Source organism: Kribbella sp. NPDC051936 (genome assembly GCF_040680955.1).
Classification (GTDB): domain Bacteria; phylum Actinomycetota; class Actinomycetes; order Propionibacteriales; family Kribbellaceae; genus Kribbella.
Genome location: NZ_JBFAXS010000008.1, coordinates 56,228 through 110,579 on the forward strand (window position 1 = coordinate 56,228; position 54,352 = coordinate 110,579).

General features: G+C 69.2%; 59 protein-coding genes (1 of these 59 only partly in view). 23 read left to right on the forward strand and 36 right to left on the reverse strand.

The annotated features are described in order from the left end of the window. The first annotated feature begins 22 nt into the window (after window positions 1–22). On the forward strand, window positions 23–1,537 hold the full coding sequence (locus AB0L64_RS27700; protein WP_363714646.1) for an amidohydrolase family protein: 1,515 nt from the start codon (window positions 23–25) through the stop codon (window positions 1,535–1,537). Window positions 1,538–1,614: 77 nt separating this feature from the next. On the opposite strand, the gene AB0L64_RS27705 is transcribed toward AB0L64_RS27700, so the two are convergent. Continuing rightward, a complete protein-coding gene (locus tag AB0L64_RS27705; protein WP_363714648.1) occupies window positions 1,615–4,290 on the reverse strand; it encodes a hypothetical protein in 2,676 nt (891 codons plus the stop codon). A gap of 297 nt (window positions 4,291–4,587) precedes the next feature. Between AB0L64_RS27705 and AB0L64_RS27710 the strand changes: the two genes are divergently transcribed. From AB0L64_RS27710 to AB0L64_RS27725, 4 genes are all read left to right on the forward strand, one after another. Next, window positions 4,588–5,316 carry an amino acid ABC transporter ATP-binding protein gene (locus AB0L64_RS27710; RefSeq protein WP_363715528.1) on the forward strand — a complete coding sequence of 243 codons (729 nt, stop codon included), beginning with the start codon at window positions 4,588–4,590 and terminating at the stop codon, window positions 5,314–5,316. 58 nt (window positions 5,317–5,374) lie between these two features. Further along, window positions 5,375–6,301 (forward strand): glutamate ABC transporter substrate-binding protein, encoded by a 927-nt coding sequence (locus AB0L64_RS27715; protein ID WP_363714650.1) that lies wholly within the window; start codon window positions 5,375–5,377, stop codon window positions 6,299–6,301. Window positions 6,302–6,376: 75 nt separating this feature from the next. Next, a complete protein-coding gene (locus AB0L64_RS27720; protein ID WP_355483657.1) occupies window positions 6,377–7,024 on the forward strand; it encodes an amino acid ABC transporter permease in 648 nt (215 codons plus the stop codon). Beyond that, the gene (locus AB0L64_RS27725) at window positions 7,024–7,905 is read left to right on the forward strand and encodes an amino acid ABC transporter permease (protein WP_363714652.1); all 882 of its coding nucleotides are present in this window, start codon (window positions 7,024–7,026) and stop codon (window positions 7,903–7,905) included. Before AB0L64_RS27720 ends, AB0L64_RS27725 begins: the two co-directional genes overlap by 1 nt. A 33-nt stretch (window positions 7,906–7,938) precedes the next feature. On the opposite strand, the gene AB0L64_RS27730 is transcribed toward AB0L64_RS27725, so the two are convergent. Next, window positions 7,939–8,592, reverse strand: coding sequence for a TetR/AcrR family transcriptional regulator C-terminal domain-containing protein (locus AB0L64_RS27730; RefSeq protein WP_363714654.1), 654 nt, complete (start codon window positions 8,590–8,592; stop codon window positions 7,939–7,941). A gap of 91 nt (window positions 8,593–8,683) precedes the next feature. Here AB0L64_RS27730 and AB0L64_RS27735 point away from each other — a divergent pair, with 91 nt between their 5' ends. Continuing rightward, window positions 8,684–10,168, forward strand: coding sequence for an FAD-dependent monooxygenase (locus tag AB0L64_RS27735; protein WP_363714656.1), 1,485 nt, complete (start codon window positions 8,684–8,686; stop codon window positions 10,166–10,168). On the opposite strand, the gene AB0L64_RS27740 is transcribed toward AB0L64_RS27735, so the two are convergent. Beyond that, window positions 10,152–11,402, reverse strand: a complete 1,251-nt coding sequence (locus AB0L64_RS27740) for an aminotransferase class III-fold pyridoxal phosphate-dependent enzyme (protein WP_363714658.1) — start codon at window positions 11,400–11,402, stop codon at window positions 10,152–10,154. The two genes, AB0L64_RS27735 and AB0L64_RS27740, sit on opposite strands and share 17 nt — an antisense overlap. 104 nt (window positions 11,403–11,506) lie before the next feature. Here AB0L64_RS27740 and AB0L64_RS27745 point away from each other — a divergent pair, with 104 nt between their 5' ends. Together AB0L64_RS27745 and AB0L64_RS27750 are read left to right on the forward strand one after the other, a co-directional pair. Further along, a complete protein-coding gene (locus tag AB0L64_RS27745; RefSeq protein ID WP_363714660.1) occupies window positions 11,507–12,601 on the forward strand; it encodes an LOG family protein in 1,095 nt (364 codons plus the stop codon). An 11-nt stretch (window positions 12,602–12,612) separates the two neighbouring features. Beyond that, the gene (locus AB0L64_RS27750) at window positions 12,613–13,314 is read left to right on the forward strand and encodes an alpha/beta hydrolase (protein WP_363714662.1); all 702 of its coding nucleotides are present in this window, start codon (window positions 12,613–12,615) and stop codon (window positions 13,312–13,314) included. Between the two features lie 65 nt (window positions 13,315–13,379). Here AB0L64_RS27750 and pdxY read toward each other — a convergent pair whose 3' ends face one another. Beyond that, on the reverse strand, window positions 13,380–14,231 hold the full coding sequence (gene pdxY / locus AB0L64_RS27755) for a pyridoxal kinase PdxY (RefSeq protein ID WP_359930871.1): 852 nt from the start codon (window positions 14,229–14,231) through the stop codon (window positions 13,380–13,382). A 77-nt stretch (window positions 14,232–14,308) separates the two neighbouring features. On the opposite strand from pdxY, the gene AB0L64_RS27760 reads away from it, so the two are divergent. Beyond that, window positions 14,309–15,004 (forward strand): alpha/beta fold hydrolase, encoded by a 696-nt coding sequence (locus AB0L64_RS27760; RefSeq protein WP_363714664.1) that lies wholly within the window; start codon window positions 14,309–14,311, stop codon window positions 15,002–15,004. Here the strand turns inward: AB0L64_RS27760 and AB0L64_RS27765 are convergent. From AB0L64_RS27765 to AB0L64_RS27785, 5 genes are all read right to left on the reverse strand, one after another. Next, window positions 14,988–15,500, reverse strand: coding sequence for a DivIVA domain-containing protein (locus AB0L64_RS27765; protein WP_363714666.1), 513 nt, complete (start codon window positions 15,498–15,500; stop codon window positions 14,988–14,990). The genes AB0L64_RS27760 and AB0L64_RS27765 overlap by 17 nt on opposite strands. Further along, complete coding sequence (rlmN, locus tag AB0L64_RS27770; protein ID WP_355483639.1) at window positions 15,500–16,618, reverse strand: 23S rRNA (adenine(2503)-C(2))-methyltransferase RlmN; 1,119 nt, start codon at window positions 16,616–16,618, stop codon at window positions 15,500–15,502. Before rlmN ends, AB0L64_RS27765 begins: the two co-directional genes overlap by 1 nt. A 41-nt stretch (window positions 16,619–16,659) precedes the next feature. Further along, window positions 16,660–16,965 (reverse strand): SelT/SelW/SelH family protein, encoded by a 306-nt coding sequence (locus AB0L64_RS27775; RefSeq protein ID WP_363714668.1) that lies wholly within the window; start codon window positions 16,963–16,965, stop codon window positions 16,660–16,662. An 83-nt stretch (window positions 16,966–17,048) separates the two neighbouring features. Then, window positions 17,049–17,729 carry a C39 family peptidase gene (locus tag AB0L64_RS27780; protein ID WP_355699290.1) on the reverse strand — a complete coding sequence of 227 codons (681 nt, stop codon included), beginning with the start codon at window positions 17,727–17,729 and terminating at the stop codon, window positions 17,049–17,051. Between the two features lie 95 nt (window positions 17,730–17,824). Then, window positions 17,825–18,703, reverse strand: coding sequence for an LLM class flavin-dependent oxidoreductase (locus AB0L64_RS27785; protein WP_363714671.1), 879 nt, complete (start codon window positions 18,701–18,703; stop codon window positions 17,825–17,827). 61 nt (window positions 18,704–18,764) lie between these two features. On the opposite strand from AB0L64_RS27785, the gene AB0L64_RS27790 reads away from it, so the two are divergent. Together AB0L64_RS27790 and AB0L64_RS27795 are read left to right on the forward strand one after the other, a co-directional pair. Continuing rightward, on the forward strand, window positions 18,765–19,166 hold the full coding sequence (locus AB0L64_RS27790; RefSeq protein WP_363714673.1) for a MarR family winged helix-turn-helix transcriptional regulator: 402 nt from the start codon (window positions 18,765–18,767) through the stop codon (window positions 19,164–19,166). A gap of 28 nt (window positions 19,167–19,194) precedes the next feature. Then, a complete protein-coding gene (locus AB0L64_RS27795; protein WP_363714675.1) occupies window positions 19,195–20,154 on the forward strand; it encodes an LLM class flavin-dependent oxidoreductase in 960 nt (319 codons plus the stop codon). On the opposite strand, the gene AB0L64_RS27800 is transcribed toward AB0L64_RS27795, so the two are convergent. From AB0L64_RS27800 to rpsB, 6 genes are all read right to left on the reverse strand, one after another. Next, the gene (locus AB0L64_RS27800; RefSeq protein WP_363714677.1) at window positions 20,144–20,734 is read right to left on the reverse strand and encodes a GNAT family protein; all 591 of its coding nucleotides are present in this window, start codon (window positions 20,732–20,734) and stop codon (window positions 20,144–20,146) included. The genes AB0L64_RS27795 and AB0L64_RS27800 overlap by 11 nt on opposite strands. Beyond that, a complete protein-coding gene (locus AB0L64_RS27805; RefSeq protein WP_359930845.1) occupies window positions 20,731–21,579 on the reverse strand; it encodes a phosphatidate cytidylyltransferase in 849 nt (282 codons plus the stop codon). The genes AB0L64_RS27800 and AB0L64_RS27805 overlap by 4 nt, the downstream gene beginning before the upstream one ends. After that, window positions 21,579–22,133 carry a ribosome recycling factor gene (gene frr / locus AB0L64_RS27810; RefSeq protein WP_363715530.1) on the reverse strand — a complete coding sequence of 185 codons (555 nt, stop codon included), beginning with the start codon at window positions 22,131–22,133 and terminating at the stop codon, window positions 21,579–21,581. Before frr ends, AB0L64_RS27805 begins: the two co-directional genes overlap by 1 nt. A gap of 94 nt (window positions 22,134–22,227) precedes the next feature. Then, complete coding sequence (gene pyrH / locus AB0L64_RS27815) at window positions 22,228–22,989, reverse strand: UMP kinase (protein ID WP_355699286.1); 762 nt, start codon at window positions 22,987–22,989, stop codon at window positions 22,228–22,230. 49 nt (window positions 22,990–23,038) lie between these two features. Continuing rightward, window positions 23,039–23,857 carry a translation elongation factor Ts gene (gene tsf / locus AB0L64_RS27820; protein WP_359930842.1) on the reverse strand — a complete coding sequence of 273 codons (819 nt, stop codon included), beginning with the start codon at window positions 23,855–23,857 and terminating at the stop codon, window positions 23,039–23,041. Window positions 23,858–23,977: 120 nt separating this feature from the next. After that, window positions 23,978–24,940 carry a 30S ribosomal protein S2 gene (gene rpsB, locus AB0L64_RS27825; protein ID WP_363714681.1) on the reverse strand — a complete coding sequence of 321 codons (963 nt, stop codon included), beginning with the start codon at window positions 24,938–24,940 and terminating at the stop codon, window positions 23,978–23,980. A gap of 285 nt (window positions 24,941–25,225) precedes the next feature. On the opposite strand from rpsB, the gene AB0L64_RS27830 reads away from it, so the two are divergent. Next, entirely contained in the window at window positions 25,226–25,819 is a 594-nt protein-coding gene (locus tag AB0L64_RS27830) for a M23 family metallopeptidase (protein WP_363714683.1), read from the forward strand. A gap of 3 nt (window positions 25,820–25,822) precedes the next feature. On the opposite strand, the gene AB0L64_RS27835 is transcribed toward AB0L64_RS27830, so the two are convergent. The 3 genes from AB0L64_RS27835 to AB0L64_RS27845 form a co-directional block, all read right to left on the reverse strand. Next, window positions 25,823–26,221, reverse strand: coding sequence for a VOC family protein (locus tag AB0L64_RS27835; RefSeq protein ID WP_359930833.1), 399 nt, complete (start codon window positions 26,219–26,221; stop codon window positions 25,823–25,825). A gap of 51 nt (window positions 26,222–26,272) precedes the next feature. Beyond that, window positions 26,273–26,752 (reverse strand): Rrf2 family transcriptional regulator, encoded by a 480-nt coding sequence (locus AB0L64_RS27840; RefSeq protein WP_355483615.1) that lies wholly within the window; start codon window positions 26,750–26,752, stop codon window positions 26,273–26,275. 84 nt (window positions 26,753–26,836) lie between these two features. Beyond that, a complete protein-coding gene (locus tag AB0L64_RS27845; RefSeq protein WP_363714685.1) occupies window positions 26,837–27,778 on the reverse strand; it encodes a tyrosine recombinase XerC in 942 nt (313 codons plus the stop codon). 136 nt (window positions 27,779–27,914) lie between these two features. On the opposite strand from AB0L64_RS27845, the gene AB0L64_RS27850 reads away from it, so the two are divergent. Next, a complete protein-coding gene (locus tag AB0L64_RS27850) occupies window positions 27,915–29,543 on the forward strand; it encodes an amino acid permease (RefSeq protein ID WP_363714687.1) in 1,629 nt (542 codons plus the stop codon). 664 nt (window positions 29,544–30,207) lie between these two features. Here the strand turns inward: AB0L64_RS27850 and AB0L64_RS27855 are convergent. Beyond that, window positions 30,208–30,594: a hypothetical protein gene (locus tag AB0L64_RS27855; protein ID WP_363714689.1), complete on the reverse strand. Its 387-nt coding sequence runs from the start codon at window positions 30,592–30,594 to the stop codon at window positions 30,208–30,210. Between the two features lie 215 nt (window positions 30,595–30,809). On the opposite strand from AB0L64_RS27855, the gene AB0L64_RS27860 reads away from it, so the two are divergent. From AB0L64_RS27860 to AB0L64_RS27870, 3 genes are all read left to right on the forward strand, one after another. Beyond that, window positions 30,810–31,667, forward strand: coding sequence for an alcohol dehydrogenase catalytic domain-containing protein (locus tag AB0L64_RS27860; RefSeq protein WP_363714691.1), 858 nt, complete (start codon window positions 30,810–30,812; stop codon window positions 31,665–31,667). A 165-nt stretch (window positions 31,668–31,832) separates the two neighbouring features. Then, a complete protein-coding gene (locus AB0L64_RS27865; protein ID WP_355699274.1) occupies window positions 31,833–32,165 on the forward strand; it encodes a metalloregulator ArsR/SmtB family transcription factor in 333 nt (110 codons plus the stop codon). Between the two features lie 2 nt (window positions 32,166–32,167). Next, the gene (locus tag AB0L64_RS27870) at window positions 32,168–32,992 is read left to right on the forward strand and encodes an SRPBCC family protein (RefSeq protein WP_363714693.1); all 825 of its coding nucleotides are present in this window, start codon (window positions 32,168–32,170) and stop codon (window positions 32,990–32,992) included. An 81-nt stretch (window positions 32,993–33,073) separates the two neighbouring features. On the opposite strand, the gene dprA is transcribed toward AB0L64_RS27870, so the two are convergent. The 14 genes from dprA to AB0L64_RS27940 all read right to left on the reverse strand — a co-directional run bounded on the left by dprA (window position 33,074) and on the right by AB0L64_RS27940 (window position 44,362). Beyond that, window positions 33,074–34,177: a DNA-processing protein DprA gene (gene dprA / locus AB0L64_RS27875; RefSeq protein WP_363714695.1), complete on the reverse strand. Its 1,104-nt coding sequence runs from the start codon at window positions 34,175–34,177 to the stop codon at window positions 33,074–33,076. A 179-nt stretch (window positions 34,178–34,356) separates the two neighbouring features. Continuing rightward, the gene (locus AB0L64_RS27880) at window positions 34,357–35,934 is read right to left on the reverse strand and encodes a YifB family Mg chelatase-like AAA ATPase (RefSeq protein WP_359930805.1); all 1,578 of its coding nucleotides are present in this window, start codon (window positions 35,932–35,934) and stop codon (window positions 34,357–34,359) included. After that, window positions 35,934–36,290: a YraN family protein gene (locus AB0L64_RS27885; protein ID WP_363714697.1), complete on the reverse strand. Its 357-nt coding sequence runs from the start codon at window positions 36,288–36,290 to the stop codon at window positions 35,934–35,936. Before AB0L64_RS27885 ends, AB0L64_RS27880 begins: the two co-directional genes overlap by 1 nt. An 85-nt stretch (window positions 36,291–36,375) precedes the next feature. Further along, window positions 36,376–36,699 (reverse strand): DUF2469 domain-containing protein, encoded by a 324-nt coding sequence (locus AB0L64_RS27890; RefSeq protein WP_012922325.1) that lies wholly within the window; start codon window positions 36,697–36,699, stop codon window positions 36,376–36,378. Continuing rightward, complete coding sequence (locus AB0L64_RS27895; protein WP_359930797.1) at window positions 36,696–37,394, reverse strand: ribonuclease HII; 699 nt, start codon at window positions 37,392–37,394, stop codon at window positions 36,696–36,698. Before AB0L64_RS27895 ends, AB0L64_RS27890 begins: the two co-directional genes overlap by 4 nt. A 51-nt stretch (window positions 37,395–37,445) precedes the next feature. Further along, complete coding sequence (lepB, locus tag AB0L64_RS27900) at window positions 37,446–38,210, reverse strand: signal peptidase I (protein WP_355699268.1); 765 nt, start codon at window positions 38,208–38,210, stop codon at window positions 37,446–37,448. Then, entirely contained in the window at window positions 38,207–38,836 is a 630-nt protein-coding gene (gene lepB / locus AB0L64_RS27905) for a signal peptidase I (protein WP_363714700.1), read from the reverse strand. Before lepB (AB0L64_RS27905) ends, lepB (AB0L64_RS27900) begins: the two co-directional genes overlap by 4 nt. A gap of 145 nt (window positions 38,837–38,981) precedes the next feature. Next, the gene (rplS, locus tag AB0L64_RS27910; protein ID WP_360170428.1) at window positions 38,982–39,341 is read right to left on the reverse strand and encodes a 50S ribosomal protein L19; all 360 of its coding nucleotides are present in this window, start codon (window positions 39,339–39,341) and stop codon (window positions 38,982–38,984) included. A gap of 193 nt (window positions 39,342–39,534) precedes the next feature. Beyond that, complete coding sequence (gene trmD, locus AB0L64_RS27915; RefSeq protein WP_363714702.1) at window positions 39,535–40,731, reverse strand: tRNA (guanosine(37)-N1)-methyltransferase TrmD; 1,197 nt, start codon at window positions 40,729–40,731, stop codon at window positions 39,535–39,537. 1 nt (window position 40,732) lies between these two features. Continuing rightward, on the reverse strand, window positions 40,733–41,278 hold the full coding sequence (gene rimM / locus AB0L64_RS27920) for a ribosome maturation factor RimM (RefSeq protein WP_363714704.1): 546 nt from the start codon (window positions 41,276–41,278) through the stop codon (window positions 40,733–40,735). A 74-nt stretch (window positions 41,279–41,352) separates the two neighbouring features. Next, window positions 41,353–41,604, reverse strand: a complete 252-nt coding sequence (locus AB0L64_RS27925; protein WP_131292053.1) for an RNA-binding protein — start codon at window positions 41,602–41,604, stop codon at window positions 41,353–41,355. A gap of 5 nt (window positions 41,605–41,609) precedes the next feature. After that, complete coding sequence (gene rpsP, locus AB0L64_RS27930) at window positions 41,610–42,098, reverse strand: 30S ribosomal protein S16 (RefSeq protein ID WP_363714706.1); 489 nt, start codon at window positions 42,096–42,098, stop codon at window positions 41,610–41,612. Between the two features lie 171 nt (window positions 42,099–42,269). Next, window positions 42,270–43,613, reverse strand: coding sequence for a 6-phospho-beta-glucosidase (locus AB0L64_RS27935; protein ID WP_363714708.1), 1,344 nt, complete (start codon window positions 43,611–43,613; stop codon window positions 42,270–42,272). After that, complete coding sequence (locus tag AB0L64_RS27940; RefSeq protein ID WP_363714710.1) at window positions 43,610–44,362, reverse strand: DeoR/GlpR family DNA-binding transcription regulator; 753 nt, start codon at window positions 44,360–44,362, stop codon at window positions 43,610–43,612. The genes AB0L64_RS27935 and AB0L64_RS27940 overlap by 4 nt, the downstream gene beginning before the upstream one ends. 126 nt (window positions 44,363–44,488) lie before the next feature. Between AB0L64_RS27940 and AB0L64_RS27945 the strand changes: the two genes are divergently transcribed. The 4 genes from AB0L64_RS27945 to AB0L64_RS27960 are packed head-to-tail and all read left to right on the forward strand — an operon-like array spanning window position 44,489 to window position 48,495. Continuing rightward, entirely contained in the window at window positions 44,489–45,451 is a 963-nt protein-coding gene (locus AB0L64_RS27945) for a PfkB family carbohydrate kinase (RefSeq protein WP_363714712.1), read from the forward strand. A 4-nt stretch (window positions 45,452–45,455) separates the two neighbouring features. Then, window positions 45,456–46,745 carry an extracellular solute-binding protein gene (locus AB0L64_RS27950; RefSeq protein WP_363714714.1) on the forward strand — a complete coding sequence of 430 codons (1,290 nt, stop codon included), beginning with the start codon at window positions 45,456–45,458 and terminating at the stop codon, window positions 46,743–46,745. After that, window positions 46,742–47,671, forward strand: coding sequence for a sugar ABC transporter permease (locus AB0L64_RS27955; protein WP_363714716.1), 930 nt, complete (start codon window positions 46,742–46,744; stop codon window positions 47,669–47,671). Before AB0L64_RS27950 ends, AB0L64_RS27955 begins: the two co-directional genes overlap by 4 nt. Beyond that, window positions 47,668–48,495 (forward strand): carbohydrate ABC transporter permease, encoded by an 828-nt coding sequence (locus AB0L64_RS27960; protein WP_363714718.1) that lies wholly within the window; start codon window positions 47,668–47,670, stop codon window positions 48,493–48,495. The genes AB0L64_RS27955 and AB0L64_RS27960 overlap by 4 nt, the downstream gene beginning before the upstream one ends. On the opposite strand, the gene AB0L64_RS27965 is transcribed toward AB0L64_RS27960, so the two are convergent. Further along, window positions 48,461–50,563, reverse strand: coding sequence for a caspase family protein (locus AB0L64_RS27965; RefSeq protein WP_363714720.1), 2,103 nt, complete (start codon window positions 50,561–50,563; stop codon window positions 48,461–48,463). The two genes, AB0L64_RS27960 and AB0L64_RS27965, sit on opposite strands and share 35 nt — an antisense overlap. Window position 50,564: 1 nt before the next feature. After that, complete coding sequence (locus AB0L64_RS27970) at window positions 50,565–50,948, reverse strand: hypothetical protein (protein WP_363714722.1); 384 nt, start codon at window positions 50,946–50,948, stop codon at window positions 50,565–50,567. Between the two features lie 119 nt (window positions 50,949–51,067). Here AB0L64_RS27970 and AB0L64_RS27975 point away from each other — a divergent pair, with 119 nt between their 5' ends. Genes AB0L64_RS27975 through AB0L64_RS27985 form a run of 3 tightly spaced genes read left to right on the forward strand, consistent with a single transcriptional unit; the run spans window position 51,068 to window position 53,476 of the window. After that, window positions 51,068–51,262, forward strand: coding sequence for a hypothetical protein (locus AB0L64_RS27975; protein ID WP_355699255.1), 195 nt, complete (start codon window positions 51,068–51,070; stop codon window positions 51,260–51,262). Window positions 51,263–51,284: 22 nt separating this feature from the next. Further along, window positions 51,285–52,634 (forward strand): SPFH domain-containing protein, encoded by a 1,350-nt coding sequence (locus AB0L64_RS27980; protein ID WP_363714724.1) that lies wholly within the window; start codon window positions 51,285–51,287, stop codon window positions 52,632–52,634. A 59-nt stretch (window positions 52,635–52,693) separates the two neighbouring features. Next, a complete protein-coding gene (locus AB0L64_RS27985) occupies window positions 52,694–53,476 on the forward strand; it encodes a peptidoglycan DD-metalloendopeptidase family protein (RefSeq protein WP_363714726.1) in 783 nt (260 codons plus the stop codon). Window positions 53,477–53,518: 42 nt separating this feature from the next. Here AB0L64_RS27985 and AB0L64_RS27990 read toward each other — a convergent pair whose 3' ends face one another. Continuing rightward, window positions 53,519–54,352, reverse strand: the 3' portion of a protein-coding gene (locus tag AB0L64_RS27990) for a S1 family peptidase (RefSeq protein ID WP_363714728.1). The gene runs 279 nt beyond the window's last position; only the last 834 of its 1,113 coding nucleotides appear in the window; its start codon lies off the right edge, out of view; it ends in the stop codon at window positions 53,519–53,521.

A 54,352-nucleotide genomic window follows, 5' to 3' on the forward strand; every position in this document is an offset into this window, starting at 1 on the left:
CACCGGCAGAACACTGGAACCCATGAACAGTTCTCGTCGTCAGTTCCTTGTCCGTGCCGCCGCCGGCGGTGTTGTCCTTGCCGGAAGTTCGTTCGCCGCCGCTCCTGCGGTCGCCGCAGCACGCCGTACCGGCATCACCGCGCTCACCGACGTCACCGTCGTCGACGTCGGCACCGGCCGGAAGAACCCGCACCAGACCGTGCTGATCAGCGGCGACCGGATCATCGGTGTCGGGCGGCTCCCGGTGCCGCGCGGGGCCGCGGAGATCCGCCTGAGCGGGAAGTACGTCATCCCGGGCCTCGCCGACATGCACGTCCACAGCCTCGGTGACGAGCGGGTGTCGCCACCTCTCTATCTGGCCAACGGTCTGACCACCGTCCGCGAGATGGCCGGCACGAACCCGATGCTGTACGACTGGCGCGACCGGATCGAGGCGGGCACGCTGCTCGGCCCGCGGATGGTGGTCGCGAGCAACATCATCGACGGCGACCCCACCCTGTGGGACCCGAACCTGATCCAGGTCATCGTCGTCGACGACGCCGCCGCGGCGCGGGCCGCCGTACGGCGGGTGAAGTCCGAGGGCGCCGACTTCGTCAAGGTCTACTCGCGGCTGAGTCGGGAGTCCTGGCGCGCGATCGTCGACGAGGCCCGCAAGGTCGGTCTGACGGTCCACGGTCACGGCCCCGACCAGGTCACCTCGAAAGAGGTCAGCGACGCCGGCCAGCGCAGCATCGAGCACATCCACTCGCTCGGCCTGGCGGTCTCGACCCGCGAGGCCGAGGTACGGCGGATGCTGCTCGCGATCACCGTGCCGACCGGCGACTACAACGCCTGGTTCCGGCAGCTGCACCCGATCGAGTGGATCGCCGCGAACACCTACAGCCCGGCGCGCGCCGCCGACGTGTTCGGAACGCTCCGCCGCAACCGGACCCGGGTCACGCCGACGCTCACCATGCACAACGTGCTCGACCAGATCGACTACACCCGCCTCGACCCGGCGCTCGCGAAGTACCTCAGCGCGGACTCGATCGGCACCTACGACTACGTCATCCAGAACCTGTACGCCGCCAACCGCACCGCCGAGGAGGTCTCCCACCAGCGGCAGATGTGGGCGTGGCGGCAGCGGTTCGTCCGGGAACTGTTCGCACACGACGTACCGATCCTGGCCGGCACCGACACCGGTACGCCGTATTCCGTGCCGGGGTTCGCCCTGCACGACGAGCTCGAGCACCTGGTCGGCGCCGGCGCCACGCCACGTCAGGCCCTGTACGCCGCCACCGCCGAGCCGGCCAAGTTCCTCGGCCTGAACACGGGCGCGGTCGAGCCACGCAAGATCGCCGACCTCGTCGTACTGGACGCCGATCCGCTCGCCGACATCCGCAACACCCGCCGCATCCACACGGTCGTCACCCGCGGCCGGGTGATCTCCCCCGCCGAGCGCGAGCGGATGCTGGCCGACGTCGAAGCAGCCGTGAAGGAACCCGCCGCCGCGACTCTCGCCGCCGGCGGCTGCTGCGGCGCCCACCGCCCCGCCTGACACCTGCTTTGTGCACCCACCAACCAAAATCCTCGTCGAGAATTGGTTGGTGGGTGCTCAAAGTCGGGCTGGAGGGATCACGCGGGTGGCGTGATGCTCCAGATGCCGCGGCCGTGGGTGGCGGCGTAGATGTTGCCGTCGGGGCCGGACTCGATGTCCATCACCGTGGTGGTCGGTAGGCCGGTGCCGAGCACCTGCCAGTTGGTCGCGCCCGGCGCCCGGTAGAACGTGGCCAGGTCCGATCCGACCACGAGTGCTCCGTTCGCCAGCTGCTTGACGGCGCTCGTCGGGACGTCCGGCAGGTTCGCCGAGATGTCCGACCAGGTGGCGCCGCCGTCCTTGGTCTCGTAGACGTGGCCGACACCCGCGCCCGGGCCCTCGGTGAAGCGGCGCGAGAAGCCGTTCACGGCGACGTACGCGTGCTGCCCGTTGGCCGGATCGATGCCGACGCCCGCGAGGTACCGGTTCGGGAACTCCGACGGCAAGGTCACCTGGTGCCAGCTGCCGCCGGCATTGGTGGCCAGACCGCGCGCGAAGCCCGCGTTGTTGCAGGGACCGCACCAACTCACCCAGCCGACACCGCCGCGCATCGCGACCGCCGTCGCCGAGTGCCCTGCTCCGAGATCGAACGCCTTGGTCCACTCGGACGCACTGCGCATGCCCCAGCCCTTGGTGGAGGTGTAGACGTACTGACCACCCGCGATGAAGCCGTTCGAGTTCGCCGAGTCGATCGCGATCGGTGCGATGAACCGCGGGCTCGGGTCACCCGGGTCCAGACTCCACGAGCTCGCCTCGGCCTCACTCAGCGCACCCTTGTTCAGCGCGCAGTTGTTGGTGATCTTGACCGCGAGAGCGACGTACTCCTGCAGCTGGTTGCAGCCGTTCTGCGGATCGGCCGCCCCGTCGCCGCCGTCACCGCCGAAGTTGGAGCCCATCTTGGTGTCACTGTTGCTGCCGTTCGGCTGTACGGCGAACAGGTTCGAGACGCCGTTGTCCTGCAAGCCGCCGGACACCACGACGCCGCCGTGCTCGGTGTCCTTGCCGACCGACACCGAGTAGTACTGCAGGGCGTCCATGGTCCCGTCGGTGGTCAGCGACTTCCAGTCGGTGCCGTTCTTGTTCGCGTTGACCTGGCCGTTGACCGGCCGCTGATAGATGCCGCCGTCGTTGCCGACGAAGACGACCGGCTTGCCGCCTGACGTACCGACCGCGACCGAGTGCTGGTCGGAGTGCGGTGCCATCGGACAGGTGTTCTTCGAGTCGTCGATGTTCCAGCAGGGGAAGCCGAAGTTCCAGTACGGCCCGACGGTGGCCCAGTGCGAGCCGGCGTCGGTCGTCTCGAACACTTCCTCCAGCCCGGCCCAGACGTGGTCGGCGTTGGCCGGATCGACGGTCAGGAACTGGTTGTACCAGGCCTGGACCCCGACGGCGTACCCCTTGCGGTCCAGAGCCGAGCCGCTGTTGTGCAGGATCTGCGGGTCGGCGATCTTGTTCCACGGACCCGACGGACTGCCGGTCTTGGAGACGAAGATGCCGGCCAGGCTCGTGCTGCCGTTGATCTTGCTCGGCTGCTGCACCATCGCGTAGAGACGATCGCCGGTCTTGCTGAACGCGAACGTCGTGTAGCCGACGTCGGTGCTGTTCTTGATACCTCCCAGCACCACGTCGAGCCGCTTCCAGCTCGACGGACCGGCGGTGTAGTCGTTGGTCTCGTAGAACCCGTTGTAGGTGTCACCCGATCGCCAGCCGATCGCGGCGATCACGTGCTTGGGGTTCTTCGGGTCGATCGCGATGTCGTTGACGATGTTCTTGTACGCCGCGTTCGTCGCGCCGCCGGTCTGGCTGCCGGCCGGCACCAGCACGTTGCCGGCGTCGTCCTTGATCTGCGGCATGAAGTCCGGGTTCGGGTAGAAGGCGACCTTCCAGGCGCCGGCGGTCGTCGACGCGTCGTGGTACCAGACGCCGCGGTTGGTCGCCGCGAACACCTGCCCGCCGCCCCAGCGCAGCCGGCCGACGGTGGTCGACTCCAGTTCCTTGCCGCCGACCCGGTCGGACGGCGAGTAGGTGCCGGTGGTGGGATTCGCGAGGCGGTAGACGCCCGATCCGACGTACGACGTACCGCCGGTGTTCGCCTCGCCGGTCGCGTACCAGAGCGAGCCGTCACCGGCGAGCTGGAGATCACCGCCGCTCAGGGACGGCAATGTGTCGCTCAGCGGTGTCCAGTTGCCACCCCCGGTGCTGGAGCGCCACACGCCGCCGTTCGCGCCGGCGGCGTACACATGGTTGGCGTTGTCGGCGGCAAGACCGGTGATCCGGCCGGTGACATAGCCGGCGCCGCCGCTGGAGTTCGAGTACCAGTCGCGGTACCGGGCATCGTCGGCGTCGTACGGCACCTTGGTGACCTCACGCCACGCACCGGCTGTGTGCGGCAGGGCGGTGAGCTGGGCGAAGGCGGCCGAGTACGCACCCGGTGCGACGATGCCGCCCGGCGCAGTCCGGGCCTGCTCGAACTCGTCGGCGATCGTGAAGGCTTCCTTCGACTCGCTCTGGATCTCGGCGGGGTTGCCGCCCGCGATCATCAGCGCCTTCTCCATCACGGCGGCGTTGTAGTGCCGCCCGGCCCACTGATGTTTGAGCCACTCCTCCTTCAGCTCGTAGCGGCCGGCGTAGGCGCCGATACCGGCGGCGACGAGGGCGGTCCCCAGCCCGCCGGCGATGACTTGACGGCTGCGTTTGGTCAGCGAGATCCGCATGACGCACTCCGGTGTGGTTCTTGGCGGGTCGCCGTCCCGTGGCGGCGCTCCCGTAGCCCTGTCGTACGAGGGCCGGAGGGACCATACGTCCACGTCCCGCAGGCGTGGAAGTGATCGTCCTCCGACCATCAGTTACATAGGGAAAACATGCATTTCGGCGATCCGTGACGACCTTGGCACGGAGCGTGCCTTTATTGCAGATCGTTACCACCGTGGTACCACCCAGCGCTGCGACCGGGCCCCCCGCTCCGCTAGGTTCTGGCCATGAGCGATTCCGACACGCTGACGCAAACCGGTCTGGTCGCGCTGACCGGCGTCAACAAGCATTTCGGCGAACTGCACGTCCTGAAGGACATCAACCTGTCCATCGACCAGGGCGAGGTCGTCGTGGTGATCGGCCCGTCCGGGTCCGGCAAGTCGACGCTCTGCCGCGCGATCAACCGGCTGGAGCCGATCGACTCCGGCAGCATCACGCTCGACGGGCAGCCGCTGCCCAGTGAGGGCAAGGACCTGGCCAGGCTGCGCGCGGACGTCGGCATGGTCTTCCAGTCCTTCAACCTGTTCGCGCACAAGACGATCCTGCAGAACGTCACCCTCGGTCCCTGCAAGGTCCGCAAGACGGACCCGAAGCAGGCCGAGAAGCGGGCGATGGAGCTGCTGGAGCGGGTGGGGGTGGCCTCGCAGGCCGCGAAGTACCCGGCCCAGCTGTCCGGCGGCCAGCAGCAGCGCGTCGCGATCGCGCGGGCCCTGGCCATGGACCCGAAGGTGATCCTCTTCGACGAGCCCACCTCGGCGCTCGACCCGGAGATGATCCAGGAGGTCCTCGAGGTGATGATCGACCTCGCCAAGCAGGGCATGACGATGGTCGTCGTCACGCACGAGATGGGCTTCGCCCGGACCGCGGCGAACCGGGTGGTGTTCATGGCCGACGGCGAGATCGTCGAGCAGGCCGACCCGGAGACCTTCTTCACGAACCCGACCTCGAGGCGGGCCCAGGACTTCCTCGGCAAGATCCTGAAGCACTGATCCGGCAGTCACACCGCCCGCGGGCTGTACCAGCAACGAAACGAAGGGGAACCTGATCATGAGAATGCGCACCCTCGTCGCCACGTTCGGCGTCGCAGCGCTCGCGCTGACCGCCGCCGCGTGTGGCAAGGACGAGCCGAGCGCCGGCGGCGGCAACAGTGGCGGCAACGCGTCCGACTCCTGCGGCGAGCTGCACAAGTTCACCGCCGCGAGCGGCGTGGACGTGGCCGGCAGCCAGACCTTCAGCAAGGCGAAGTCCCGCGGCAACGTGATCGTCGGCGTCAAGGCCGACCAGCCGAACCTCGGGTACAAGGACGCCGACGGCAAGCGCTGCGGGTTCGACATCGAGGTGGCCCGGATGGTGTCGGCCGGTCTCGGCTTCGACCCGGACAAGATCGAGTACAAGGAGATCCCGTCGGCGAACCGCGAGACCGCGATCGCCGGTGGTGAGATCGACTACTACGTCGGCACCTACTCGATCACCGACAAGCGCAAGAAGCAGGTCTCGTTCGCCGGCCCGTACTTCATCGCCGGTCAGGACCTGCTGGTCCGCAAGGACGACACCTCGATGGACGCCGGCAAGACCGCCCTGAAGGGCAAGAAGGTCTGCTCCGCGACCGGTTCGACCCCGATCCAGCGGGTCAAGGACGAGAACCTGACCGAGGCGAGCAACATCTCCGAGTTCAAGACCTACTCGGAGTGCGTCTCCCAGCTGCTGGACAAGAAGGTCGACACGGTCACCACCGACGACGCGATCCTCAAGGGGTACGCCGCCACGGCGCCCGACGAGCTCCGCGTGGTCGGCAAGCCGTTCAGCACCGAGAAGTACGGTATCGGCCTGCCGCTGGCCGACAAGGCGCTGCGGGACAAGGTGAACTCGATCCTCGAGACCTCGGCCTCCGACGGCACCTGGAAGGCGATCTACGACGAGACGCTCGGCAAGTCGGGCTCCGACTCGACGCCGCCGCCGCTCGAGAAGTACTGATCCATCAGCCGGCCGCGGTGTCCGCAACGGGCGCCGCGGCCGGATTCTGTTCCTGAAGGCAAGAGGAAGGTCGCGATGTTCTCGGTCCTCACCGACAACTGGCCGCTGTTCCGGGACGGCTTCTGGCTGACGATCCGCCTGTTCGTGGTGTCCGGTGTGCTCAGTCTGGTGTTCGGCACGATCCTGGGAGCGTTCCGGGTCTCCCCGGTGCCCGCCCTGCGCGGTATCGGCACCGGCTACGTGAATGTCCTGCGGAACACTCCGCTGACGCTGGTCTTCGCGTTCCTGTTCTTCGGCGCCGCCAAGATGCAGCTCGCGCTGCCGAGCCCGTTCTGGACCGGCGTCGGCGCGCTGACGATCTACACCTCGGCGTTCGTCTGCGAGGTGGTCCGGTCCGGCGTCAACACGATCGCCCCCGGCCAGGCCGAGGCGGCGCGCGCGATCGGCATGTCGTTCAACCAGGTGCTCTCGATCGTCGTCCTGCCGCAGGCGTTCCGCGCGATCATCCCGCCGCTGATGAGCGTGTTCATCGCGTTGCTGAAGAACACCACGATCGCGGCCGGGTTCTCGGTCGCCGAGGCCGGCTCGATCCCGGCCGCGATGTCCGAGCGCGGTGAGAACCAGCTGCTCACGCTGCTGTGGATCACGATCGGCTTCCTGATCCTGATCGTGCCGCTGATCTTCCTGCAACGATGGGCCGAACGACGGACGGCGGTGGCCTGATGAGCACAGTCCTGTACGAGACTCCCGGGCCGCGGGCGAAGGCCCGCAACCGCATCACCAACATCGTCGTCCTGGTCGTCCTGGTCGGCGCGCTCGCGTGGCTGATCAACCGGATGTACCAGAACGGCCAGTTCGAGGGCCGGCTCTGGCGGCAGTTCCAGTACTCGTCGATCCAGCAGCAGTTGCTGGACGGCCTGCTGAACACCCTGCGGGCAGCCGGTCTCGCGGCGGTGCTCGCGCTGCTGTTCGGCGCGGTCTTCGCGGCGGCGCGGATCAGCGACCACAAGTGGATCCGGACCCCGGCGACGCTGATCGTCGAGCTGTTCCGTGCGGTCCCGCTGCTGATCCTGATGTTCTACTTCTACTTCGGCAACATCCAGTTCCAGCTCGGGCTCAGCCCGTTCTGGGCGGTCGTGTTCGGCCTGACGCTCTACAACGGCTCGGTGCTCGCGGAGATCTTCCGCGCCGGTATCGCCGCCGTACCGAAGGGTCAGCGCGAGGCGGCGTACGCGCTCGGGCTGCGGAAGAACCAGGTGGTCCGGCTGGTGCTGTTGCCGCAGGCAATCAGCGCGATGCTGCCGGCGATCGTCAGCCAGCTGGTCGTGCTGCTGAAGGACACCGCGCTCGGCTTCATCATCACCTACGCCGAGCTGCTGTACGTCGCGAAGCAGATGGGCGGCCGGTTGACGTACGGCTTCCCGTACATCCCGACGTACATCGTCGTCGCGCTGATCTACATCGGGCTGTGCTCGCTGCTGTCCCTGCTCGCCCGCTACCTCGAGGGCCGTTCCCGGCGGCGCCGCAAGATCACCGGCGCCCCGCCGCCGATGACCGAGGCACCTGACGCCGCCAGCACCCTGGACGCCGACGACAAGATCTGACCGAAGGCCCCTCCCCACCCCGGAGGGGCCTTCTCAGTTCCCGGGGCGGAGGTCGTACGTCGCGCGGACGCCGGCCAGGATCACCTGGACGCCGTGCTCGAACTCCGCGTCGGGATCGGCCGCGAAGAGGTCGACGACCATCCGCGCCGTCAACGGGTAGCGCTCGGCGTCGACGGACTGCCTGATCTCGTCCGTCTGGTACGGATTGCCGTCCGGGTAGTCGACACCGGTCTGCGCCTGCTCCTCGATGACGTAGCCGATCGTGTAGTGCAGCAGGAGCGGGAACACCCGCGTGACGTCACGCGCCGAGAACCCGGCGTCCTCCAGCGTGCGCAGCGTCAACTCGGTCACCCGCCACATGGAGTCGTCGCTGACGTTGGTGCCGGCGAGCACACGGGCGCCGTCCCGGTACCGCAGCAGGGTCTTGCGCAGCCGGCCCGCCAGCTCGGCCAGCCACTCCTGCCAGTCCGTTCCTCTTCGCGGGGCCTCCAGCCCGTCGACGGCGCTGACGAACAGCACGCGCGCCATCGCGTCGAGCAGCTCGCGCTTGTTCTTGACGTGCCAGTAGAGCGCCGGCGCCTGGACGCCGAGCGCGGTGGCCACCTTGCGCATGGTCAGGCCGTCGACCCCGCCGTCGTCGAGCAACGGCAGCGCCGCGGTGGCGATGGTCCTGGCGTCGAGCGTCACGTCGATCTCCTGTTCGTCCTTGACAAGCTTAACAACGTTTTGCTCTCCTTAACAGCGTTAAAGGAAATTGAAGAACGTTAAGGAGATGCTCATGGATGTGGTGATCGCCGGCGCCGGGCCGACCGGGCTGATGCTGGCCGCCGAGCTGCGGCTGGCCGGGATCGACGTCGTCGTGGTCGACGCGCTCCCGGCCCGGACGGGCGAGTCGCGGGCGGGCGGCATTCACGCCCGCACGATGGAGATCTTCGACCAGCGCGGCCTGATGGACCGTCTGCTGCCGCTGGGACGGCCGATCCAGGCGGGCCACTTCGGTGGGCTGCGGATGGAGTTCGGCGACTTCCCGACCCGCTTCCCGTTCACGCTCGGGATCGTGCAGGCGGTCATCGAACGCGAGCTCGAGGCCCACGCGACCGAGCTCGGCGCCACCGTCCGCTGGTCCTCGCCGGTGGTCGGGATCCGTCAGGACGACGACGGGGTCGAGGTCGAGGTGGGCGGCCCGGACGGCGGGGTGATCCGCTGCTCGTTCCTGGTCGGGTGCGACGGCGGGCGCAGTACCGTCCGCAAGCTGGCCGGCATTGGGTTCGACGGCACGGACGCGACGATGGTCGGCATGCTCGCCGACGTCGAGCTGGCCGAGCCGCCGGCCGGCACGGTCTTCGGGCAGCGGCGCGGTTCCGGCGACTTCTCGGTGATCCAGTTCCAGCCGGGCTGGCACCGGCTGATGGTGCAGCGGTACGACCGGGTCCTGGATCGTGCGCACGAGCCGTCGTTCGAGGACTTCCGGGAATCCTTCCGCGAGGTCGCGGGCACCGATTTCGGGATGCACAGCCCGCGGTGGGTCTCGCAGTACGGCGACGCGGCACGGCAGGCCGACCGGTACCGCGAGGGACGGGTGTTCCTGGCCGGGGACGCCGCGCACATCCACTTCCCGGCCGGCGGCCAGGGGCTGAACCTCGGCGTACAGGACGCGGTCAACCTCGGCTGGAAGCTCGCGGCCGTCGTACGCGGCCAGGCGCCGGGCGAACTGCTGGACAGCTACGAGGCCGAGCGTTTCCCGGTCGCTGCGCGCGTGCTGCAGAACACCCGGGCGCAGACCGCCCTGTCACGCCCCGGCGCGCACGTGAACGCGTTGCGCGAGACGTTCACCGGGCTGCTCGACGTCGACGACGTGCGGTTCCGGATCGGCCTGATGATCACCGCCCTCGACCTCGAGTACGACGTGAAGGGCGATCACCCGCTGACCGGACGTCGCGTCCCGGACGCGGACCTCGCTGTCGGAGGCGAGGCCACCCGCATCCATCGCCTACTGACCGCCGGCCGACCCGTTCTGCTGGCCTTCGACGACGGCGTCGTACCGTCCGTCGACGGGTGGGCGGACCGCGTGGACCGCGTCCAGGCGCAGCGCGGCGCCGAGCGCTGGACGATCCCCGGCGTCGGCGACGTGCCCGCGCCGGCCGCGGTACTGATCCGGCCGGACGGATACGTCGCCTGGGCCACGGACGAGCCGGACGCCGAAGGGCTGGACGAGGCGATGACGACCTGGTTCGGTCCCGCGACCGTCAGCGCAGCGTGTTGAACGAGTCGCGGACGATCTCCAGCGCCTCCGCGGCTTCCTCCTCGGTCAGCGTCATCGGCGGCGCCATCCGGAGGACGTTGCCGTAGAGACCGCCCTTGCCGACCAGCAGACCGCGGTCCTTGGTCTCCTGCTGGAGCTTGGCGGTGGCGGCCGCGTCGGGGGCGTTGTCGTCGGGCTTGACGATCTCGGCCGCGAGCATCAGGCCCTTGCCGCGGACGTCGCCGAGCTCGGGGAACTCGTCGGAGATGCCGCGCAGGCCGTCGGCGAGTTGCGCGCCGCGCTTGGCCGCGTTCGCCTGCAGGTCCTTGTCCAGCAGGTAGTCGATGGTGGCCTTCGCGGCGCTGGTCGAGATCGGGTTGCCGCCGAAGGTCGACAGCGAGTTCGCCTTGATGCTGTCCATCAGGTCGCCGCGCGCCACCACGCCGCCGATCGCGAACCCGTTGCCGAGCCCCTTCGCGAACGTCATCGCGTCCGGGACGACGCCGTGCGCCTGGATCCCCCAGAAGTGGTCGCCGGTCCGGCCCCACCCGGTCTGCACCTCGTCGGAGATGAACAGGATCCCGTACTCGTCCAGGACCTCCTTGAACGCGGCGTACAGGCCGTCGGGCGGCGAGGAGAACCCGCCGACGCCCTGGATCGGCTCCGCGATCAGACAGGCGACGTCACCCGCGGTCGTGGTCTCGATGACGTCGCGCAGGTCATCGACGCAGACCTTGACGTATTCCGCGTCGGGCAGGTCCCGGAACGGGCTGCGGTAGCGGTACGCGCCCTGCACGTACTGCACGTTCACCGGCGACAGGCTGCTCGCGGACCAGCCCCGGTTGCCGGTGATCGCGACGGTGCCGAACGCGCGGCCGTGGTACGAGTTGCGCATCGCCAGCACCTGGTTGGAGCGGCGGTTCTGGGTGGCGAGCAGCAGGGCCGTCTCGTTCGCCTCGGTGCCCGAGTTCGCGAAGAACACCTTGGCGTCCGGGATCCCGGACAGCTCGGCGATCTGCTCGGCCAGCTCGATCTGCTTGCGGATCAGGTACACGGTCGAGGTGTGCGCGATCCCGGACCCGAGCTGCTCGCGGACCGCGTCGGAGATCTCCGCGATGTCGTACCCGATCGCGTTGGTGAGGATCCCCGCGAAGAAGTCCAGGTAGGTGTTCCCCTCACCGTCGGTGACCCGGCGGCCGGACCCCTGCACGATCTCGATCGGCTCCTCGTAGTACAACGCGAGCCAAGCCGGCATAACGGCCTTGTGACGCTCCCAGAGCTCCGCATGTGTCATGTCCAACCATTACCTCACCTGATAGAGCACGTCTATCGGGCCGGACAATCGCTAGTGTGCTCAGCGTGACGTTGCCGAGCATTCCGCATGTGGACATCGAGTCCCTGGAGCACTTCGACCGGCTGCTGGCCGCGGGCGCCACCGCGATGACCGGGTGGCGGGTGCAGTCGGTGGATCTGACCGGGCGGACGGCGGAGCTGCTGATGCTGAGGCCGACCGGATCGGTGTTCCTCGGCTGCGCACTCGAGGACAAGGCCGAGCTGTGGATCCGCGACGGCGGCGGGCTGGTGTTCCCGGCGATCCCGGCGCTGCCGTTCGACGCGTACCGCGGGCGGCTGTACGACGCCGACGAGCTGTACGCCGGGATCGAGCACGGGTACGCCGCCACGCCCGACGCGCAGATCTACGCGTGGTCCCGCCAGCACGACGAGCGGGGCGACACGAGCCGGACGCTCGCCGCAGCGCTCCACGACCACGCGATCGCCGACGCTCTGGCGGAACTGCCCGATGACAAGCCTTGGGTCGGCGTGATGGGCGGTCACGGCGTGCTGCGCGGCGACGACAACTACCGGGCCGCGGTGCTGCTCGGTCGTACGCTTGCCCGTCGCAACCAGATGGTCGTCACCGGCGGCGGGCCGGGCGCGATGGAGGCGGCGAACCTCGGCGCGTCGCTCGCGTCGTACGACGATTCCGGTGTCGAGGCCGCGTTGGCCGAACTGGCCGCCGTACCGTCGTTCCGGCCGTCGATCGGCGCCTGGGCCGCAGCCGGGCTCAGCGTGCGCGCCCGCTTCCCCGGCGACGGCGGCGTGTCGATCCCGACCTGGTTCTACGGTCACGAGCCGCCGAACGTGTTCGCCAGGTCGATCGCGAAGTACTTCTCGAACGCCCAGCGCGAAGACGTCCTCCTCGGCCGCGCCCGCGGCGGCATCATCTACCTCCCCGGCGCGGCCGGCACCGTCCAGGAGGTCTTCCAGGCCGTCACCCCCAACTACTACGGCGACGCCGCCACCCAGATCCCGCTGATCCTGGTAGGTATCGACCACTGGACGGTGCGACTCCCCGTCTGGCCGCTCCTGGAGTCCCTCGCCACCAGCCGCCCACTCGCACGGTCGATCCACCTCGTCGACACCATCGACGACGCCGCCGCCCTCGTCGGCTGAAAATGGTCTCCATGGGTGAGTTCGTGTTGGTACCGGGGGCTCGGCTGGGAGCCTGGGCTTGGGACGCCGTCACGGAGAGGCTGCGGGACGCCGGGCATGCGGTGTACGCGGTGACTCTGAGCGGACTGGCGGAGCGGCAGGGGCCGGGCTCGGAGCGGGTCGGGCAGCAACAGCACGTCGACGACATCGTCTCGGTGATCGAGGGCAACGACTTGTACGACGTGGTGCTGGTCGGGCACAGCTACTCGGGGATCCCGGTCGGGCAGGCAGCCGGGCAGATCGGAGACCGGCTGCGCCGCGTCGTGTACGTCGACTCGAGCATTCCGGCTGACGGCCTCTCGTTCGCCGACGGGTGGTCGGACGACGACAAGGCCTGGCTGGAGGAGCAGCTGCTCGAAGGCGACGGCACCTGGCTGCCGGCCGGGGCGGAGCACTTCGTCGACCAGGACCTGTCCGACGAGGCTGTCAGCCGGCTCGTGTCCCGCAGTACGCCGCACCCCGGCCTGACGCTGACGCAGCCCGCACGGCTGACCAGGCCGATCGGTGAGCTGCCGACGACGTACGTCAAATGCCTCATGGCGGGTGACGAGCCTGCTCCCGACGTACAGCAGGAGCTGAAGTCACCGCAGTGGCAGCTGGTCGAGATGCGGACCGGTCACTGGCCGATGCTCTCCCAGCCGGCCGAGCTGGCGAGGATCCTCGCGGCGGTCTGAGCCAGCGGTCTGGGTCAGCGGTCTGGGTCAGCGGTCTGGGTCAGCGGTCTGGGTCAGCGAACCAGTCAGGCGACCTGGCGCGGCGTGAACTGCATCTGCGGGGCGGCGTACGCGTCCTGCGACTCGACGAGCTGCAGTTCACGCTCCCCCGACTCATGCGTGCGCGTGAGCAGGTCGAAGACGCTCGAGGTCGTCCGGGCGAGCGCCTCGGCCAGATCGCCGGTCCGACGGTAGTGCGCCGTGAAGAGCGCTGCCGTCACGTCACCCGAGCCGTTCGCCTTCATCGGGATGTGTGGCGTCTGCACGAGCCAGGCGCCGCTGTCGTCGACGGCCAGCATCTCGATCGTGCCGTCCTCGCGGTCGGGACGCTCGACGCTCGTGACGAGCACCGTCCGCGGCCCGGTCGCGCGCACCAGCTCCACCGAGGCCAGCGTGGACTCGAGGGTGTCCGGCTCGGTGCCGGTCAGGAAGCCCAGCTCGAACTGGTTGGGTGTGATGATGTCGGCCGCCGGAACCACCCGGTCGCGGAGCAGCACCGGGATGGCGGGAGCGACGAAGCAGCCGGACTTCGCGTTCCCCATCACCGGGTCGCACGAGTACACCGCCGCCGGATTGGCCGCCTTGACCCGCTTCACAGCCTCCAGGATGACGTCGGCGATCCCCTCGCCGCCCTGGTAGCCCGACAGGACCACGTCGATCTGCGGCAGGACCCCGCGCTCCTCGATCCCGAGCAGGACCTCGCGCACGTCGTCCGGACTGATCAACGGGCCCCGCCACGCGCCGTACCCGGTGTGGTTCGAGAAGTTCACCGTGTAGACCGGCAGCACCTCCACGCCGATGCGCTGGAGCGGGAACACAGCGGCCGAGTTGCCCACGTGCCCGTACGCGACCGCGGACTGGATCGAGAGAATCTTCACCGCTCGATCATGCCCGTTCGGACCGGCGCCCGTGCAAGCGGGTCGGATTGTCGGTGGGGTGGTTTACGGTGCGCAGCATGGCGAACTTTGTGTTGGTGCCGGGGGCGTGGCTCGGGGCGTGGGCCTGGGACGAGGTCGCGGGCGTGCTGCGAGCCGAGGGCCACGACGTGTATGCGGTGACCCTGAGCGGGCTGGCTGAGCGGCACGGCGAGGATGCGGGCCAGCAGCAGCATGTCGAGGACGTCGTGGCCGTGGTCGAGGACAACGACCTGCGCGACGTCGTGCTCGCCGGGCACAGCTACTCCGGGATCCCGGTGGGGCAGGCGGCGGGCCGGATCGGGGACCGGCTGCGCCGGGTGGTGTACGTCGACTCGAACATCCCGGCCGACGGGCAGTCCTTCGTCGACGGCTGGTCGGCGGAGGGTCAGGCCTGGGTCCGCGGCCAGATGGAGAGCGCCGACGGTTACTGGCCGCCGCTGACCGCGGAGGACTATGTCGGCCAGGACCTGTCCGACGAGAGCGTCGCGTTGATTCTGGAGCGCGGCACGCCGCATCCCGGCCGATCGATCACCGAGCCGGCTCAGTTGATCAAGCCGATCGGCGAGCTGCCCACGACGTACATCAAGTGCCTGATGGACGGGGCGACGCCCTCGTCGGCCGTGGTCGAGCAGCTCTCCTCCCCGTCCTGGGAGCTGCTGGAGTTGGACACAGGCCACTGGCCGATGTTCTCCCAGCCGGCCGCGCTCGCGAAGCTCCTCACCGAGCTCCGCTGAGCCATGCCTCCGCGGTGTCGAGGAACGCGTCGACCTCTTCGATGTCGTACCCCTCGGAGAGCCGCGTCGGGCTGAACTGCACCCTGCGGACTTCCTGCGCCGTCACCGGCCGGCTGACCGGGCGGCCGTTCACGGTCGCCATCACGCGGTCGACGAAATCGTCGACCTCGTCCACGGCGTACCCCTCACGCAGCCGGACCGTGCTGAACTGCGGCGCCGGACGTCCTCCGGGCTCCGCCGCGACCGCGGGCTCAGCCGCCGGTTGCCCAGGCAGCCAGCGTTCTGCCTCTGCGAGGAAATCGTCGACGTCCTCGACCGGATACCCGGGGCCGAGCAGCGGCGTACGAAAGGCAGCACCGCGGATCTCGTCGCGGGTGACGTCCGGCCCGACGGACCGGCGTTCGGCCGTCGCGAGGATGCGCGCGACCAGGGCGTCCACCTGTCCGCAGTCGTAGCGCTGCCCGAGCCGGCGCACCCGGAACTCGGGCTTCAGCATCAGGACTCGCTCGCGGCGAGCTGACCGCAGGCGCCGTCGATCTCCTGACCCCGGGTGTCGCGGACGGTGACCGGGATCCCGCCGGCCTCGAGGCGGCGGACGAACTCGCGCTCGTCGGCCGGGTCGGACGCGGTCCACTTGGAGCCCGGTGTCGGGTTCAGCGGGATCAGGTTGACGTGCACCCAGCCCCAGTCGCCGCGGGCGTTGAGCTTCTCGGCGAGCAGGTCGGCCCGCCAGGCGTGGTCGTTGATGTCGCGGATCATCGCGTACTCGATCGAGACCCGCCGCTTGGTCTGCCGCGCGTACCCCCAGGCCGCGTCCAGCACCTCGTCGACCTTCCAGCGGTTGTTGATCGGCACCAGCTCGTCACGCAGCTCGTCGTCCGGCGCGTGCAGCGACAGCGCGAGCGTGACCGGGATCCCCTCGGTCGCCAGCTGGTTGATCCGCGGCACGAGCCCGACCGTCGACACGGTGACGCCGCGCGCGGAGATCCCGAGGCCTTCGGGCGACGGGTCCGTGAACCGCCGGACGGCGCCCATCACGGCCTTGTAGTTCGCCATCGGCTCGCCCATGCCCATGAACACGATGTTCGACACCCGGCCCGGGCCGCCGGCGATCTCGCCGCGGGCGAGCGCCCGCGCGCCGTCGACGACCTGCTCGACGATCTCGGCGGTCGTCATGTTGCGGGTCAGGCCGCCCTGGCCGGTCGCGCAGAACGGGCACGCCATCCCGCAGCCGGCCTGCGAGGACACGCACATCGTCGCGCGGCCCGGATACCGCATCAGGACGGACTCGACCAGCGAGCCGTCGAGCAGTTTCCAGAGCGTCTTGCGGGTCTCCCCGTTGTCGCACTCCAGGTCGCGGACCCGGGTCAGCAGCGGCGGCATCAGGTCCGCCACCAGCTTGTCGCGGGTCGCGGCCGGCAGATCGGTCATCTCGGCGGGGTCGGACACCAGCCGGGAGAAGTAGTGGTTGGACAGCTGCTTGGCGCGGAACGCGGGCTCGCCGAGCGCGGCCACCGCCGTCCGCCGTTCCTCCCCGGTGAGGTCGGCCAGGTGCCGCGGCGGCTTCTTGGCACGGCGCGGCTCATCGAACACAAGAGGCAGGGAGGTAGACATAACCGACCTATTGTCGCCCGCCGGCGGGACGCTTCACAAATTCACATCCCATGACCCGCATCACCCGGCTTGCGGTCGGAGTGCCCGAGTTTGCGGTCCGGAGCGATCCGGTCCCGCACCAGCTGCTTCAAGAACGGGATCTCGGCGAACCCGCCCTCGGACTTCCGCGACCACAACAGCTCCCCGTCGAGGCTGACGTCGAACACTCCCCCGGTCCCCGGCACGAGCGCCACTTCACCGAGCTCCTTCGGGAAGGTCGTCAGCAGCTCCTGCGCCGTCCACGCCGCCCGCATCAGCCACCGGCACTGCGTGCAGTACTCGATCTCCAACCGCGGCGCTCGACTCACGCCCTCACCGTACCGGCCGACGTTGTGCACCAGATCCGTGTCTCAGCGCGGTCGCCGTACGGATCTGGTGCACAAAGCGGGCCTCAGGCCGAGTAGCCCTTCGGCGGGATGAGGGTGGCCAGTTGGTTGAAGGTCAGCCAGTACGTCGCGGTGGGCGCGAAGCCGGCCGGGTCGGCGATCAGGACAGTCTGGTCGCTGTCGTCGTACCCGATCACCGTGAAGTAGTGGTAGATCGTGTAGTTCGGGTAGCCCGGCGGGTGGTTGCTCGCCGGGGCGACGATGTTGGCGACGATCGGGTAGTTGTTGTTGATGTCGAGGACGACGTCGCGCCAGAGCAGGTCACGTTGCGCCTGGGTGGGCGGGTCGTTCGGCATCTCCTTGGTCTCGTACCAGCCGGTGCCGAGGTGGTTGTTGAGCACCCGGGTGACCTGACCGATCCAGTCGGTGCCGTTGGTCGTGGTGGGCAGCTCGTTGGCCAGTTGCTGCTGACTCGGCGGGGAGATCCGGGCCGAGAGCGCGATCCGGGTCGCGGCCGGGCCGCACCAGTAGCCGGTCTGCTGGTACTGGAAGTCGATGTTCAGCGTCTTGAGGGTCTGCGTCGAGTAGCCGAGCTTCGGGACCGGCTTGCTCGCCGCGATCGCTTCGGCGGACACAGCCTGTGCCGCAGCTTGCGGTGCGGCGGTGGCCGCGTTCACCGGAAGCGCCGCGGCCGTGATGAGGGCGAGACCGCACAGGGCGGCCTTGAACTTCGTCGTGGGGATCATGTCAGCTCCTCACTGGACGACCGGGGCGGATCGTCCGGTTTGATCCTGACACGACGTATTGCAGTGTGGTGAAAAAATCACCAACCCTTTCCAGATCAGTCGAAAGGCTCGATGAACTCGCGGACCAGCCAGCGCACCGCCCGCTCCGGATACGGCCGGGGCAGCGACAAGACGATGTGGTCGAACCCGAGGCCGACAGCCTTCCGTACGATCTCGCGGGTCCCGGCCGGGTCGTCGTACGAGACGATCTGCTGCAGCGAGCGGCTGATCGTCGACGGGTCGCGGCCGATCCGCTCGCATTCCAGATCCAGGCGGCGGGCCCGATCGGCCAGCGTGTCGAGGTCGGTGTGCGGCGGCCCGCTGATGTTCCAGACGTCGGCGTACTCCGCGATCAGCCGCATCATCCGGTTTCCCCAACCGCCGATCAGCAGCGGCGGGCCGCCGGCCTGGACCGGCTTCGGCGCGCTGCGGGTGCGCTCGAGTGTGTAATACCGGCCGTCGAAGTCGAACTCGTCCTCCCTCCACATCAGGCGCAGGATCTCGATCGTTTCACGCAACCGCTCGACCCCCTCGCCCGGCGGCACGAGCGTCAGCCCGTAGGCGGCGTACTCCTCGATCGCGGGATTCGGGCCCGTGGGTTGGTGGGTACCGCCGGCGCCGAGCCCCATCACCAGGCGGCCGCCTGAGATCACGTCCAGGGTGCCGGCGATCTTGCCGAGGACGGCCGGCGGGCGGATCCGGTTGCTCGTGACCAGCAGGCCGAGACGGAGCCGCGTGGTCTGCGCGGCGAGCGCGGTCAGCAGGGTCCAGCCCTCGAGGACGTCGCCGTTCTTCGGGCCGGCGAGCGGGAGGAAGTGGTCCCACAGCCAGGCGTCGCGGATCCGCGGCTCCTCGTCCGCCTCCAGCCAGACGCGGCGGATGTCGGCGTACGGGACGTGCATCGGGGTGGTCTTCAGACCGAACGTCAGCTCCATAATCGTCAGGATAACTGATGATCAGGTCTACTGACGATCAGCGGCCCGGTAGATTTGACCTATGTCTGACCGGCTCGGGTACCTGCTGAAACACGTCCTCGCGCAGCTGACCGAGGCGCAGACCGCGGCCTTGGCGCCGTACGGCGTGACCGGGCGGGATCTGGCCGTGCTGTCGGCGATCGCGGCCGGCGAGCCGCTGTCCCAACTGGAGGTCGCGGCCCGGCTGCGGGTGGACCGGACGTCGATCGGCGATCTGCTCGACGGACTCGAGGACCGCGGGCTCGTCGAACGCCGGCGCAGCGCCGAGGACCGGCGGCGGAACGTCGTCGCACTGACGCCGCAAGGCGAGTCGACCTTCGCTTCCGCGGAGCGGATCCGCCTGGAGGTGGAACGGGAGTTCCTCTCTCCCCTCCCGGACGGCGCGCGGTTCCGGGAAGAGTTGCGGCTGCTGCTGGGGGAATGACGACTCCAGCGCGTCAGTTGGACTCTGCATGCTCTCCGTGCCGCTGTCAGTCCTGGACCGCTCGCGGACGCGGGCCGGCGAGTCCGAGGCGGAGACGCTGCGGGCGACCGTCGATCTCGCTCAGCAGGTGGAAGAGCTTGGTTACAAGCGTTTCTGGGTGTCGGAGCACCACAGCGTGCCAGGAGTGGTCGGCTCCGCGCCGACAGTGCTGGCCGCGGCTGTTGCCGCCCGCACGGATCGGATCCGGGTCGGCACCGGCGGCGTGATGCTGCCGAACCACAACCCGCTCGTCGTGGCGGAGCAGTTCGGCGTACTGGAGTCGTTGTCCCCGGGCCGGATCGACATGGGGCTCGGGCGCTCGGTCGGCTTCACCAACGGCGTACGGCGCGCGCTCGGCGTCGGCAAGGACGCGGCGGAGGACTTCACCGCGCAGGTGCAGGAGCTCCTCGGGTACCTCGCCGGCACGTCGGACGTCCACGCCCGACCAGGCGAAGGACTGCGCATCCCGCCGTTCATCCTGGCCGTCGGTGAGGGCGCCTCCATCGCGGCGACGCTGGGCCTGCCTCTGGTGCTGGCCGCGCGTCCCGACTCGGCCGCGCTGCTCGAGGACTACCGGAGCGCGTTCCGGCCGTCCGCCTGGGCGTCCGAGCCGTACGTCATCCTTGCTGTCACCGCCGCGATCGCCGATTCGACCGAGGCCGCGCGGCAGCTCTTGCTGCCCGAGGCATGGTCAGCGGCGTACTCGCGGACGCGTGGCGTGTTTCCCCCGCTGCAGCCCGACGTGCCGGAGTCGATGACCGCGCGGGAGCAGGAGTTCTTCGAGAACGCGCTCCGCGGACAGATCTACGGAACGCCCGCGGACGTCGACGAAGCGCTCGGCGACCTGGTACGACGAACCGCGGCGGACGAACTGCTGATCACCACGAACACCTTCGACCGTGGCGCGTTGCTCGCGAACTACGCCGCGCTGGCGAAGCTCACCGGCTGATCCGGTCCTCCAGCCGCTTCCGCACATCCGGCCACTCGTCGGCCAGGATCGAGAACACCACCGTGTCGCGGAACGAGCCGTCGGCCATCAGCATGTGCCGGCGCAGCACGCCCTCCCGGGTCGCGCCGAGCTTGGCGATCGCCGCCTGCGAGCGGGTGTTCTTCGAGCCGGTCTGGATCTTCACGCGACCGAATCCGCAGACCTCGAAGGCGTGCTCGAGCAGCAGGAGCTTCGTGGCCGGATTCACCGCCGTACCCCAGACAGCTGGCGTGTACCCCGTCCAGCCGAGGTGGATTCGCTCGTTCAGCACGTCGACGTCGCCGAGGCTCGACGTACCGACGACGGTGCCGTCGGCAACCAGGCGGACGACGTACGCGAACCGCTTGGCCGCGGCCGGGATCCACTTCGCGCGCATCTCGTCCGCGCTCGCCGGCATCGCGGCCGGCCCGCCGCCGAACCCACCGGCGTACACCTGCTCGTTGCCGATCGCCGCATACAGCTCGTCGATGTCGGATTCCTGCATCCGATCGAGCCGCACGACGTCGCCGACCAGCGACCGTCCGTCCGGAGCAACGGTCATGGTTTCACCAGCAGATGAAGGAGCAGCCAGACGATCGGCGCCGTCGCGAGCAGGGAGTCCAGCCGGTCCATCACGCCGCCGTGCCCGGGCAGCAGGTTCGACATGTCCTTGATGCCCAGGTCGCGCTTGATCATCGACTCGCCGAGGTCGCCGACCGTCGCGGTCACCACCGCGACCGCGCCGACGATCGCGCCGGCCCACCAGTCACCGTCCAGCAAGAAGACGACGGACGCGATCCCGGCCCCGATACACGCGAGCGTCGAACCGGCGAAGCCCTCCCAGGACTTCTTCGGACTGATCGTCGGCGCCATCGGATGCTTGCCGAACAGCACGCCCGCGACGTAGCCACCGACATCGCTGGCGACCACGACCAGGAAGAACGTCACCACGCGCCCCGGACCGTCCGCCTCCGGCTGCACCAGCAGGATCGCGAACCCGGCGAGCAGCGGAACGTAGCCGATCAGGAACACCCCGGCGCTCACGTCCCGGACGAATCCGACCGATCCACCCGGCATCCGCCAGAAGATCGTCCCGAGGACGGTGATGCCGAGCGCCACGAGCAGCGCCATCGGTCCACCGAAGTACGCCGCCACGAGCATGGCCGCCGTACCGGCGAACAGCGGGACCCGCGGGATCACCGCGCCGCCGGTCCGCAGCGCCTTCATCATCTCGTCGACCGCGACCAGGACGACCACCAGCACGAGAACGACGAACAGGACCTTCTGCCAGTACAGCGATCCGAGGATCAGGGCGCCGAGCCCGACCCCCACCGCGATCGCCGCAGGCAGATTACGCCCGGCACGGCTCGGGCTGGGGCTCGGCGCAGGCGTGCTCTCGACGCCCATCACACCTCGAGCAGTTCGGCTTCCTTGTGCTTGAGCAGCTCGTCGATGGAGTCGACGTACTTCTTCGTCAACCCGTCGAGCCGCTTCTCAGCACTCTTGCCCTCGTCCTCGCCGGCTTCGCCGTCCTTGACGGTCTTGTGCACCTGGTCCATGGCGTGCCGGCGGATGTTGCGCATCGAGACCTTGGCTTCCTCGGCCTTGGTCTTCGCGACCTTGATGTACTCCTTGCGCCGCTCCTCGGTCAGCTGCGGCATCACCACCCGGATCACCGCGCCGTCGTTGCCCGGGTTCACGCCCAGGTCCGAGTCGCGGATCGCCTTCTCGATCGCCGCCATCGCGCCCTTGTCGTACGGCGAGATCAGCACGGTCCGGGGCTCCGGCACCTGGAAACCGGCCAGCTGCTGCAGCGGAGTCGGGCTGCCGTAGTAGTCGGCCAGGATGCTCGCGAACATCTGCGGGTGCGCCCGGCCGGTGCGGATCGCGGCGAAGTCGTCCTTCGCAACCTCCACGGCCTTGGCCATCTTCTGCTCGGCATCGCGGAGAGCTTCGTCGATCACGACATTCCTCGCTTCCTCAGGCCGCATCGGCGCGGCCGGTCCTACTTCGCCTGTGTCCAACGATCCTAGTGGTACGCCGTGCTACGCCCGGTTATTGCCCCCGGGAGACGACAGTACCGATCTTCTCGCCGTGGATCACCCGGGCGATGTTGCCCTCCTCGAGACCGAAGATGACGATCGGCAGGGCGTTGTCGCGGGCCAGGCTGATCGCGGTGGCGTCGGCGACCCGGAGCCCGCGGGCCAGGAAGTCGTCGTACGACAGCTGGTCGAACTTCACCGCGTCCGGGTTCTTCTTCGGGTCGGAGTCGTAGACGCCGTCGACACCCTGCTTGCCCATCAGCAGGGCCTCGGCGCCGACCTCCAGCGCCCGCTGGGCGGCGACCGTGTCGGTGGAGAAGTACGGCATGCCGGAGCCGGCGCCGAAGATCACCACGCGCCCCTTCTCCAGATGCCGCTCGGCCTTGCGCGGGATGTACGGCTCCGCGACCTGGCCCATCGTGATCGCGGTCTGCACCCGGGTCTCGATGCCGAGCTTCTCCAGGAAGTCCTGCAGCGCCAGGCAGTTCATCACGGTGCCGAGCATGCCCATGTAGTCGGCGCGGTTGCGCTCCATCCCGCGCTGCTGGAGCTCGGCGCCGCGGAAGAAGTTGCCGCCGCCGACCACGACTGCGACCTGGACGCCGGACCGGGCCACGTCGGCGATCTGCTTGGCGATCGAGTTCACCACGTCGGGGTCGACGCCGAGCTTGCCGCCGCCGAACACCTCACCCGAGAGCTTCAGCAGCACCCGGTGATAGGCGGGCGAGAACGGCGAAGAGGCCGGACTCGTCTCGGTACCCAGGGTTTCCGTCACGATTCCGGCCTCCTCGTTCGTTGACTGTGTGCTCAGATCCTTCGCGGGATCAGGCGCCGACCTCGAAGCGGGCGAACCGCTTCACGGTGACACCGGCCTCGTCGAGCACAGCCTTCACGGACTTCTTGTTCTCCGTGACCGACGGCTGCTCCAGCAGCACGACGTCCTTGAAGAACCCGTTCACCCGGCCCTCGACGATCTTCGGCAGGGCGCCTTCCGGCTTGCCCTCCTCGCGCGCGGTCGCCTCGGCGATGCGCTTCTCGTTCTCGACCGTCTCGGCCGGGACCTCGTCGCGGGTTGTGTACAGCGGGCGCATCGCGGCGGCCTGCATGGCGGCGCCCCGGGCAGCCTCGACGTCGTCGCCCTCGAACTCGACGAGCACGCCGACCTGGGCCGGCAGGTCCGCGGCGCGCTTGTGCATGTACGCCGTGACCTTGCCGTCGAAGACGGCCACCTTGCCGAGCTCCAGCTTCTCGCCGATGACGGCGGCCAGCGCCTCGATGTTCTCGGCGACCGACTTGCCGTCGGTGAGCTTCTCGTTGAGCAGACCCTCGACGTCCCCGACCTTGCTCGCCGCGGCGTGCGCGACGATGTCGGCGGCGAGCTGCTGGAACTGCTCGTTCTTGGCGACGAAGTCGGTCTCGCAGTTCAGCTGGACCAGCGCGTTCTCCGCCGCGGCCACCAGGCCGTTGGTGGCGGACCGCTCGGCGCCACGCTTCTGGGCCTTGGCCGCGCCCTTGATGCGCAGCTCCTCGATGGCCTTCTCGAAGTCGCCGTCGGTGGCCTCGAGCGCCTTCTTCGCGTCCATCATGCCCGCGCCGGTGGTGTCGCGGAGCTTCTTCACGTCAGCGGCGGTGTAGTTCGCCATTCCTCGTTCTCTCGTCTTGTCTGGTGCGGCTGGGTGGACGGGCTGCCTGCAAGGCCCCGCTTCGAGGCCTCGCGGCGTAGCCCGGCGCCGCCCGGCGTGAACCGGGCGGCATACGGGCTGTCAGGCCTCGTCGGCCTTCGGCGCCTCGGCGGCCGGGGTCTCCTCGACGGCGGGGGTTTCCTCGGCCTTGGCCTCGGTCACCACAGCGTCGGTCGCGACCGGCTCGGTCAGCACGTCGGTCGCCGGGGCGGCCTCGGCAGCGTCGGTCGCCGGGGCGGCCTCGGCGGCCTTCGCCTCAGCGGCGCTGTTCTGGCTCTCCAGCAGCTCGCGCTCCCAGGCTGCCAGCGGCTCCTCCTGGCCCAGCTCCTCACCGGCCGCGGCGGCGCCCTGGCCCGAGCGGCCCATCAGGCCGTCGGCGACGGCGTCGGCGACCACGCGGGTCAGCAGGCCGACCGAGCGGATGGCGTCGTCGTTCCCCGGGATCGGGTAGTCGACCTCGTCCGGGTCGCAGTTGGTGTCCAGGATGCCGATGATCGGCAGCTTCAGCTTGCGCGCCTCGTCGACGGCGAGGTGCTCCTTCTTGGTGTCCACGATCCACACGGCGGCCGGAACCCGGGCCATGTCGCGGATACCGCCGAGGGTCTTGAGCAGCTTGTCGTGCTCGCGACGCTTCTGCAGCAGCTCCTTCTTGGTGACACCGGAGGCGGCGACGTCGTCGAAGTCGATGAGCTCGAGCTCCTTGAGGCGCTGGAGCCGCTTGTTCACGGTCTGGAAGTTCGTCAGCATGCCGCCCAGCCAGCGCTGGTTCACGTACGGCATCCCGACCCGGGTCGCCTGCTCGGCGATCGCTTCCTGCGCCTGCTTCTTGGTGCCGACGAACAGGATCGCGCCGCCGGACGCCACGGTGCTGCGGACGAACTCGTACGCGCGGTCGATGTAGGACAGCGACTGCTGCAGGTCGATGATGTAGATGCCGTTGCGCTCGGTGAGGATGTAGCGCTTCATCTTCGGGTTCCAGCGCCGGGTCTGGTGCCCGAAGTGCACGCCGCTCTCGAGCAGCTGCTTCATGGTCACGACGGCCATGAGGTGTCTCCTTATTGCGACCCGGATCGTCCCGGGTCTACTCGGTTGTCTCGCCTCGGATCGGATGATCCGCAGCTCCTGATGCCCGTCGCGCGACTCCGCCCGGATCACTCCGGGACCGCTGGAACCGACGCACTTGTGCGGGCATGCGTAGTCGCCCCACCTAGGTGTGGCGCCACCGGAAGTGTACGGGACCACGGCCGCCGGACGCGAACCGGCCCCCGTTGTCCACAATTCCGGATCCGGCCGGTCGAATCCGGCCCCGACCACGGCATCTTCCCTGGCATGACCCTCGCCGTCCTGACCCTCGCCGCCCTCCCACCCGCACCCCCTGCCGCCTGGCCGTTACAGCCGCGCCCCGAGATCGTGCGCGGCTTCGAGCTACCCGCGAAACCTTGGCTCCCCGGCCACCGCGGCGTCGACCTCGCCGGCCGCGTCGGCCAGCCCGTCCTCGCCGCCAGTCCCGGCCAAGTCACGTACGCCGGCCCGCTCGCCGGCCGTGGCGTCGTCACGATCACGACCGGCCCCCGCCGTACGACGTACGAACCGGTCGTCCCCGAGGTCGCCGTCGGAGCTACCGTCACCACCGGCACCGTCATCGGCCGCCTGTCCGCCGCGGGCTCGCATTGCCTGCCCCGAGCCTGCCTGCACTGGGGCCTCCTGCACGGCAAGCGGTACCTGAATCCCCTCACCCTGCTCCCCCGCCGCCCGATCCGCCTGCTTCCGCTCACCGCCCAACCAGCAGTCAACTCAGTCGGCAACCCAGCTGACAAACCGGCAGGCGACCCGCCCGACGGCAGCCGGCGCGCGGCCAAGCTCGTCATCGCCGCCACGGCAGCGCTCACGCTGACGGCCGGCCTGCTGATCAGGCGCGAATAGGGCTCATTCGTGCGGCAGGTTCAGCTGCCACGACACCCCGTACCGGTCGTTCACCCAGCCGAACTTCTTGCTGAACCCGTAGTCCCCCAGCGGCATCAGCTCGCCGCCGCCCTCGCTCAGCGCGCCGTACAGCCGCTCCAGCTCTGCCTCGTCCCTGCAGTCCACGAACAACGACATCGAAGGAGTGAAGGTGAAGCCATGATGCAGATAGCTGTCACTGCACATGAACTCCTGCCCGGCCAGCCGGAAGACGGCAACCATCACGGAGCCCTCGGGCCCCGGCCCCTCGGCGCCGTACTTGACCATCGACACGACCTCGGCATCGTCGAACAGCGACTGGTAGAAGCTCATCGCCTTCTCCGCGCCGCCCTCGAACATGAGAAACGTCTTGATCTGCTGCATCGCCCATCTCCTTCAGTCGTGACTTATATAAGCCACGACTGTAACACTGGATCAGCTCCCGGGGACCCGCGCCTGCCAGGCATCCTCGTCGCGCGAGCGGCGCTCCACGCCGGCCGGCAGCTTGTTCTTGGCGAGATCGACCAGCGTGGTGTTCTCGAGGACGTCCCGCAGACTGGCGCGCGCCGCGATCCAGACGCGCTGCAGGACGACCGCATGCTCGTTGTACGTGACGCTTTCCGGCCGGACGCCGGAGATGCTCACGATCGGGCCGTCGACAGCCCGCATCACGTCGGCGACGGAGATCTCGTTCGGGTCGACGGCCAGCCGCCAGCCGCCCGACTGCCCACGCTGGCTCGACAGCACGCCGGCCCGGCGCAGGTCGGCGAGAATGCCCTGGAGGAACCCGTGCGGAATGCCCTGCGCCCGGCTCAGTTCCTCGGCCGACACCACCGCCGGGTCGCCCGCGACCCATCGCTGGGTGATCTCGATCAGAGCTCGCAACGCATAGTCAGACTTCGCCGAAACCCGCATGTCCCGCAGTCTGCCGCATCCCGGCGCCCACACGCCGCATCACCCGCGAACATCCCTCGGCCCGAACCGCCCGAGCGCATGCCCTCAGGCCCGCGGATGGGCCTGCTGGTAGGCCTGCCGAAGGCGATCGGTGGAGACGTGGGTGTAGATCTGCGTGGTCGCGAGCGACGCGTGCCCGAGGAGTTCCTGGACGCTCCGCAGGTCCGCGCCGCCCTCGAGAAGATGCGTGGCCGCGGTATGACGCAGTCCGTGCGGACCGAGATCGGGTGCGTCGACGACGGCGATCCGCTGGTGCACCATCCGCCGTACGGTCCGCTGGTCGATCCGGCCGCCACGCGCCCCGAGAAAGGCCGCCGGCCCACTCCCCTCGCGCACCAGCTTCGGCCGCGCCTCGAACAGCCATCGCTCGAGCGCCTGCCCGGCCGGCACCCCGTACGGGACCGACCGCTCCTTCCGCCCCTTGCCGAAGACTCGTACGACGCGACGTTCCCGGTCGACGTCGTCGACATCGAGAGCGCACAGCTCGCCGACGCGAATACCCGTTGCGTAGAGCAACTCCATGATCGCGAGATCCCGCAGCCCGACCGGACTGCCGTCGTCCGCCGCGACTCCGGCTGCGTCGAGCACAGCCCGGGTGTCGGCCTCGCCGAGCACCCCGGGGAGGCTCTTGTGCGCCTTGGGGCTCGCCAGCAGCGCTCCCGGATCCGTGTCGATCCGCCCGGTCCGCTGCGCCCACGCCGTGAACACCCTCGCGGCCGTCGCACGGCGAGCCATCGTGCTGCGGGATTTCCCCAGACTTTGCTGTTTGGCCAGCCAGGACCGTAATCCCCGGATGTCCAACTGCCCGAGATCATCGTGACCAAGCCGAATCAAATGTTCGACTAAATCAGCGACGTCTCCGATGTAGGCTCTCACCGAGTGAGTGCTGAGGTCTCTTTCCGCCGTCAGATGCCTTTCGTAGTCAGCCAGTAACGCAGCGAAACCCTCCGGCCAGGAACGGTTTCCACTGACTTCGTCCGGCGTCATGGCTCGACGATGCGTGAGGTGGCCCGGCATCGCAAGCCACCGCGCGGACGCCGAGCAGAGGAGGTCTGGTCGATAGCCCAACGGTCGACTACTGTTCGGCCCGATTGCCCTAGTAGCAACGGAGGCACCCCTGACCATGGCCCCCTCAGCGAACGGACAGACCGTAGGCCGGCGCCTGCCGGTCGAGTCGGCGTTCACTCGAGTCGAGGATGCGCGGCACCGTCTGCCGCGCCTGTTCGGTCGTCGCGACCTGGTCGTACTCGGCCTGGGCGTGATGATCGGCTCCGGCATCTTCAGCATCAGCGGCGTCCAGGCGGCGAATGTCGCCGGACCGGCAGTGATCCTGTCGTTCGTCATCGCCGCGATCGTCTGTGTGCTGGCCGCGGCCTGTTACGCCGAGCTGTCGTCCACGATCCCGGTTTCCGGTAGCGCTTATACGTTCAGCTATGTCACCTTCGGCGAGGCGTGGGCGTGGCTGGTCGGCTGGGCGCTGGTCCTCGAGCTCGTCACCGCGGCGGCGATCGTCGCCCGCGTCTGGTCGGCGTATTTCCTGGCCACCCTGGACGGGTTCGGCGTGACGCTGCCCGAAGGTGTGGCGCAGTTCTTCGGCCCCGAGGCCAAGGTGAACCTCGTCGCCCCGCTGCTGCTGCTGATCCTCACCGCGCTGATCGTGACCGGCACCAAGCTGTCGGCCCGGGTGCTGACTGTCGTCGTGATCGCCAAGGTCGCGGTGATCCTGCTGGTGGTGATCGTCGGTGCCGCGCACATCAACATGGACAACTACCACCCGTTCGTCCCGCCGGCCCGGGCAGCGCCCGCGACCGCGAGTCCGACGTTGCTGGGCTGGATCCTGGACTCGTCGTTCGGTTCGTTCGGGACGATGGGTATCTTCACCGCCGCGAGCACGATCGTGTTCGCCTACATCGGCTTCGACCTGATCGCGACCGCGTCCGAGGACGCCCGCAGCCCGCGCAAGACCGTTCCGCAGGGCATGCTGCTCGGCGTCGGCGCGGTGACGATCCTCTACATCGCGATGGCCGTCGTCCTGGTCGGCATGCGCCCGTACGGCAAGCTCGGCGGCGGCGCACCCGTGTCCGAGGCCTTGGCCGCGGTCGGGGTCGGATGGGCCGCGAAGGTGGTCAACCTGGGCGCCTTGCTCGCGTTGATGACGGTCATCATGGTGGTCCTCATCGCGCAGAGCCGCGTCCTGTTCAACATGGGCCGCGACGGCCTGCTCCCGAAGAGCCTCGGCCGGGTCAGCCGGGTCTACTCCTCCCCCGCCCGCGCCGCAACGGCCGCCGGCATCGCCGCACTGGCCCTCACGCTCTACCCGAAGGTCCTGGAGCTCGAGGAGCTGCTGGTCATCGGAGCCCTGTTCTGCTTCGCGTTCTGCGCGATCGGCGTCCTCACCCTGCGCCGCTCCGAGCCCAACCTGGAGCGCGGCTTCCGGGTGCCGATGGTCCCGCTGATCCCCCTCCTGTCGCTGGCCGCCACGCTGTGGCTGATGCTCAACCTGAAGATCAGCACCTGGACCAAGTTCGGCGTCTGGATGGTCATCGGCATCGCGATCTACGGCCTGTACGGCCGCTGGCACAGCCGCCTCGCCAACGAGGACAGCTGGGACTTCGACCTCGGCGACACCGACCCCGGAACCGGCGGCTTCCAAGCCATCCGCGACCACGACCGCCCCACCGAACTCCGAGCCATCCGCACCCCACCCGAAGCACCCCAAAAACCCACCCGCGGCAAACACATGCGCAACTAACCACCCACCAACAGCCACGCATCCGCAGACAATCGGACCGACGCGCCAACCGGTGACCGCGCTGGCCGTAGGCGGCCACGGCACAACCCCGGCCAGACCAAGCCACCGCCCAACCTGCCACGCCAGAAGCGCCCGGCGGTCATAGAAGAACCGCCAATCCTCACGCGCACCTTGACCGGAGGAGGGGGTCGGCGCCCCGCCCGGCCACCGTCCCACCTCGCCCACCTTTCGCCGGGCGACGCCCCACCTCGCCCCACACCCAGGCCTCGCCCCATACCCAGGCCTCGTCGCGCACCTTCACGGCCACGGTCTGCCCGGCCACCGCCCCGCCTGGCCACAGCCCGGCTGTACGTCGGCCGACCCCGCCCTTTAGCCCCGGACGCTGCTGCTCGCCCCGGCCGCCGACGTGCACCGCCGCTTCGCGGGCTGCTCGCTGCGCCCGAATGCACCGCCCAAGATCTGGAAAGGGCGCGCAGCGTCCAGGTACTGGGAAAGGCGCGCACCGCACGCCCCTGGAAGAGCGCGCACTGCCCACGCCCCAGGAAGGACACGCACCGCCGAGGCTCCGGGAAGGACACGCACCGCCCAGGCTCCGGGAAGAGCGCGCACCGCTCACGCCCCGGATAGGGCGCGCAGCGCCCAGGATCTGGGAAGAGCGCAGCGGTCAGGGTTTGGGGATGGCGCGCAGGGCGATCTCCACCGTGGCGTACAGGCTTGCCCGGTCAGCACCGGCGGCGGCGTGGACCGCGTTTCCCTCGCTCACGGTCATCACGTAGCGCGCGAGGTCAACCGGGTTGGTGTCGGCGGGCAGGTCGCCCGCGTCGACCGCGCGGGCCAGGCGCTCGGCCAACTGCTGCTCGCCGGCCAGGCGGCTCGCGGCCAAGAACTGCGCCACCTGACCGTTGTCGCTCCCGCCGGCCAGGCCGCCCTGGATCGACAGACAGCCGGCGGGCCGGCCGGGCTGTGTCAGTGCATCTGCGTTCGCCTTCAAGAACCTCTCGACGGTCGCGTACGCGGTCGGCTCCGCGAGCGCCTCCCGGGCGTACGCCATGTCGTGCTCCGCGTAGCGCGCAACGGCCCGACGGAACACCTTGTGTTCGGCCGGAGGCGGTCTGCTGTCGAACTGCGGGCGGCGGTTGGCTTGGTAGGTCGTCCGCTGCCGTCGCCGCAGGAAGGGCAGTTAGGTCCGCTGCTGGCCGGGTTGAGCCAAGAATGCACATTTGAACGATTTGTCACCAAGGAGAGAGCATGTCGAACGCAGTTGTGTTGACCGACTTCGGGGCGCCCGAGGTGTTGCGTTGGCAGGAGGTTGCCCCGCCTGAGCCAGGTCCGGGGCAGGTACGTCTGAAGGTGGCTGCGGCGGGTGTCGGTCCCACCGACCTGGCGATCCGCTCCGGCCATCTGCGGGCATTCGGAGCAGCGCCGGGCGGCGTACTTGGCTTCGAGGCGGCGGGCACCGTGGACATGGTCGGGCCTGGCGTCACCGGGGTAGCGGTGGGCGACGAGATTGCCGCGCAACTGCTGAGCCTGGGCGGTTATGCCGAGCTCGCGATCGCCGAGATCTGGACCGCCAAGCCGGCGGGCGTGTCGTGGGAGGACGCCGCCGCGTTGCCCGCGTCGGCCGAGGCGGCTGTCCGGGTACTCGATGACGTCCGGCTGGAACGCGGGCAGACGCTCCTGCTGTTCGGCGGCGGAGGATCGGTCGGCACCATCGCGACCCAGTTGGCGGTGGCCCGGGGCGCTCGGGTGCTCAGCGTGGTCCGTGGCCACGACGAGCGGCTGGTCAGCGAACTGGGCGCCGAGCCGGTGAAGCTCGGCGATACGGTACGAGCCGACGCGGCGGTCGATGCGGCCGGAACGGGGGTGCTTCGACAAGCTCTGGCCACGGTCGGCGATCCGGGACGGGTGGTCAGCCTCTCCGATCCGCAGGCGGCCGATTTCGGCGTACGACTGTCCGGTCCGCGCCCGGAAGCGGCGACGGCCGCGCTCGCCGAGACCATGCAGATGCTCGCGGCCGGACGGCTACGGCTTCGGGCACAGCGGACCTTGCCGCTTCCCGAAGCCGCCGAGGCCCACCGTCAGCTCGAGGCCGCCACGCGGGAGAAGCTGATCCTCATCCCGTGAGATCGGCTCCGGATCGGTGCAGAGAGCCTGGCACGAAGGCGCGGATCGCAGCTACTGACCGGGGTCGGGTCCTCGAGGCCGACCGCGGCCAGCAGGGTGGAGCGAGCAGGTCCGATACTCGTACATGCCATTGTGGTTATATAGCTGTACGAGTATGTTGAATTCGTGGGCGCACCTTTTGAAGTTCTGGCTGAGCCGCGGCGGCGGCAGATTCTGGAGTTGCTGCGGCGGCGGCCGCACCTGGTCGGGGAGTTGACCGATGAGCTCGGGCTCAGCCAGCCCGGGGTGTCGAAGCATCTGCGGGCGCTCCGTGAGGCCGGGCTGGTGGACGTCCGGGTAGATGCGCAGCGGCGGTGGTACGAGCTGAGGCTCGGGCCGTTGCGCGAGCTCGACGCCTGGCTGCATCCGTACCGGCTGCTGTGGGATCGCGCACTGGACGACCTCGAAGACCACCTGGACACGATGCCGGACACCGGTCCGGCGGAAACGGAAGGCTGACGATGGCGAACGAGACCCTGCGAACGATCGAAGGTCGCTCGGTACTGCGGATGGAGCGCCGGCTCCGGCATTCGGCCGAGAAGGTGTGGCGGGCCCTGACCGAGCCAGAGCAACTGGCTCGTTGGTTCCCGGCCTCGGTCAACCTGCAGCCGCGCATCGGCAGCACCGTCGAGTACCTGATGGACGGTGAGCCGGCAGGCGGCGGTGAGGTACTCGAGTTCGATCCGCCGCGCGTGTTCGCGATCACCTGGAACGGCGAGGTGCTGAGGTGGGAGCTCCTTCCGGCCGATAGTGGTTGCTTGCTCGTGATGAGCCACACCTTCGACGACCGTTTCGGTGCGGCGAGCTTCGCTTCCGGGTGGACGCTCTGCCTGGACGGGATGGAGATGATCCTGGACGGCAAGTCGATCGACGTCGAGCCGGACACCGGTTCGCTGCACGACCGCTTCGTGGAGTTGCTCGGGCTGAATCAGGGCTCGGCCGAGCAGACCGCGGACGGCTGGGGCGTCCGGTTCGAACGGCAGCTGACACGCCCGGCCGAAGTCGTCTGGTCGCAGCTGCCCAGCGAGGGCACCGTCATCGAACGGTCTGAGCCGAAGGTTCTGGAGTACGAACCGTCCGGCGGCGGCAGGGTCCGCTGGGAGCTGACGCAGGGCACTGGTCACGGCGCCCGCTTGATCCTCACCCAGTCCGGTCTGAGCGGTCCGGATGAAGCGCTGACGATGTGGCGTCACCGCCTCGACGAGCTTGCAGCTGACCTCCTCAGCACTCCGCCCGCGCAGAGGAACGACGGCCCCAGCGAGGGTGGCGCTGCAGATACCCGGTGACCACTACGGTCACCGGTCGCCCCGATTAGCCAACGCGCTGACCAGATTCAGCATGAGTCGGATCCGACGTCGGGCCTTGAGCTAACAGCCGCGCGGCGGGGTGGGGGTCAGGTGCCAGCCAGTGGCGGTTTGGGTTATGAGGGTCAAGGTGGTGAGGGTTTCCAGGCACTGTTGGGTTGTGGGGACGTCGAGGCCTGCGGTGGTGGCTATGCGGTGGGTGGGGGCGGGAGTGTGGACGGGGACGGCGCCCAGGGTGCGTTGGAGGTCGGGATCGAGGGTGTCGGTGAGAGTTTGGGGGGCTCGGGGCGGTTGGGTCAGGTTGGTGCCGAGGGGAGAGATCGCCTCGATGATGTCGGCGACGTTGGTGGCGAGGACGGCGTTGCGTTCGCGGACGAGGAGGTGGCTGCCGGCGGACATGCGGGACGTGATCGGGCCGGGGACGGCGAGGACCGGGCGCCCGCATTGGTCGGCCCAGCCGGCGGTGTTGAGGGCGCCGCTGCGGACGGCGGCTTCGATGACGACGGTGCCTTCGGTGATGGCGGCGATCAGCCGGTTGCGAGCGAGGAAGCGGAGCTTGGTCGGGGCGCAGCCGGGTGGGAGTTCGGCGACGATCAAGCCTTTCTCGGCGATCCGGCTGAAGAGGGCGGAGTTGCGTCTCGGGTAGCTGACGTCGACGCCGCAGGCGAGCACCGAGATCGTGACGCCGTCGGCGGCGAGGGCTCCGCGGTGGGCTGCTGCGTCGATGCCGAAGGCGCCGCCGGAGACGATGGTGACGCCGTTGTCGGCGAGGCCGCAGGAGAGCTCGGCGGCCACGTGTTCGCCGTACGACGAGCAGGCGCGGGCGCCGACGACCGCGACGGAGCTGGTCAGGGCGCGGCGGAGGTTCGCGCGGCCGCGGACCCAGAGGCCGAACGGCACTCCGGCGCGGCGGGTCAGTTGGCCGGCTTCTTCGAGTACGTCGACCTGCTCCGGCCACTCGTCATCGCCGGGGATCACGAATCGCGCGCCGGCGGCTGCGGCTCGATCGAGATCGCGGTGCGGGTTCGCCGCGGCCAGTCGGGTCGACCAGCGCTCCAGGCCGGGCGCATTGCGCTGGAGGCGGTCCCAAATCTCCACCGGGTGCAGGCCGTCGAACGCCTTCAACGCGGCGAGGTCTCCCGGCTCGAGCACCCGCGACAAGCCCACGCGGGCCAGCCGCTCGTCATCTCCGTTGCCGCCAGCAACTAGCTCCGAGCCGCCGGTTCCTTGGCCGGATCCGGAGCCTTCGGGTCCGGGCGAGGAACCGCTGTGAGGCATTCGCGTGCCCGCTCCCCCGGCACCACCGGGAGCGGCGAGCGATTCAGGCGACAGGGCGTAGGTCGGCGTCATTGAGTGGGTCCTTTGAGGGGGCGGTGGTCGGAGAGGGGCGTCAGCGGCTCGCCGGAGCGGAGTTGGAAGGCTTCGTGCGTTTGCTCGACGGTGGGGGCGGGGAGGCCGGCGAGGTCGGCGAGGGTCCAGGTGAGGCGGACGACGCGGTCGAAGCCTCGGGCTGTGAGGCGGCCGGCGGTGTAGTGGTCTTCGAGGAGGCGTTGGCTGGCCTTGTCCAGCGGGTGATCGCGGCGCAGGACGGGACCGGGGATCTCGCTGTTCAGAGTCCAGGCGGTGTCGCGGTAGCGGTGGAGCTGGCGGTCGCGGGCGGCCTGCACGCGGGCGGCTACGGTCGCGGTCGACTCCGGGGGCTCGCCGTCGGCGACGGTGCGGGCGGCCGGCAGGATCTGGCGCTGGATGTCGAGCCGATCCTTGATCGGGCCACTGATGCGCTGCCGGTAACGCGCGAGGTGCTGCGGCGAACAGCTGCAGATGCCCTCCCTGGTGCCGGAGAGACCGCACGGACACGGGTTGGCGGCCAGGACCAGCATGAAGCGGGCAGGGAACTTGGCGACGGCCACGGCCCGGTGGATCTCGACGAAGCCGGACTCGAGTGGCTGCCGGAGCGTGTCGAGGGTCAGCGGGTGCATCTCGGGCGCTTCGTCGATGAACAGGACGCCGCGGTGCGCGCAGCTGATGGCGCCTGGCCTCAGCATGCCTGAGCCGCCGCCGACCAGGCTGGCCAGGGACGCGGTGTGGTGTGGTGCGATGAACGGCGGACGGAGGACCAACTCGGCATCGTTCGTGAGGAGGCCGGCCAGAGAATGCACGGCGGAGACCTCGAGGGAGTCGTCGGTGCTGAGGTCGGGCATCAGTCCCGCGAGGCGCTCGGCGAGCATCGTCTTGCCGGAGCCCGGTGGGCCGTGCAGGAACAGATGATGGCCGCCCGCGGCCGCGGCTTCGATCGCCCGGCGGCCTTCGCGCTGGCCGATGACGTCGTCGAGATCGACACCCGGGACCCGGATCAGTGACTCCGAGACCAGGCGCGGCTCGGCGCGCGGCGGGGCCTCGTCGGGGATCTCGGTGCCGCGGAGCAGGGCGAGGACCTGGCGCAGCGAGCGAGCGCCGTACACCTCGATGCCGGGGACGAGGCGGGCCTCGCCGACGTTGAGGTCCGGGACGACGATGCGGTCGAAGCCGGCCCGCGCGGCGGCGAGGGTCATCGCGAGGGCGCCGCGGACCTCGCGGATCCGGCCGTCGAGGCCGAGCTCGCCGATGATCGCTGTCCGGCGGAGCACGGCCGGATCGACCGCACCAGCCGCGGTGAGGAGCGACAACGCGATGGCGACGTCGTAGTGGGATCCGGTCTTGGGCAGCGTGGCGGGTGAGAGGCCGATGGTCACCTTGCGGTCCGGGAATCGCTCGCCGCTGTTCACCACGGCGGCGCGGACGCGGTCGCGGGCCTCGGACAGCGACGTGTCGGGGAGACCGATGAGCGTCGTCTTCGGCAGGCCCTGGGCGATATCGGCCTCGACCTCGACGAGGTGGCCCTCCAGGCCGACCAGGGCGACCGACCAGGTCTGTGCGAGGGCCATCAGCTCGCTCCCCGCACGTGGTCCACGCTGGGTGGCGTGGTGCGGTCGAACAGGACCGAGATGATGTCGATCCGGATCTCAGCCGGTCTGAGCTCATGCGTCTGCAGCCAGCGGCCGGCCAGCTTCCGGAGAGTGGCCAGCTTCCGGTAGGTGATGGACTCCGCCGGAGAGCCGTAGTTCAGCCCGCGCCGGGTCTTCACCTCGCAGACGACGAGGGTGTCGCCTTCGCGCGCGACGATGTCGATCTCGCCGAGCTCGCAGCGCCAGTTGCGCTCGAGCACGGCGAAACCGTGCGTGCTGAGATATCTCGCGGCGAGATCTTCGCCGTACCGTCCGACGGTGTTGCTGGTCCGCATCGATGACCACCTCCGGCAGAGAAGATGCCGGGATCAGGCCTCGGAAACGGACGTCACTTTCCGCCTGTGGACAACCGCCGACCGGTCAGCGACCGAAGTCGGAGTCCTTGGGGACCTCCAGGTCGGACTTGGCGAGTTCTTCGATGTTGACGTCGCGGAAGGTGACGACCTTCGCGTTCTTGACGAAGCGGGCGGAACGGTACACGTCCCAGACCCACGCGTCGGCCATCGTCACTTCGAAGTACACGTCGCCGCCCTCGGTGCGGACCTTCAGGTCGACGGCGTTGCACAGGTAGAAGCGCCGTTCGGTCTCCACGACATACTTGAAGATCCCGACGACGTCCTTGTACTCCCGATAGAGCTGCAGCTCCATATCGGTCTCGTACTTCTCAAGGTCGTCAGCACTCATCGGCTCTCCACTCCGGTGGGACTGGTCACATTCTGTCCCATAACGGGCTTCAGACTGCGGCGGACATTCTCAAACCGGCGTCGATGTTGCGGGCACGGACCGTATTCGTCCAGTGCGGCCTGGTGTTCGGGGGTGCAGTACCCCTTGTGGATCCCGAACCCGTACTGCGGGTACACCTTGTCCCAGTGCTCCATCACGCGGTCCCGGGTCACCTTCGCGATCACTGACGCGGCAGCGATACAGGCCGCCACGCGGTCGCCCTTCCAGATCGCCAGCCCCGGGACGTCGAGGCCGTCGACGCCGAACCCGTCCGTCAGCACGTACGACGGCCGGACGTCCAGGCGGAACAGGGCCCGGCGCAGCGCCTCCACGTTCGCGACGTGCATGCCGAGCCGGTCGCACTCCGCGGCCTCGATCGACACCACCGACCAGGCCAGAGCCCGCTTGCGGACCTCGTCGTAGCACCGCTCCCGCGCCTTCGCGGTGAGCAGCTTCGAGTCCGCGAGCTCCGGGATCTGGCCGCGCTTGCCTTCGGGCAGGATCACCGCCGCGGCCACCAAGGGCCCGGCGCACGGCCCGCGACCCGCCTCGTCGACGCCGGCGATCGGGTCCAGCCCGACGCGGCGCAGGGCCCGCTCGTACCCGTACAGCCCGGCGTCCCGCCGGACCGTGCTCCCGCGCGGCAGCGCGCTCATCCAGCCCTCCGAATCACACATCCCACCCTTGGCACCAGAGCCGGCAGCGGCTCACTTAGGCGGCGGTGTGAGGGATATCGAGGGCTTGTCCGGCGCCGGCCCGGCGGCCGGCACCGCCTTGAACGTGTCCGGTACGCCGAGTTTGCCCCAGCGGCTCGACGGCCAGACGATCATGATCGCCCGCCCGGTGACCTTGTCGAGCGGCACGAACGCCGCGTCGCCCTGGTTGCTGCCGTTCGCGTCGAGGTCCTGCAGGTGGACGCGGGAGTCCCCGGAGGCGGAGCGGTGGTCGCCCATCACGAAGATCCGGCCGGCCGGGACGGTGACCTGGAACTCCATCTGGGACGGGGCGTCGCCCGGGTACAGATAACTGGTCTCGTCGAGCGGCTGGCCGTTCACCAGCAGCCGGCCCTTGGAGTCGCAGCAGGCGACCTTGTCGCCGGGCATGCCGATCAGGCGCTTGATCAGGTGGCCGTGGCTGGAGTCCGGCAGCAGACCCACGATCTCGAAGAACCGGCCGACCGAGCCGCGCTTCTGGCCGCTCTCCTCGGCGCCGAGCCAGCCGCCCGGGTCCTCGAACACGACCACGTCGCCGCGCTTCACGTCGGTGAGCTTCTCGACCACGACCCGGTCACCGACCAGCAGGGTGTTCTCCATCGACTCGCTCGGGATGATGAACATCTGCCCGACGAACGCCCGCAGGATCGAGGAGACGATCAGGGCACCGACCACGATCAGCACGAACTCGCGGGCAGCGGCCGCGAAGCCCGAGCGATGAGCGGGTTTGGCGTCCGACTTGGTCGGTGTATCGGTCACTTCTTCAGCCCCGGCTTCTTGAAGGTTTCCGGAGGACGCAGCATCGTCATCCGGTCAGACGGCCAGATTACGCAACAGGCCCGGCCAACCACGTTCTCGACCGGCACGAAGCCCCCTCCGGGGCCGCCCATGTGCGCACGGGAGTCGGCCGACTCGGCCCGGTTGTCGCCCATCACCCACAGATGGCCGGCCGGCACCAGCACGTTGAACGGCATTTCCGACGGCTTGGCGTCCTTCAAAAGGTACTCCCGCTCGTCCAGCGGGATGCCGTTCACGGTGATCTGGCCGTCCTTGTTGCAGCAGACCACCCGGTCGCCGCCGATGCCGATCACCCGCTTCACCAGGTGTCCCTCGCCGCTGCGCGGCAGGATGCCGACGAACTCACCGATCCGGCGCACCGCGCCCGGCTGCGCCTGTTCCTCGTTCAGCCAGTTGCCCGGGTCCTTGAAGACGATGATGTCGCCGCGGTCGACGTCCCGGTGCAGATAGCTGATCTTCTCGGCGAGGATCCGGTCGTCCTTGGTCAGCGTGTCGTACATCGACTCCGACGGGACGTAGAACGCCTCCGCGACGAACAGCCGCAGCACCACGGTGATGACGAGCGCGAGCACCGTGACGGTGCTCATCTCGACGAGCAGGCTGAGCAGCGGATTCCGCTGCTTCAGCCTGCGGTGACGTCCTTTGCTGCGACGTGCCCTCTTCGAGACCGGGCGAGGGCGAGCGCGAGTCGCAGTGCTCGGCGCCATAGGTGACCGTCGTCGCTACGCGGCGTCAGGAAGCCGGAACTTCGCGCTTCTCCTTGATCTTCGCCGCCTTGCCGCGCAGCTCGCGCAGGTAGTACAGCTTGGCGCGGCGGACGTCGCCGCGGGTGACGACCTCGATCTTCTCGACGATCGGGGTGTGCAGCGGGAAGGTCCGCTCGACGCCGACGCCGAAGCTGACCTTGCGGACCGTGAAGGTCTCCTGCAGGCCACCACCCTGGCGGCGGATCACGACACCCTGGAAGACCTGCACGCGGGACCGGTTGCCCTCGACGACCTTGACGTGCACCTTGACGGTGTCACCGGCGCGGAAGGCGGGGATGTCGTCGCGCTTGCTCGCGTTGTCGAGCTCGTTCAGGACGTTGCTCATCAGGTGTCTCTTTCTCGCGCGTGCCACAGGTCACCCACGAATGTCGGTGGTGATGAAGTCATCAAAAGGCTGCCGGTCGGTGGTCACCCCCTGTGGCAGGAGCACCGAAGGGCAGCAGCAGACAATCTTGCCATACGCCCCACACGGTGACGAAATCCGCGGTCGTCGCGTGCGCACCGTGAGCAGCCGGACGTCACTTACGGCGACGCCGCTTGCCGAGCCGCACCAGGTCGACCTTCGGTGTCTGCGCCTCCCGGCTGATCTCCCGGTAGCCCGCCTTCCGGTAGAGCTCCAGATTGCGCTCGCTCAGCGCACCGGTGTTCAGCGTGTACGAGGTGACCTCGGCGGGAGCCAATTGCTCGGCGGCGCGCAGCAGCCGGGCGCCTAGGCCACGCCCCTGCCAGTCCGGAGCCACGATCAGGCGCTCGATCTGCCCCTCGGAGCCGTCGACGAGGAGTTGGACCGAGCCGACGATGCGGGTGCCCGCGACAGCCTTGAGGACGGTCCCGCGCTCGAGACGCGCTGCCGTGGCGGCAGGGTCGTCGGTCAGCGGCGGAATCGTGTAGTCGTCGTACAGCCGCGCCTCGGACAGGAAGGCGGCCAGCTGCAACACGTGGATCTCGCCCGCATCGGCCGCGGTGGCCGGCAGGAGGCGGACCCCGCTGGTGTCGTCCTTGTCCGCCAGCACGTCGCCCCAAGCCGCGAGCAGATCCGGCCGGCGTTCCGCAGTACGCCGTACCGCTTCCTCGTGGTGCCAGTCGGCGATCAGGCCGTGGTTCCCGGACAGCAGCACCTCAGGTACGTCGTACCCGCGCCAGCTCGGCGGCTTCGTGTAGACCGGGTACTCGAGCAGGCCGTCGCCCGAGTGCGACTCTTCCGCCAGCGAATCCGGGTTGCCGATCACACCGGGCAGCAGACGCGCCACGGCCTCGACCATGACGAGTACGGCGACCTCGCCGCCGTTCAGGACGTAGTCGCCGATGGAGACCTCGTCGACGCGCATCCGCTCCGCCGCGTACGACGCCACGCGCGCGTCGATGCCCTCGTACCGACCGCACGCGAACGCGAGCCACGGCTCGGCCGCCAGCTCATAGGCCAGCGACTGCGTGAACGGACGCCCGGCCGGGGTCGGCACGATCAGCCGCGGCTGCGCCGGACCGTCGGCGGGCGCGACCGCGTCCAGCGCCTGGCCCCACGGCTCCGGCTTCATCACCATCCCCGCTCCCCCGCCGTACGGAGTGTCGTCGACGGTGCGGTGGCGGTCGTGCGTCCACTCGCGCAGATCGTGCAGGTGGATGTCCAGCAGACCGCTCTTGGCTGCCTTCCCGACCAGGGACACGTCCAGCGCGGCCAGGTACTCGGGGAAGATCGTGACGACGTCCAGCCGCATGTCAGTCCCCCGGCTCGGTCTGGACCACCTCTGCGCCCTCGGGGTCGAGCAGTCCGGGCCGGTCCGCCACGAGGACGTACCGCTTGTCGATGTCGATCTCCGGGACCAGCTCCTCGACCATCGGAACCAGCACGAGGTTGCCCGCGGTGCGCCGGATCTCGAGGAGGTCCTGCGACGGCAGGTGCACCACGTCGGTCACCTCGCCGACCTCGACGCCGTCGGTGGTCCGGACCGCGAGCCCGATCAGGTCACGGTCGTAGTACTCCTCCGGGTCCTCGGGTCGCTCGTCGTCGGGGACCTCGCACTGCACGAGCAGGTTGCGCAACTGCTCGGCGGCGGTCCGGTCCGGCACCTCGGCGAACTTCACCAGCAGCCGTCCGCTGTGCCAGCGGCTCGCGGCCACGGTCAGCCTCCGGGACACCTTGGCGTCCGTCACCAGGACCGCGCCGTCCGCGAACCGGCGGTCCGGCTCGTCGGTCCGCACGTCAATCCCGACCTCGCCCTTGATCCCGTGCGCCCGGCCGATCCGCCCGACAGTCACCAACACGTGCACTACTCCTTTGTACGAAGTGAAGGGCCGCACCCCACAGCGGGGGGCGGCCCTTCGGAGGACTGCTGAGCTCAGCGGCGCGGACGCCGGTTGAACTCGTCGACGAAGTCGATGCGCAGCGAGGACTCGGAGCTGAGGGCGCCGACGACGGTGCGGATCGCGGTGGCGGTGCGGCCGTTGCGGCCGATCACCTTGCCGATGTCGTCGGGGTGGACGTGCACCTCGAGGGTGCGGCCACGCCGCAGGTTCCGGGCCCGGACGCTGACGTCGTCGGGGTTGTCCACGATGCCTCGGACCAGGTGCTCGAGCGCCTCGGTCTCCATCATCGTCAGGCCTCGGTGGTCTCGGCCGCAGCCTCGTCGGCCTTCGGCTCCTCGGCCTTCGCCTCGTCAGCCTTGGGGGCCTCGGCCGCCTCGTCCTTCTTCTCGGCCTTCTTCGCCGTCTTCTTGGCGGTGACCGCCTCGGTCTTCAGCGAGCCGTGGGCCTCGGCCAGCGCCTCGTTGAAGATCTCCTGCTTGTCGCGCTTCGGCTCGGCGACCCGCAGCGGCGCCGGGGCGTCCTGGCCCTTGAACTTCTGCCAGTCGCCGGTGGCCTTGAGGATCGCCTCGACGGCCTCGCTCGGCTGCGCGCCGACGCCCAGCCAGTACTGCGCCCGCTCCGACTCGACGCGGATGAACGAGGGCTCGGCCTTCGGGTTGTAGATCCCGATCTCCTCGATCGCCCGGCCGTCCCGCTTGGTGCGGGCGTCCATCACGACGATGCGGTAGTGCGGGGTGCGCTTCTTGCCGATGCGCTTCAAACGGATCTTGACTGCCACTTTCGGGTGGTCTCCCTTGGAATTACAGACTGGGTGAGCAGCACAGCGTCGTGGGGACAACGGAGTGACACTCGATGGGCCGGCCGGGCCGTGGAGTTAGAGGGCTGCACGAACCAGGACGGACTCAGCAGGCCATTGTGCCAGATTCGGCACCGCTCGGACCAATCGGCCTCACGCGCGCAGGTACGCCAGGTTCGGCAGCTGCTCGACGTACGTGTCGAGCAGGTGCCGGGCCACCGTCACCGAGTCGACCAGCGGATGGTAGGCGAACGCTTTCAGCGCGGCCGAGCGGGACGCCGCGGTCGCCGCTTCGATGGTGGACCGCTCGACGGCCTTCACCGCGCTGATCAGGCCCGCCTGGTGGTCCGTGAGCTGGGAGACCGCCACCGGCAGCGCCCCGTTGGCGTCCACGGTGCACGGGATCTCGACCACGGCGTCGTCGTCGAGGTGGTGCAGGACGCCGCGGTTGCGGACGTTCAGGATCAGCGAGGCGCGCTCGTTGTGCGCGATCGCCCGCATCAGCGACAGCGCGACCTGCTCGTACCCGCCGGCCGCCATGTCGCGCTCGTCGCGCTCCCCCGCGTCCGCGACCTCACGGCTCTCCACCATGTACGTCGACTCGCGCTCGGCCCGGGTCTTCTGCCACAGCTCCAGCGCCTGGTCCGGGTGCTTGCCGGTCTCGGCGTAGAACGCGGACTGCTGCTCCAGCAGGAAGGTGCCGCGCGTCTGCCGGACCCCCTGGACTGCGGCCAGCGTCTCGCGCGCGAAGTAGTAATAGTGCAGGTACTCGTTCGGAATCGAGCCGAGCGATCGCAGCCAGTCCGCTCCGAACAGCCGGCCCTCCTCGAAGGAGCCCAGAGCATCGGACGACTGCAGCAGATCGGGGAGCCGGTCCACACCGCCGGACCGCAGCCCGCGCAGCCAGCCGAGGTGGTTGAGCCCCGCGTAGTCGTAGAACGCGGTCGACGGGTCCACTCCGAGCGCCAGCGCCGCGCGCCGGCCCAGGCCCGACGGCGAGTCGCAGATACCGATCACCCGATCGCCCAGGAACGGGATCATGGCTTCGGTCACCATGCCGGCCGGGTTGGTGAAGTTGATGGTCCAGGCGTCCGGGGCGACGGCCGCGATCCGCTGGGCGATCTGCACCGCGACCGGGAGCGTGCGCAGGCCGTAGGCGATACCGCCGGCGCCGACCGTCTCCTGGCCGAGGACGCCGAGGTCCAGCGCGACGCGCTCGTCCACGGTCCGGCCTTCGAGGCCGCCGACCCGGATCGCCGAGAAGATGAAGTCGGCGCCACGCAGGGCCTCATCGAGGTCCGTCGTCGCCGTCACGACCGGTGCGTCGGCGGTGTCTGCTGCCTGCTGGCGGAGGACGGCCGCGATGGCCGACAGCCGGGACGAGTCGGTGTCGTACAGGACCACCGACGTGATGCGGCCGGGGCCGCGGTCGCCCAGGAGGGCGTGGTAGACGAGCGGAACCCGGAAGCCGCCCCCGCCCAGAATCGTCAGCTTCACGCGAGGACCACCTCTACTCCTGCTTCGGTCAGTTGGGCACGGGTCGCCTCGTCGGCGTCGGGCTCGGTCACCACCATGGTCAGCTCCCCCGGCTCACACACCCGGGCGACTCCGTGGCCCGGGAACTTCGTGCGGTCGGCGAGCAGGACGACGCGGTCGGCGGCGTTGATCATCGCCCGTTTGATCGGCACCTCGATCATCGTGCTGTCCATCACCCGGCCGTCCGGACGGACGCCGCTGGTGCCCAGGAACAGCCAGTCGACGTGGATCTGCCGCAGGCTCTCCTCGGTCAGGTAGCCGACCAGCGAGCGGTAGCTGCGGCGCACGAACCCGCCCAGCACGATCAGCTCGATCTGCTCGTCGTTCTGCAACTCCTCCAGTACGGCGAGGTTGCTGGTCACCACGGTCAACGAGCGGCCGTGCAGGTGCTGCGCGACCCGGAGCGCCGTCGTACCGATGTCGAGCAGCACCGACTCGCCGTCGGCGACCAACTCGGCAGCGCGGCGCGCGATCCGGTCCTTCTCCTCGGCATGCACGGCGTTGACGTCGGCGAACGGCTCGTCACCGCCGTCGACCGCCAGCGCACCGCCGTACACCCGGGTGAGGCGGCCTTCGGCGTGCAACTGCTCGAGGTCGCGCCGGATGGTGGCCTCGCTGACGCCGAGCTTCCCGGCCAGCACCTTGACGCCCCCGGCCCCATCGGCCCGGAGCGCACGAACGATCTGATCCTGTCGCTGCTTCGGCAACACAGAGAGACCGTATCACGCAAACTCAATCATTTTTAGTCAAAGTTGTGACCAGGTATTGCGGATCCTGAGCAAGAGTTTCAAGATTCATGAACGAGTTTGATCGAGCCTGACGGAGTGTGGCTACCCATGCACGAGCTGGACGTACCGGTTCTGGATGTGGTCGTGTCTGGTCTGGTATTCAAGGACCTGGTGCTAGGCCTGCCCACTGCGCCGCGTCCGGGCACCGAGGTCTGGGCCACCGAGTCGCACGAGAGCCCCGGCGGCATCGCGAACTTCGCGGTGGCGCTCGCCCGGCTCGGGCTGCGCACCGGCATGGCCGCGGCGTTCGGTGCGGACGCCACCGGTGACCAGGTCTGGGGCTACCTGAGCGCCGAGGGCATCGATCTGTCACTCTCCCGCAGACTCGCCGGCTGGCAGACGCCGCTCACCGTGGCCCTTGCCTATGACAACGACCGGGCACTGGTCACGAGGGGCACGTCACCCCTGCTGTCGGCCGACGAGCTGATCACCACGCCGCCGGCTGCCCGAGCCGTCGCCGCGCACATCGGACCCTGGCCGAACGATTGGCTGGCGAAGGCGAAGGCGGCCGGCAGCGTGGTGTTCGCCGATGTCGGCTGGGACCCGACCGAGCAGTGGGGCCCGGCCGTCCTCGACCAGCTCCAGCACTGCGACGTGTTCCTGCCCAACGCCGACGAGGCGATGGCCTACACGCGGACCGACTCGCCGGAGCAGGCCCTGCGCAGCCTGGCCGAGCGGGTTCCGCTGGTGGTCGTGTCCAACGGCGCCGCGGGCGCCATCGCTCTCGACGCGAGTACCGGCGAGCACGTCGCCGTACCGGCGTTTCCGGTCCCGGCGGCGGACAGCACCGGGGCGGGTGACGTGTTCGCCGCCGGTTTCATCGCCGCCACGCTCTGGGGACTGCCGCTGGCGCAGCGGGTGCGGTTCGCCGCGCTCACCGCCGCACTCTCCGTCACCCGGCTCGGCGGCGCGGACGCCGCACCGCGCTGGGCCGACCTCGCGGACTGGCAGGCCGCGCATCCCGAAGACCAGAACCTCCAAGCGCTGATCAGCGCACACTCAGGAAGGTAGAACCATGGAGCTCTCACGTCGGACGCTGCTCGGGGGCTTCACGGCCGTGCTCGGCGGCAGCCTCGTCGGCTGTTCGTCCGGGATGAACACCGCCGGTACGACGGCCAAGAAGAACACCACCACCGAGCTGACGATGTGGTGCTGGCCGGGAGGCCTCGGCAAGTCGGTGCTGGACGACACGATCGCGCACTTCCCGGACCCGAAGATCAAGTACTCCGAGATCGGCGGCGACTACAAGCAGAAACTGGTCACCACGTTCAACGGCGGCACCGGGATCCCCGACATCACCGGCATCAAGGGCGAGGACATCGCCTCGCTGCTGCCGCAGGCCGACCGCTTCGTCGACCTGAAGACCGTCGGCGCGGACTCGGTCCTCGGCGACTACCTGGAGTGGAAGGTCAACCAGGCGACCACCCTCGACGGCAAGGTGATCGGCCTGCCGATCGACGTCGGCCCGACCGCGCTGTACTACCGCGAGGACATCTTCGCCGCGGCCGGCCTGCCGAGCGACCCCGCCCAGGTGGCCGCACAGCTGAAGAGCTGGGACGACTTCTTCAACGCCGGGGTCCAGCTGAAGGCGAAGAACCCGAAGGCGCTGCTGGTCTGGGACGCGACCGACCTCTACGACATGGTCGTCGGCCAGGGCACCGAGCGGTACATCTCCAAGGACAACAAGTTCATCGGCGACCAGGACCACATCCGGAAGGCCTGGGACACCTCGGTCAAGGCGATGACGCTGAAGATCGACGGCAAGACCCCGAGCGGCAGCCCGGACTGGAACGCCGGCCTCGACCAGGGCACGGTGCCCGCGCACATCGGCGCCGCCTGGGTGGCGCTGGACATCAAGTCCGCGGTGAAGTCCAGCGCCGGCAAGTGGCGGCTGGCGGCGACGCCGAGCGGCCCGGCGAACTTCGGCGGCTCGTTCCTCGCGATCACCAAGAACGCGGCCGATCCGCAGAAGGCGTTCGACGTGATCAAGTACATGCTCAACCCCGACAACGAGGCCAAGGCGTTCGCCGACGCACAGATCTTCCCGTCGACGCCGGCGGCCTATGACAAGCCGCAGCTCAAGGCGGCCGACAAGTTCTTCGGCGGCCAGGTCCCGATCGACGTGTTCGGGCCGGCCGCGAAGGCGATCCCGGTCGCGTACCAGAGCCCGTACGACGACTCGGTCGCGGCGCCGTTCCACGACGAGCTGAAGACGGTGCAGACCGGCGCCAAGACCTCGGACGCGGCGTGGTCGGCCGCGGTCTCGAAGGCGAAGGCGATCGCCAAACGACAGGGAGTGCAGTGACCGCTACTGTGACCGTGCCCGCCGCCAGGGCGACGACGGCGGCGCCGAGACGGCGGATCTGGTCGTACTGGCGGTTCTACCTGGCGCTGTCACCGTTCTACATCCTGTTCGCGGTGTTCGGGCTGTACCCGATGCTGTCCACGATCGTGCTGGCCTTCCAGCGCTGGGACGGCCTGAGCGCCCGCAGGTTCACGGGGCTGGACAACTTCGCCTTCCTGGTCAAGGACCCGACGTTCTGGCAGTCGCTGGAGAACACCGTCGTCCTGTTCCTGATGTCGACGGTCCCGACGCTGGTGCTCGCGCTGCTGCTCGCGGTGATGCTGCAGTCCGCGGTCCGGTTCACGAACGTGTACCGGATCGCGTACTTCATCCCGAACGTGACGTCGCTGGTCGCGATGGCGATCTTCTTCAGCTCGATCTTCAGCACGAACTTCGGTCTGGTGAACGCCGCCCTGCGGTCGCTCGGCATCCCGCAGCAGGACTGGCTCGGGCAGCCGTGGGGCATCAAGATCGCGATCTCCACGATGATCGTGTGGCAGTGGGTCGGGTACAACACGCTGATCTACCTGGCCGGGCTGCAGGCGATCCCGAAGGACCAGTACGAGGCCGCCAAGGTCGACGGGGCCGGGGCGGTCCGGACGTTCTTCGCGATCACGTTGCCGCAGCTGCGTCCCGTTGTGTTGTTCACGGTCGTGATGTCGACGATCGGCGGGCTGCAGACGTTCACCGAGCCGCAGGTGATGGTCGGCAACAGCGGCGGCACCGGGCAGAGCGGCATGACCGTGGTGCTGTTCTTCTACCGAGCCGCGTTCCTGGACAACGACTACGGGTACGCCGCGGCGATCGCGCTCAGCATCTTCGCGCTGGTGCTGTTGTTCACGGCCATCAACTGGCGGATCTTCCGCGGACGGGGTGAGGATCGATGACCCGGTACCGGCTGCGCGGTCTCGCGCTGCATGCGGCGCTGGTCCTGGCGCTGCTGGTGTTCATGTTCCCGTTCGTGTGGACGATCCTGATGGCGTCGAACACAACCGCGGACATCTACCGTTTCCCGCCCAAGCTGACGTTCGGCGGGCATTTCGGGGAAAACGTCCGGCAGGTGCTGGAGAACGTCGCGTTCTTCCAGTCGATGGCGAACACCGTGGTCGTGGCGGTCTGCACCACGCTGCTGGTGCTGTTCTTCGACTCGCTCGCGGCGTTCACGTTCGCCAAGTTCCGGTTCCCGGGGCGGAACGCGCTGTTCGTGATCCTGCTGGCGACGATGCTGCTGCCGGCGCAGCTGGCCGCCGTACCGCAGTTCCAGACGATGGCGCTGCTCGGCTGGGTGGGCTCGCTGAAGGCGCTGATCATCCCCGGCGCGGCGAACGCGTTCGGCATCTTCTGGATGCGGCAGTACTTCCAGAACTCGATCCACAACGAGCTGGTCGAGGCCGCGACGCTGGACGGCTGCGGCTTCTTCGGCACGTACTGGCACGTCGCGCTGCCGTCCGCGCGGCCGGCGCTGGCGTTCCTCGGCATCTTCACGTTCGTCGGCTCCTGGAACGACTACATGTGGCCGCTGATCGTGCTGACCAACCCGGACCACGTGACGTTGCAGGTCGCCCTGTCGACGCTGAACCGCTCGCACGGTGTGGACTACAGCATGGTGATGACCGGTGCGCTGATGGCGATGGTCCCGCTGGTGATCGTCTTCGCGATCTTCGCCCGCCAGTTCATCAAGGGTGCGACGGAAGGCGCAGTCCGCGGCTGAGCACGCCGGCGATGATCAGTACGTTGCCGAGCAGCGCGACGACGAAGACGGACGGGGTGTCCGCCTGGGTCGCGGCAGGGATCACGGAGAGGATGCCGATCAGGCCGTACGTCGTCACGGTCGCGCTGAGCCAGTTGCCGGCGTCGGAGCCCCACTTCGACGCCAAGGCGAACCAGCCGAGCGCGACCGCGACGAGGGGCTCCAGCGCGGCCAGCATTGTGACGTGAAAGAAGGACACACCGCTGGAGTCCTGCAACAGCGCGCTGAGCATCAAGAGCGCGCCCCCTGCGATCACCAGGACCGCCGCTACTCGTGGGACGGGCCACAGCGGCAGCCGGTCGGGCCGGTAGTAGAACAGCAGTACGGCGGCCAGCACCACGGCGATCGCGCCGGTCAGTAGCCACGCGGTGGTCTCGTCGGTCCAGATGCCGAAGAGCTTCACGCTCTCGCTGGACGAGATGCCGCCGACAAGGATCAGCACGCCGTCCTCGAGGATCGCGGCGAGACATCCCGCGAGGACGCCGAGGACGACAGGCCGCGCGGACCGGGCCGCGAGGCTCGCGAGCAGGATCACGAACGAGGACACGATGATCGGGTCCCCCGAGCTGCGGTACACGTACCAGCCGGTGTCATCGTCGAACCAGAGCTTGCGCGAGTTGGCCTGCCCCGGCCAGTTCAGGTAGATGAGCAGCCCGGCGCCGACCACCAGAACGCCGACGATCCACCACGGAACCTGGCGCGACGACGACGGTGTGCGCCGCGGCGGCTCGGGGACCGGCGCGGGCTCGGGCGACGGCTCGGGCTCCGGTTCCGGCGGGCGCGGCGGCGGTTCGGACTCGGTGTCCGGCAACGTCAGGTGGACCGGGATGGTCCGCTCGCCGGTCGGACCGCTCACGATCAACGTCGCTTCGCTCCCGCCGGACGCGTCGGCACGAACTGTGATGACGTCGCCGTCCTGCTGGACCTTCAGCCACTCCACGCTCGACGTCGCGACCGCGGTCTGCACGATCGGCGGACCTTCGAGCCGTACTTCGGCACCCTCCGGGCCGAGGTCGAGCGCCTCGGGTGTCACCCGCGGAACGGCCTCCTCGAGCGCCTCCGCCGCGGCCATCGCGACCCGTCGGCTGTCGTCGTTCACCATCGGCTGCAGCGCCTGCCAGGCGGCGTACGCCTGGCCCAGATCGGCGCCGGCGAGGCGCTCGCGCAGGTAGTCGACCACGCCGAACCTTGCCGCCGGCAACGGGCTCTCCAGCGCCGCGACCAGCTCCGGCGCCAACGGCGTCGGCGTGATCCGGCGGATCCGGCTGCGCGCGATCAGCAGTTCGCCCTGGGCGCCGAACGTCCACATCTGCGGGTTCTGGTTCGGCGTCACCCGATGGACCCGGTCCGTCACGTACCCGACCAGTTCGGTGAGGCCGACCCAGCCGTCGCCGTCCCGGTCCGCCTCGCCCGTCGTCAGGCCGTCGACCACGGCACCGGTGAACACCGACGGGACCGGCGTCGCGTCCGTCGCCAGTTGTCCGCCCTCGAACGCGTACTCCATCGCGCTCGACGCCGTCACCACGACCCGGCCACGGCCGCCGCCGACATCGGCCTGCCCCGCGAACGCGTCCCGTACCTGCGCCTCACCAGCCGCACGCACGACCATGCCGCGCGGGAACGCGCCGCCGTAGCAGCAGTCCAGGAACAGGGCGATCCGCTGCGCCCGGCTGTCCGACATCTGCCGGTTGACGAAGTCGGCGGCCACCGCTGTCGACGCCAGCCGGGCCGGTTTGGTGTCCGCGACCGCCAGGAACAGTTCGCCGGCCGCGTTCTTCAGGCCGTGGCAGGAGAAGTGCAGCAGCAACAGGTCTTCGGGCTGCCGGTCGGCGAAGAAGTCCTCGACCGCGACCCGGATCTCCTGCGCGGACTCGTTGCGCAGGACCCGGACCTCGAACCCGCCCACCGACGGGTCCGCCAGCGTCTCGGCCAGTGCGGCCGCGTCGTGCGCCGGTGCGACCAGGCTGCGCAGTCCCGGATCGTCGTAATGATCGTTGGCCACCACGAGGGCGATACGCGCGCCGGACATGTCACACGTCCGCTCCGGCGTGCCGTCGGACGAAGGTGTCGATCAGCTGTTGCTGCATCTCGTCGGAGGCGCCGGTGAGCTCGATCACGTCGCCGTCGATCGTGACCTTGACCGATCGCCCGCCGCCGGATCTGCGCAGCCACTCGCGGATCACCCCGACGACCCCGCCGATCGCCTGCAGCCCGGGCGCCAGCGAAACGCTCAGCACGCCGGCCACCGCGGCGAGTCCGCCCTTCGAACCCGGCGGCGCCTCGCCCTCGGTGTACGGCTCGACCGACCGGACGTCGAGCATCAGCAACTCCTGGCGCAGCAGCAGCGCCAGTACCTCGAGCCGTTCGGTGTCCACGCTGCCGTCGACGACCTCGACCCGGACCTCCCCAGCCATGGCCCCTCCCCACCCCCAGGCCGCTGCTCCAACAATGCGGCCGTTGCGGGTCCGGCCACAAGCCATCGACAACGTAGGCTTCGGGAACTGGATCGTGCGCGGCGACGTCGGAGGGACACATGACAGGCAAGCGGGGGCGGGTGATCGGCCGGATCGCACCCGGGATCGTCGGCGAGGTGATGCTGCCGGTCCGGGGTGCCACCGAGGCCTTCTACGCTTACCCGGCGACCGACGAGGTGCTCGAGGTGGGGACACAGGTGGTCGTGGTCGATTTCGACCCGCCCCGCACCGTGTACGTCGCTCGTGCCATTTAATTGACGTTCCCTTGGAGGGGAAATGCTCTGGACGTACCTGATCATCGCGGCGGTCGCGGTGGTCGTCCTTCTGATCCTGTTCCGGACGGTCTGGCGGGTGGCGGAGCCGAACGAGGCGCTGATCATCTCCGGCCTCGGCGCGCACTCGAGCACCGACCAGGTCAACGAGACCCTCGGATTCAAGATCGTCGTCGGCCGCGGCACCGCGGTACTGCCCGGCTTCCAGACGGTACGGCGGTTGCCGCTGGACATCCGTGCGACGCCGCTGACCGTGACCTGCGTGTCCAGCCAGGGCATCCCGCTGCACATCAAGGGCGTCACGGCCTACAAGGTCGGTGACGACTACGGCTCGATCGCGAACGCGGCCCGGCGGTTCCTGGAGCAGAGCGACGAGCAGGTGATGGGCACCATCCACGAGCTGTTCGCGGGTCACCTGCGGGCGATCGTCGGCTCCACCACGGTCGAGGAGATGCTGCACGACCGGGAGACGCTGACCACCAACATCCGCGGCTCGCTGGCCGGGGACATGGAGAAGCTCGGCCTGGTAGTGGACTCGCTGCAGATCCAGGAGATCGACGACGAGTCCGGCTACATCAAGAACCTCGGCCGTCCGCAGGCCGCCGCCGTCGAGGCCGCGGCCCGGATCGCCCAGGCCGAGCGGGACCGGGAGGCGACCGAGCGCGAGCAGGCCGCCGCCGCCCAGAAGGCCGCAGCAGTGCGGGAGAGCTCGATCGCCCAGGCCGGTTACCAGGCCGAGGTCGACCAGGCGAAGTCGAAGGCCTCGCAGTCCGGCCCGCTGGCCGAGGCGCTGGCCCGCCAGGAGGTCGTCGTCGCCGAGACCGAGACCGCGAAGCTCAACGCGTCGCTGGCCGAGAAGCAGCTGGAGTCGTCGGTGCTGAAGCCGGCCGACGCCGAGGCGTACCGGCAGCGCACGCTGGCCCAGGCCGCCCGGGACGCGCAGATCGCGGCCGCCGAGGCGAACGCCCGCGAGGTCCAGCTCCGCGGTGAGGCGCAGGCGAAGGCCACCGAGCTCACCGGTAAGGCCGAGGCGTCCGCGGTGCAGGCCAAGGCGATGGCCGAGGCCGCCGGTATCAAGGCGCGCGCCGAGGCGCTGGCCACCAACACCGAGGCCGTCGTCGCGCAGCAGCTGGCCGAGGCCTACCCGGAGATCGTCTCCGCGGCCGCCGGCTCGTTCGAGAAGGTCGGCAACATGGTGGTCCTGAACGGTGCCCAGGGCATCGAGGACACCCTGGTGAAGACGATCACGATGGGCGGCTCCGGTTTCGCGCTGGCCAAGCAGCTGATCGACTCGCTGGCCACGAAGAAGGACCAGACCCCCAAGCTGGAGCCGGTGGCCGACGAATCGGCCTGACAATTAACTACAGACGCAAACCGTTGAAGGTTGCTGCTTGACGGCTGACACTGAGCCTCATGCCGCCCAGAAGAATCCTCGCAGTACTCGCCGCGTTCCTGCTCGGCGCCGCCGCCCTGGTGGCGGTGCCGACGCAGGCGCAGGCCGCGCCGAACTTCAAGGCCCCGTTCCCGTGTGGCCAACGCTGGACCTACAGCCACCACTCCGGTGAGGTCCGCCGCGCACTCGACTTCGTCCGCGCCGACGGCGGGACGACGAACGGCACGCCGGTGCTCGCGTCCGCCGGCGGTACGGCGTACCGCTACTCGCAGCCGAGCGGCGCCGGCAACTACATCGCCATCGAGCACGGCGGCGGCTGGAAGACCTACTACTTCCACCTGTCCGCGTACTCGGTGGGCAACGGTCAGCAGGTCTCGCAGGGCCAGCAGATCGGAGTCACCGGCAGCACCGGCAACTCCACCGGCCCGCACATCCACTACGAGCAGCTGCTCAACGGCATCGGGCAGAACATCGTCATCAACGGGTCGGCGCTGGCCTACCCAGGCTCGTACGGCTCCTACTTCCTCACCAGCGACAACGGCTGCTCCGGCCCGGGCAAGAACTACATGACCTGGGGCTCCGGCGTGAACATCCGCTCCGACGCGCACCTGAGCTCGCCGGTCGTGACCACGCTGGCCGGACCGACATCGGTGTGGGTGCTCTGCCAGAAGCAGGGCGACACAGTGAACGCCGAGGGCTACACCAACAACTGGTGGTCCAAGCTGCGTGACCAGAACGGGTTCATCAGCAACATCTACATCGACGACCCGAACGCGCAGCTACCCGGCGTACCGACCTGCTGAACCAGTGGGATCCCCTTGCGTGCAAGGGGATCCCACTCGCGTCTAGGCGGTGTGCAACGTCAGGCCGTACGCCTGCAGGATCTCGTTGACCGGCTGGAACCACGTCTCGCCACCGCTGCTGCAGTTCCCCCAGCCGCCGGACGTGACGCCCTGCGCCTGGTCACCGGTGATGAACGACCCACCCGAGTCACCACCCTCGGCGCAGACGCTGGTCTTGGTCGCGCCGTAGAACAGCTGACCGTTGCCGTAGTTCACGGTCTCGTTCTTGGCCAGGATCGTGCCGCAGTGCCAGTGTGTGGTCGAACCGCTGCGGCAGACCGACGAACCGATCGGCGCCTCCCACGAGCCGCGGACCAACTGGTCGCTCACCTGTCCCCAGCCGAGCACGACCGGCACGGTCCACCAGCCATAGCCGGTGGCCACCCACGCGTAGTCGTTGCCGGGGAACGACCAGCCACGGAACGAGCCCTGGTCGGAGCCGTCCCAGCCGCGCACGATGCCGCTCCGGCCACAGTGGCCGGCCGTGACGTACCCGCCGTACACCGAGAAGCCGATCGAGCAGCGGATGTTGCTGACGTAGTACGGGTCGCCGCCGACCGTCCCGGCCGCGAAGGTGCGCGGGGCCTGCGCCGCGACCTCCTTGACCGTCACCGCACCGGCCTTGGCGACCCTGGCGACGAACGCGTCGACGGCCGCGGAACGCTTACCTGCTTGGACGTTGACCACCACGCTGCCGGTCCGCGGGTCAGCTGCCCACCCGCTGACCGCAGCCGGCACTGCCTTACCGGCCAGCTTGTCGACGGCAGCCTTGCGCTGATCCAGGGCCTTCGCCGGCACGGGTACGGCGGCCACTTGCGCGCCGGTTGCACGTACTGC

What these genes read in the sequence shown, in the direction of transcription:
- AB0L64_RS27700 (WP_363714646.1), top strand. Translation starts at nt 23, where the DNA reads ATGAACAGTTCTCGTCGTCAGTTCCTTGTCCGTGCCGCCGCCGGCGGT.
- AB0L64_RS27705 (WP_363714648.1), bottom strand. Translation starts at nt 4,290, where the DNA reads ATGCGGATCTCGCTGACCAAACGCAGCCGTCAAGTCATCGCCGGCGGG.
- AB0L64_RS27715 (WP_363714650.1), top strand. Translation starts at nt 5,375, where the DNA reads ATGAGAATGCGCACCCTCGTCGCCACGTTCGGCGTCGCAGCGCTCGCG.
- AB0L64_RS27720 (WP_355483657.1), top strand. Translation starts at nt 6,377, where the DNA reads ATGTTCTCGGTCCTCACCGACAACTGGCCGCTGTTCCGGGACGGCTTC.
- AB0L64_RS27725 (WP_363714652.1), top strand. Translation starts at nt 7,024, where the DNA reads ATGAGCACAGTCCTGTACGAGACTCCCGGGCCGCGGGCGAAGGCCCGC.
- AB0L64_RS27735 (WP_363714656.1), top strand. Translation starts at nt 8,684, where the DNA reads ATGGATGTGGTGATCGCCGGCGCCGGGCCGACCGGGCTGATGCTGGCC.
- AB0L64_RS27740 (WP_363714658.1), bottom strand. Translation starts at nt 11,402, where the DNA reads ATGCCGGCTTGGCTCGCGTTGTACTACGAGGAGCCGATCGAGATCGTG.
- AB0L64_RS27750 (WP_363714662.1), top strand. Translation starts at nt 12,613, where the DNA reads ATGGGTGAGTTCGTGTTGGTACCGGGGGCTCGGCTGGGAGCCTGGGCT.
- AB0L64_RS27760 (WP_363714664.1), top strand. Translation starts at nt 14,309, where the DNA reads ATGGCGAACTTTGTGTTGGTGCCGGGGGCGTGGCTCGGGGCGTGGGCC.
- AB0L64_RS27765 (WP_363714666.1), bottom strand. Translation starts at nt 15,500, where the DNA reads ATGCTGAAGCCCGAGTTCCGGGTGCGCCGGCTCGGGCAGCGCTACGAC.
- rlmN (WP_355483639.1), bottom strand. Translation starts at nt 16,618, where the DNA reads ATGTCTACCTCCCTGCCTCTTGTGTTCGATGAGCCGCGCCGTGCCAAG.
- AB0L64_RS27780 (WP_355699290.1), bottom strand. Translation starts at nt 17,729, where the DNA reads ATGATCCCCACGACGAAGTTCAAGGCCGCCCTGTGCGGTCTCGCCCTC.
- AB0L64_RS27785 (WP_363714671.1), bottom strand. Translation starts at nt 18,703, where the DNA reads ATGGAGCTGACGTTCGGTCTGAAGACCACCCCGATGCACGTCCCGTAC.
- AB0L64_RS27790 (WP_363714673.1), top strand. Translation starts at nt 18,765, where the DNA reads ATGTCTGACCGGCTCGGGTACCTGCTGAAACACGTCCTCGCGCAGCTG.
- AB0L64_RS27795 (WP_363714675.1), top strand. Translation starts at nt 19,195, where the DNA reads ATGCTCTCCGTGCCGCTGTCAGTCCTGGACCGCTCGCGGACGCGGGCC.
- AB0L64_RS27800 (WP_363714677.1), bottom strand. Translation starts at nt 20,734, where the DNA reads ATGACCGTTGCTCCGGACGGACGGTCGCTGGTCGGCGACGTCGTGCGG.
- AB0L64_RS27805 (WP_359930845.1), bottom strand. Translation starts at nt 21,579, where the DNA reads ATGGGCGTCGAGAGCACGCCTGCGCCGAGCCCCAGCCCGAGCCGTGCC.
- tsf (WP_359930842.1), bottom strand. Translation starts at nt 23,857, where the DNA reads ATGGCGAACTACACCGCCGCTGACGTGAAGAAGCTCCGCGACACCACC.
- rpsB (WP_363714681.1), bottom strand. Translation starts at nt 24,940, where the DNA reads ATGGCCGTCGTGACCATGAAGCAGCTGCTCGAGAGCGGCGTGCACTTC.
- AB0L64_RS27830 (WP_363714683.1), top strand. Translation starts at nt 25,226, where the DNA reads ATGACCCTCGCCGTCCTGACCCTCGCCGCCCTCCCACCCGCACCCCCT.
- AB0L64_RS27835 (WP_359930833.1), bottom strand. Translation starts at nt 26,221, where the DNA reads ATGCAGCAGATCAAGACGTTTCTCATGTTCGAGGGCGGCGCGGAGAAG.
- AB0L64_RS27840 (WP_355483615.1), bottom strand. Translation starts at nt 26,752, where the DNA reads ATGCGGGTTTCGGCGAAGTCTGACTATGCGTTGCGAGCTCTGATCGAG.
- AB0L64_RS27845 (WP_363714685.1), bottom strand. Translation starts at nt 27,778, where the DNA reads ATGACGCCGGACGAAGTCAGTGGAAACCGTTCCTGGCCGGAGGGTTTC.
- AB0L64_RS27850 (WP_363714687.1), top strand. Translation starts at nt 27,915, where the DNA reads ATGGCCCCCTCAGCGAACGGACAGACCGTAGGCCGGCGCCTGCCGGTC.
- AB0L64_RS27855 (WP_363714689.1), bottom strand. Translation starts at nt 30,594, where the DNA reads ATGGCGTACGCCCGGGAGGCGCTCGCGGAGCCGACCGCGTACGCGACC.
- AB0L64_RS27870 (WP_363714693.1), top strand. Translation starts at nt 32,168, where the DNA reads ATGGCGAACGAGACCCTGCGAACGATCGAAGGTCGCTCGGTACTGCGG.
- AB0L64_RS27880 (WP_359930805.1), bottom strand. Translation starts at nt 35,934, where the DNA reads ATGGCCCTCGCACAGACCTGGTCGGTCGCCCTGGTCGGCCTGGAGGGC.
- AB0L64_RS27885 (WP_363714697.1), bottom strand. Translation starts at nt 36,290, where the DNA reads ATGCGGACCAGCAACACCGTCGGACGGTACGGCGAAGATCTCGCCGCG.
- AB0L64_RS27890 (WP_012922325.1), bottom strand. Translation starts at nt 36,699, where the DNA reads ATGAGTGCTGACGACCTTGAGAAGTACGAGACCGATATGGAGCTGCAG.
- AB0L64_RS27895 (WP_359930797.1), bottom strand. Translation starts at nt 37,394, where the DNA reads ATGAGCGCGCTGCCGCGCGGGAGCACGGTCCGGCGGGACGCCGGGCTG.
- lepB (WP_363714700.1), bottom strand. Translation starts at nt 38,836, where the DNA reads ATGAGCACCGTCACGGTGCTCGCGCTCGTCATCACCGTGGTGCTGCGG.
- rplS (WP_360170428.1), bottom strand. Translation starts at nt 39,341, where the DNA reads ATGAGCAACGTCCTGAACGAGCTCGACAACGCGAGCAAGCGCGACGAC.
- trmD (WP_363714702.1), bottom strand. Translation starts at nt 40,731, where the DNA reads ATGCGGCTGGACGTCGTCACGATCTTCCCCGAGTACCTGGCCGCGCTG.
- AB0L64_RS27925 (WP_131292053.1), bottom strand. Translation starts at nt 41,604, where the DNA reads ATGGAGACCGAGGCGCTCGAGCACCTGGTCCGAGGCATCGTGGACAAC.
- AB0L64_RS27945 (WP_363714712.1), top strand. Translation starts at nt 44,489, where the DNA reads ATGCACGAGCTGGACGTACCGGTTCTGGATGTGGTCGTGTCTGGTCTG.
- AB0L64_RS27950 (WP_363714714.1), top strand. Translation starts at nt 45,456, where the DNA reads ATGGAGCTCTCACGTCGGACGCTGCTCGGGGGCTTCACGGCCGTGCTC.
- AB0L64_RS27960 (WP_363714718.1), top strand. Translation starts at nt 47,668, where the DNA reads ATGACCCGGTACCGGCTGCGCGGTCTCGCGCTGCATGCGGCGCTGGTC.
- AB0L64_RS27965 (WP_363714720.1), bottom strand. Translation starts at nt 50,563, where the DNA reads ATGTCCGGCGCGCGTATCGCCCTCGTGGTGGCCAACGATCATTACGAC.
- AB0L64_RS27970 (WP_363714722.1), bottom strand. Translation starts at nt 50,948, where the DNA reads ATGGCTGGGGAGGTCCGGGTCGAGGTCGTCGACGGCAGCGTGGACACC.
- AB0L64_RS27975 (WP_355699255.1), top strand. Translation starts at nt 51,068, where the DNA reads ATGACAGGCAAGCGGGGGCGGGTGATCGGCCGGATCGCACCCGGGATC.
- AB0L64_RS27980 (WP_363714724.1), top strand. Translation starts at nt 51,285, where the DNA reads ATGCTCTGGACGTACCTGATCATCGCGGCGGTCGCGGTGGTCGTCCTT.
- AB0L64_RS27985 (WP_363714726.1), top strand. Translation starts at nt 52,694, where the DNA reads ATGCCGCCCAGAAGAATCCTCGCAGTACTCGCCGCGTTCCTGCTCGGC.